Raw genomic sequence first — 57671 nt, 5'->3', positions numbered from 1 at the left:
CAAAGCAACCGCTTGCGCTTGATCCGCAATTTATACGCCTGCAACAGCTTTTGAGTGATGCGCATTCCGCCCGTTCCTAACCTCTTGAAAGGTTAGTATTCATAGTCTCCGGCTTGATGCCAGCGCCACGCATCAGCAATCATCACCGAAAGATCAGATCGTGACGGTGTCCACCCCAAGACGTCCTGCGCGCGCCCCGATCCGGAAACAAGCTTTGCCGCGTCACCGGCACGGCGATCACCCTCAATAATCGGGACATCTCGATTGGTGACCTCGCGCGAACGCGCAACGACTTCGCGGACAGAAAATCCGTTCCCCGAACCAAGACAGAAGACCTGCGATCCTTTTCCTGCCTCAAGCCATTGCAGGCCCAGTACATGCGCATCGACAAGGTCGGAGACATGCACGTAATCGCGAATGCAGGTTCCATCCGGCGTTTGATAATCCGACCCGAAAACAGTCAAGGCAGGGCGCCGGCCATCAATCGCGTCGAGCATCAATGGGATCAGATGCGTCTCGGGGATGTGTTGCTCACCGATCTCGCCCTCAGGATCAGCGCCAGCGACGTTAAAATAGCGGAAAATCACGGAGTTCAGACCGTGTGAAGCCCCAAAATTCGCCAAGATATCCTCAATCGCTCGTTTTGATGCTCCGTAGGAGTTGATCGGGCGCTGTGGAGTATCTTCGTTCAAGATGACACCGTCTTGATCGCCGTATGTCGCGCAGGTCGATGAAAAGACAAAATCCAGGCATCCAGCAGCCACGGCCGCCTCGACCAGCGTCAAAGACGCCAGAACGTTTCCGCGCCAGTATTTGGCGGGGTCTTTCATTGATTCCCCCACCAAGGACAGTGCCGCGAAATGCATTACGGCGACGGGCTGGTATTTGGCAAATACCTCATCCAATCGCGCACGATCCGTGAGGCAGCCCTCTTCGAGCGGGCCAAATTTCACCGCCTGTTTCCAGCCGGTGATAAAGCTGTCGAAGGTCACCGGAATATACCCAGCCGCTTTCAGCGCTTTGCAAGCGTGTGAGCCGATATAGCCCGCACCTCCGGTGACCAAGACATGTTTTGACACTGGGTTACTTGGCCCCGTTTTTCTGCGCGTGGAGATCATCGAGGTAGGTCGAGAACTCACCGCGCAGCTCTTCGCGGGCCAGACCGAAGGCGACGGTCGCCTGCAAGAAGCCAGCCTTCGAGCCACAGTCATACCGCTGACCGCGGAAGCGGAAGCCGTAGACTGGCTCGCCCGCGGTGATTTCTTCTGCGATCGCGTCGGTCAACTGGATCTCGCCGCCTGCACCCTCTTTTTTCTTGTTGAGGTTGCGCATGATATTCGGGGTCAAGATATAGCGCCCGATAACCGCAAGGTTCGAAGGCTCCGTGCCAGGCGCCGGCTTTTCAACCATGCCGCGCACCTTAACCATATCGCCCATATCTTCTTCGATATCGAGCACACCGTAGGACGACACTTTATCCTGCGGGACTTCCATCGCCGCAACAACGTTTCCGCCAGTTTCTTCGTGTGCTTCCATCATCTGCTGAAGGCATGGTTTTTCAGCCGCGATCACGTCATCCGTCAAAATAACGGCGAAGCTCTCGTTGCCCACCAGACGACGCGCGCACCAAACGGCATGCCCGAGGCCCAGCGCACGGTTCTGACGCACATAAGCAATCGCGCCGGAATCCATATTTGTGGACTTTAGTTCCTCGAGCATCTGCGTTTTGCCTTTTTTACGCAGGGACGTTTCCAACTCCGGGGCATCATCAAAATAATCTTCGAGTGCGGATTTGCCGCGCGAGGTAACAAAGAGGAATTCCTTGATCCCAGCCGCACGCGCCTCATCAATTGCGTATTGAATAAGGGGGCGATCCACGAGAGTCATAATCTCTTTCGGGATAGATTTAGTCGCAGGAAGGAACCGCGTTCCCAAACCAGCTACAGGGAAAATCGCTTTAGTTACCTTACGTTTCATATTCTTCACCTATTTCGCCGTTAACAATTAAGCGGCTGACATTTGCATGCTTTGGATAAAGCCCCATAAATGGGCGTCTTTCAAGTCAGCCGCGCCGCATTTACACAACCTAAGGCAGTTCGGATGCTTATTTCATAGAACCGTTGCACAGTTTATCGGCGGCATGCCGCCTATAAACGCAGCATGCTTAAGAAATCCCCATCTCAAGCATCATCTCCTCAATACGACTCACGTCGGAAGGATTGTTTAATTCCCAGAATTGACGGCCTCGTGCTTCAACTTCGACGCAGAGCACAGCGCGACCATTCTCAATAAAGCGGAGCTGCTCCAACCCTTCAAGCGTCTCGAGCGGGCCCACCGACCATTGGGAATACGCTTGAAGAATCTCCGGCCGGTAGGCGTAGACACCAACATGATGGAACACGGGCGTGGGGTCATGCGGCGCATAGGGCTTGCCAGTGTAAGGAATAACTTCCTTAGAGAAATAAATCCCGCGCTTCTCGGCCCCGAATACCGCTGTCGTCCCACCGACCCGCCCCTGATGGCGATCTTCGATCAAACTCGCGAGCATCGCGCCCTCGCAGCGCAAAACTGGCGTCGCTAGCTCCGCCCAAGGGTTCGCAGAAATGCCCGCGATCAGATCTTCGACAAACCAGGCAGGCGTCAGCGGCGCATCACCTTGAAGGTTAACGACAACGTCGAATGTCTCGCCCAGATTTGCGTAAGCTTCGGCGCATCGCTCCGTGCCGTTTTGACAGGCTTCCGATGTCATAACGACTTCGGCGCCGAAGCTCTCCGCCTCCGCTTTGATCCGTTCGTCGTCGGTCGCCACCACGACGCGATCCGCGCCCTGCACCGCCATCGCGGCATCCCAGCTGCGGCGGATCAAGGATTTGGCCTCGCCTGTCGCGCCCGTCAACTTGACAAGAGGCTTTGCAGGGTAGCGCGTCGAAGCATAGCGCGCTGGAATCACAATCAAAGTTGACATTATTTCACCAACAAAACGCCAGGCGCATAGGCAATGAAGAACGGGTTTTCGAACCCAGGTTTGCCGTAAGTGAACGGCGTGTGATCATCAAAGCGAATCACCTCGCCGCCCGCCCCGCGCAAAACAGCATCGCCCGCTGCGGTATCCCACTCCATCGTGCGACCAAGGCGCGGATAGAGATCCGCCTCGCCCGTCGCCACAAGGCAGAACTTCAACGACGATCCAGCCGATGTCATGTCTTTCACGCCGTATTGCGCAATGTAGTCATCCGTTGCCTGATCGCGGTGAGACTTGGAGGCGACCACCATCAAACCGCGATTATCGGGGACAGAAACGGTGATTGGCTTTTGCTCACCCACGGTTTCCTTGTCAAAAGCGCCCAATTCTTCGACGGAGCGGCCATCGGCTGTTGTGTAAAAGAGGCGCCCCTTTGCGGGCGCGTACACCACACCACGAACAGGAACACCGTTTTCAACATAGGCGATGTTCACAGTGAAATCGCCGCGGCGCTGCACGAATTCCTTTGTCCCGTCCAACGGATCAACGATGAGGAAGGTCGATACGGACTGGCCGTGCGATTCCGATTGCTCCTCCGTCACGAGTGGCATTTGCGGGAACGCCTCGGCTAAACCTTCTGAAATCAAAGCATCCGCAGCCTCATCCGCTTCGGTAACGGGCGAGCTGTCGGATTTCGACTTCACCTCAAATTCAGGGGAATTGTAGATTTCCATGATTTTATCGCCAGCTTCCAAAGCAAGGCGGCGCATCGTGAAGGTGAGACGTTCAAAATCCACTGGGACACTCCTTTGCGATTGCATGCGCATTTTATTGATCCGCACGCTTTCCCCCCTTATGCTTGGCCATCAAGGGAACAGCAAGTTTTCCAAGCGATAATCCGCTATCATCTCAGGCAACACAAATTCCCATCGGAGTCAGCCCGCCATGTTCAAGGCAGAACGCAGCAATAGCACGCTCGGCTCGACTTTCGCGCTGTTTGAGCTGATCTTTCATTCAACCGTCAGATCCATCCGCAAAAGCCACGGCAACGCCATTATCGGGCTTTTGATGAATATGATGCAGACGGTTATCCTCGTTGTGACCTTCTACGTCATGTTCAACGTGCTGGGGATGCGCGGCAATACAGTGCGGGGCGACTTCCTGCTGTATATCATGTCAGGCATTTTCCTATTCATGACGCACTCCAAGGCCATGGGCGCCGTGATGAGCGCCGAAGGCCCGACCAGCGCGATGATGAAACACGCCCCGATGAGCACAGCCGTATCGATCACATCATCTGCGCTCGGTGCACTTTACATCCAAGTGCTCTCGATGGTTTGCGTGCTTTATATTTACCACGTCGCCTTCCAACCCATCGAGATCGAAGACCCGATCGGCGCATTCGGCATGGTGCTTCTGTCGTGGTTTACCGGCGTTGCCATCGGATCGGTTTTCATGGCCGCGAAACCTTGGGCACCGGGACCGATCGGCATCATTTCGCAAGTGTATTCCCGCGCGAATATGATTGCCTCGGGCAAGATGTTCCTCGCCAACAACCTCCCGCACAAAATGCTGGTGATGTTCAACTGGAACCCGCTGTTCCATACGATTGACCAAGCGCGCGGCTATACGTTCATCAACTACAACCCCCATTACTCGACGGTGAGCTATCCGCTTTATGTCGGTTTGGCGCTGTTGATGATTGGGATGATGGGCGAATTCTACACCCGCCAATATGCGTCGATCAGCTGGGGCGCGAAGGGCTGACCCTCACGTCACAACACGTAGGGTGATATTCACGCGCCCCCCGTTGCGCATGAGGGGCGACGTTCCCGCCGCGATCTTGTCGATGCCGTGATAACAAAGCCGCGCCTCATCGCCCATAACCATCACATCACCCGATCGCAGCCATAGGCTCTGCGTACTCCCGCCCCGTGTCGATGAGCCAATCCGGAAGCGGCCATCATCGCCAAGGCTGATCGACAGAACGGGTTGGCTGAAATCGGCCTCGTCACGATCTTGGTGCAAACCCATCTTGGCATTCTCTGAATAGAAATTGATCAAACAGCTTTCGGGTGGGCGCGCCTCGGGTAGAATCGCCTCCCAGATTTTTTGAATCGACGCCGGAATTTCCGGCCACGGCGTTCCTGACGGGTGCACGGGTGAATAACGATAGCCGTTACGATCCGCGATCCAGCCAAAGCGGCCCGCCGACGTCATGCGCACCGACATCACCTTGCCAGAGGATAGAACTGGTGAAAAAAGCGGCGCACGCGCCACGATCTCACGCAAGTCAGCAAGTATCCGCGCTTGCTCGTCAGGCGTCAGCCAGCTCGCGTAGTGTAAAAAGCCGCGGATTTCCTGCGGATCGGGTCGATTGTTAGCATTATATTCGATTTCTGTCATTTTCCGCCCATCTTCCTTGCGGGGCAGTGCTTGCAGGCTGTTGCCCCCCTCCCTATATACGCCCAGACGCCGATTGCGGAAATCAGTCTGAAGATCACTTTCAGGCCAGATCCGAAATCGGGGGACTTGAAAACTGGGATCGGAAGGCTGGGGCCGTGCTCGGGCCAGCAATCCAATACATCGCCTAATGAAGAGGTATATATCATGGCCAAAGTCATCGGGATCGACCTCGGGACCACGAACTCCTGTGTTGCCATCATGGACGGCTCGCAGCCCCGCGTGATCGAGAACTCCGAAGGGGCGCGTACAACGCCCTCGATCGTTGCATATGCGGACGACGAACGTCTCGTCGGCCAGCCTGCCAAACGGCAGGCCGTCACAAACCCGACCAACACGATCTTCGCAGTTAAGCGTCTGATCGGCCGTCGCGTGACAGATGCTGAAGTAGAGAAAGACAAGAATCTCGTGCCTTACGACATCGTCGATGGCGGCAACGGGGATGCGTGGGTCGGCGTTCGTGGCGAGAAGTTCTCGCCGGCGCAGGTTTCCGCTGTGATCTTGCAGAAAATGAAAGAAACCGCCGAAAGCTACCTCGGCGAAGAAGTAACCCAAGCGGTTATCACCGTACCGGCTTACTTCAACGACGCGCAGCGCCAAGCGACGAAAGACGCAGGCAAAATTGCCGGCCTCGAAGTTCTGCGCATCATCAACGAGCCGACAGCGGCAGCGCTGGCCTACGGCCTCGACAAAAAAGAAACACGCACCATCGCGGTCTATGACCTCGGCGGCGGCACATTCGATATCACCATTCTTGAGATCGACGACGGTCTGTTTGAAGTCAAATCGACCAACGGCGATACGTTCTTGGGCGGCGAAGACTTCGACATGCGCATCGTGAACTACCTCGCAGAGGAGTTCAAAAAAGAGCATGGCACCGATCTGACCAAAGACAAGATGGCGCTGCAGCGTCTCAAAGAAGCTGCTGAGAAAGCAAAAATCGAGCTTTCTTCCGCGCAGCAGACCGAGATCAACCAGCCGTTCATCTCGATGGATCCGAAAACGGGCACGCCACTGCACATGGTTGTGAAACTGACCCGTTCGAAGCTGGAAAGCCTCGTTGCGGATCTCATCAAAGCCTCGATGAAGCCGTGCGCAGCCGCGTTGAAAGACGCTGGCCTGTCGAAAGGCGACATCGACGAGGTCGTCCTCGTTGGCGGTATGACACGTATGCCAAAAGTTATGGCTGCCGTGACAGAGTTCTTCGGCAAAGAGCCGCATAAGGGTGTGAACCCTGATGAGGTTGTGGCGCTGGGTGCTGCGATTCAGGCAGGCGTTCTGCAAGGCGACGTTAAAGACGTGGTTCTGCTTGACGTGACGCCGCTTTCCCTCGGGATTGAAACGCTCGGCGGTGTGTTCACACGCCTGATCGATCGTAACACGACCATCCCGACGAAGAAATCTCAGGTCTTCTCGACCGCCGAGGACAATCAGAACGCGGTGACGATCCGTGTGTTCCAAGGCGAGCGTGAGATGGCGGCCGACAACAAGATGCTCGGGATGTTCAATCTCGAAGACATCCCGCCGGCCCCGCGCGGCATGCCGCAGATCGAAGTGACCTTCGACATCGACGCCAACGGCATCGTGTCCGTTTCCGCAAAGGATAAAGGCACGGGTAAAACGCAGAACATCACCATTCAAGCCTCCGGTGGCCTCACAGACGAGGATATCGAGAAGATGGTGCGCGACGCAGAAGCCAATGCCGAGGCCGACAAGGACCGTAAGGAAGCTGTCGAGACCAAGAACCAAGCGGAAAGCCTGCTGCACTCGACCCGCAAATCGCTGGAAGAGCACGGCGACAAGGTTGATGCTTCCACCGTGGAAGTTATCGAGCTCGCGGCGAATGCCCTTGAGGATGCGTTGAAGTCGGAAGACATCGGCAAAATCCGTGGTGGCATTTCGAACCTCACCGACGCGGCTATGAAGCTCGGCGAAGCGATCTACAAAGCCTCGGCAGAAGCCGCCGAAGGCGATACGGACGCTGATCCGGACGCACCGCGCGACGTCGACGATGATATCGTAGACGCCGATTTCGAGGACCTTGGCGAAAATAAGCGCAAGTAAGCGCGGCGCACGCCGGCCCGTCACACGCGGGCCGGCGTATGCCTTCCTCGAGAGGGTGAGATATGTCGAAACGTGATTTCTACGAGGTTCTAGGCATCAAGAAAGGTGCCTCCGCCGAGGAGATCAAGAAAGCTTACCGCGTCAAAGCGAAGGAGCTTCACCCCGATCGCAATGCCGATAAACCCGAAGCCGAAAGCCAGTTCAAAGAAGCGAACGAGGCTTACGATGTCCTGAAAGATCCCGAGAAAAAAGCCGCTTATGACCGTTACGGCCATGCTGCTTTTGAGGGCGGAATGGGCGGCGGCGCACGGGGCGGCTATGGCGGCGGGCAAGGTGGCGATTTCAACTCCGCTTTCTCCGATGTCTTCGAAGATCTCTTTGGCGATTTCATGGGGGGACGCGGCGGCGGCCAGCGTTCGCGCGCGCAACGCGGATCTGATCTGCGTTACAATCTGCGCGTCACGCTAGAAGAAGCGTTCACTGGCGCCCAAAAATCGATCAACGTTCCCGGGTCTTCGGCTTGCGGATCGTGCAATGGCACAGGCGCGGAAAATGGTGCCGAACCACAAAATTGTCCAACCTGCGCAGGGATGGGCAAGGTTCGCGCGCAAAACGGCTTCTTCACGGTCGAACGCACCTGCCCCACCTGTAACGGGCAAGGCCAGGTCATCAAAAATCCGTGCAAGTCTTGTGGCGGCGCGGGCCGGATCGAGAAAGACCGCACTTTGTCGGTCAACATTCCTGCGGGCGTTGAAACCGGCACCCGCATCCGTTTGTCCGGAGAGGGCGAAGCGGGATTGCGCGGCGGGCCGTCGGGCGACCTCTACATCTTTATAGAAGTCCGCGAGCATGCGATCTTCCAACGTGACGGTGGGGTTCTGTTCTGCCGCGTTCCCGTTAGCCTCGTTGCGGCGGCGCTGGGTTCGGATGTCGAAGTCCCTACGATCGACGGCGGACGCTCCCGTGTGAAGGTGCCTGCCGGATCACAATCGGGGCGTCAAATGCGTCTACGTGGCAAAGGCATGCCCGCCCTACGTGGCGGTGGTGTTGGCGACATGGTGATCGAGCTGGCCGTGGAGACCCCCGTGAACCTGACCTCGAAGCAGAAAGAGCTCTTGCGTGAATTCGAGAAAATAGAGGTCGATAATAATCCCGAGGGCGCTTCTTTCTTTAAGAAGGTCAAAACGTTCTGGGATGGAATGAAGACCTGATAGAGAGCGCCTTCGGGCGCTCTTTTCTTTACGCCTGTCATTTTGGTGCGCGGGCAGGCCCTAGTTAATCAATTCTTAACCATCTCTGCGCCAAACTTCGGAGATGACCCAGCCACAGCGCCCCTCCCCCCAAAACACCTTCAGCGAGCAAGCAATGCCGCTGTTCAGCAATGACGAGGCCGCGCCCGTGCCCGTTACCAACAAGGGGCGCCTTCCTTCTTACATCTCAGATCATCGCGCTCGCCTCCGCGAGAGGTTTATGGCGGGCGGGGCCGAAGCAATCCCTGATTATGAGATGCTGGAACTCGTCCTGTTCCGCGCGATCCCGCGGCAAGATGTGAAACCTCTCGCGCGGCGTCTTCTCGATAAGTTTGGAGACTTCAATCGTGTTCTCACAGCCCCGCCGATACGCCTGCGTGAAATGCACGGCGTCGGTGAGGCCGTGATTGTCGAACTCAAGCTCGTAGAAGCGGCAGCCCAGAGGCTTGCGCGATCAAAGGTCATCAATCGACATATCCTCTCCTCATGGAACGCCCTGATCGATTACTGCCACACAACGATGGCACACCGCGAAACGGAACAATTTCGTGTGCTCTATCTTGATCGCAAAAACGTCCTGATCGCGGACGAGGCGCAGGCCCAAGGCACGATAGACCATGTCCCCGTCTATCCACGTGAGGTGATGAAACGCGCGCTAGAGCTTAACGCTGCCGCGCTGATTCTCGTGCATAACCACCCCTCTGGCGATCCTACCCCCTCAGAGGCAGACATCACGATGACCAATCAGATCAAGCAAGCCGCTGACGTGCTGGGCATCACGCTACACGATCATCTCATTATCGGAAAAAGTCGCGAGCTCAGCTTCCGAGGGGCAGGCTATATATGAGACCGGACTCGCAGGCGAGCCCGGTCATAGGCTTACTGCGCGAGGGCAAGCGTCATGTCTGTCTGCGGCAGGGTCATGACAACAGCATCACCAATCGCGTCACATTCCGGCATCGCAAGGGTCAGCGTGTCGCGTTCGCGCGCCGTCTTGCCATACCGCACCAAAGTAATGGAGAGATCTTGTGCGCAAGTTGCGTCGGTGACAGCTACCTCAAAATCAAAGGTCACGGTGCGCTGGGTTCCGCGCGCGACGTAGATCTCCGCTAGCTTAGGGTTGAGCAGATCCGCATCTCCCAAACGCGTCACATATCCGCCCTCGCCCCGTTCCGCCGCCGCGAAAACATGCCCGCTTCCGCCAAACTCCGCGCCGTTCTCATAGGCGTTCAAAGCGACATCCTGTGAACCCTCCCAGTTTAGAACGACACGCTCCCCATTGATCGGCGTGGCAAGGGTAAGGCTTGCTGTCAGGCGGGTTCCATCCGGAAGGTCTACGGTAATTTCGGGCTGTGACGCCAGCGCCGGCATCTCGATACGGAGGCGACCATCGACGTCTGTCTTAACCTTGAACGTCACATCCGATTGCGAAATCGAAACCACTGAGTCTGTCGCGCAGGGCGCAACGAACTCAATCGCAACCAAGCCCGAAAGCCCTTCGGTCAACGCCAGGGACGGCTCTGTGCAATTGGTAAATCCATAACCACCGTCAGAGACGATCAATTCGCTATCCATGGCCAACGCGTCGAGATTTAGCTTCTCTGCCACAGGCTCGACCGGCACGAGATCGGCCACTGGCTTCGCGGCCTCAAGGCTGGGCGCTCGGCGCACGTCACTCAGCGCGGCTACAGACATACCGCCAATAACCTCCTGCGCGCTTGGCTGTTGGGGGGCCGCGATATTGCCCGCCACCGCCGAAACATCCGCGACGTTCCCGACAACCGCCGCGATCTGCTCACCGCTTTCAATAGCCGTCTTGCTGCTTTCCATGATCTGGCCTGCCCCAATCACCACTGCAACTGCGGCGCCAATCGCGAGAGCACGACGCGTTTGCGGCTTGGTGTTGGAAAGCTGCGCCAATCCCGCGCCGATAATCCCGCGCTGCGCTTTATCGTCTGGCGCCAAAATACTCGCGCGCAAATCCTGCTTATTCGAGACACGTGAGCCGGATTCGTCGTCACGCGCAGAGGACAGCTTTGCCGCTCGTTCGAGCAGGCCTTCCATAGCGTTGGCTTTTGACAAGTCGGGGAATTTTGGTAACTGCATAGCTGCCTCCGGCTCTGATTGCTTTGGAAAAGCTTAAAAGCGGATCAAGGCGAAGGCGTGGCGTGGCTGGGGCGTGGCTAGGGCGTCTCCGTGGCCGGCAGATAAGAAAAAAGGCGACCCTGAGGCCGCCTTTTCAGAACTCAAAGTTTGCCGTGGCAGTTTTTGTACCGCTCACCCGAGCCACAAGGGCAAGGTGCATTGCGAGGCGTCTCCGCCCAGTCAGGCAAGGCAGGAAGCGTGCGAGGATCAACGGTCTGCGAAGGATCTTGCGGGGTCGCATCATCCTGTGCAGGCGCCGCTTGCGCAGCCTGCATCTGTCGGATCATTTCCGCGCGCTCTTCCGGCGAGATCGGTGCGATTTTCGACAGCCGTTCTGTCACATCTGTGCGCAGACCATCGAGCATCGATTCGAACAGCTGGAAGCTTTCCGTCTTATATTCGGACAACGGATCACGCTGTGCATAGCCACGGAATCCGATGACCGAACGAAGATGCTCAAGTGTCACGAGGTGCTCGCGCCACTTGGTATCGATCGTATTGAGCAGAACCTGCTTCTCGATTTGGCGCATTGTATCGCCACCAAACCGTTCCGCCTTGTCGGCCATATAGGCAGTTGCGGCGGCCTCAATGCGCTCTTGAATATCGGATTGATCGACGCCCTCTTCTGCGGCCCAATCAATTACCGGCAGGTCAAGATTGACCTTCTCCATCAGCGCCTCTTTGAGACCTTGCGTGTTCCACTGATCTGCATAAGTCTTTGGCGGCAAGTATTGGTCCACGATATCTTCAATCACCTGCTCGCGCATATCGGCGGTGATTTCCTCAACCTCGGTGGTTTCCATGATCTCACGGCGCTGACCAAAGATGGCCTTACGCTGATCGTTCATCACATCGTCAAACTTCAAAAGCTGCTTACGAATATCAAAGTTGCGGCCCTCGACTTTGGCCTGCGCGCGCTCTAGCGATTTGTTCACCCAAGGATGGATGATCGCTTCGCCTTCCTTCATGCCGAGGCTCCCGAGAACCTTCTCAAGCCGCTCGGACCCGAAAATGCGCATCAGATCGTCTTCGAGCGAGAGGAAGAACAGCGAGCGGCCGCGGTCGCCTTGACGGCCAGAACGGCCGCGAAGCTGGTTATCAATTCGACGGCTTTCGTGACGCTCCGTTGCGAGGACAAATAGGCCGCCTGCTTCGAGAACCTTGGCCTTCTCATCCGCATGTGCGGCCTCAATCTGCTCGCGTAAGGCATCAGGATCGGCGTCAGGATTGGCTGCAAGCGCCTCCATCACCTTCATCTCGACGTTCCCGCCCAGCTGAATATCGGTGCCGCGCCCTGCCATATTCGTGGCGATGGTAACAGCATTCAGCTTACCGGCATCTGCGACGATCTGGGCTTCTTGCTCATGCTGGCGCGCGTTGAGGACGTTATGCGGGATCTCCGCCGCCTTCAGGAGTTCGGACAGCATCTCAGACTTCTCGATCGATGTCGTTCCGACCAAGAGCGGCTGGCCTTTCGCATGCGCTGTTTTGATCGCCTCGACGACGGCAGCATATTTTTCATCTGCTGTGCGGTAGACGCGATCGTGATCATCTTTACGCTGAATCGGGCGGTTCGTTGGGACTTCAACGACGCCGAGCTTGTAGATTTCCGCGAATTCCTCGGCCTCTGTCGTGGCCGTGCCGGTCATACCGCCGAGCTTATTGTAGAGGCGGAAATAGTTCTGGAACGTCACCGACGCGAGCGTCACGTTTTCCGGCTGGATCTCCACGCCTTCTTTCGCTTCGATTGCCTGATGCAACCCGTCCGACAGGCGACGGCCTGGCGTCATACGGCCAGAAAACTCGTCGATCAACACAACTTCGCCATCGCGCACGATGTAATTCTGATCGCGGAAGAACAAACGATGCGCGCGCAAGGCCTGCGTCACATGGTGGACAATCGTCGTCGATTCTGGATCGTAAAGCGTCTGTCCCTCGGGCAAAACGCCCGCCTCGGTCAGGCGCTGTTCCAGAAACTCGTTGCCAGCCTCGGTATAGGTGGCCGATCGCGCCTTCTCGTCGAGCTTGAAATGTTCCGGCTGGAGTTCGGCCATGAAGGCATCCAGCGTCACATAAAGTTCGGAACGATCCTGACTCGGGCCAGAGATAATCAAAGGCGTGCGCGCCTCGTCGATCAGAATACTGTCAACTTCATCCACGATTGCAAAGAAATGCTCGCGTTGCGCCATCTCTTCAATCGAGCCCTTCATGTTGTCACGAAGGTAATCGAAGCCGAGTTCGTTATTCGTCGCGTAAGTCACATCCGCACGGTAAGCGGCGCGCTTTTCGTCATCGGCTTGATAAGGGTAGACAACGCCCGTCGTCAGGCCCAATGCACCGTAAACTTTACTCATCCATTCCGCATCGCGTTTGGCGAGGTAATCGTTGACCGTCACAATATGGACGCCCTTACCAGCCAATGCGTTAAGATAGGCAGGGAAGGTCGCAACCAGGGTCTTACCCTCGCCGGTCTTCATCTCTGCGATATTGCCTTGATGCAGGAAAATCCCGCCCATGAGCTGCGTATCGAAGGCGCGCAAGCCGAGCGCGCGCTTCGCCGCCTCACGGCAGTTTGCGAAAGCTTCCGGCAGAAGCGCATCGAGGCTTTCGCCTCCCTGCGCCCGCGCCGCGAGAGCTTCGGTGCGTTCCTTGATCTGCGCATCCGTCAGTTCGGCGAACTCCGGCTCTAGCGCGTTAATCTTCGCGACAAGCGGACGAACCGATTTGACTTTGCGATCGTTGGGGGTGCCAAAAACTTTTTTGGCGAGCGTTCCGAGGCCCAGCATGTTTTCTCCGCGGGTTCCTGACCATTTCGTGTCTCGCCTGCCCTTGCTCGAACCTGCACGCCCGCCTAGAACGGCAAACGAAAAAAGGGACGGGACAAACAACAAGACCCTTGGCGATGTAAGCGCCACCCGTCACAGTGTCAACGCTGCGGGACACCGCAGATCAATTGGAGTTGCCCGAATGCCGATGATTTCCAGCGTAAAGATGTGTTTTGCGACGATAAGCCTGATTGCGGCAGGCATGACCGCACCCGTTTGGGCGCAAGATGCCGCTAAAGATATGACCGCAGAAACCGTCGTTGCGACGGTCAATGGCACCGATATTACCCTTGGACACATGATTGCGCTGCGCGATAGCCTGCCCGAGCAGTATCTTTCGCTCGACGACAAGGTTTTGTTTGACGGCGTTCTGGAGCAGTTGATCCAGCAAACGGCTTTGGCCGAAGAACGCGAAGAGGCGCTGACTGCGCGCGATAAGTTGATGATCGAAGTTGATCGTCGCGCTTACCTTTCCGGCGCCGTCCTCAATCAAATCGCGCAATCCGCAATTTCCGAGGATGCCGTCAAAGAAGCCTATGACGCAAAATACGCGAGCGTAGAGCCGTCGCGAGAATACCACGCGGCGCATATTCTCGTAAAAACCGAAGATGAGGCAAAGGCTATTCACGAGGCGATTGTGGGTGGTGCTGATTTCGCGGAGCAAGCCAAAGAGCATTCCCTCGACGGATCCTCGGCGAGCGGCGGCGATCTTGGCTGGTTCCCGCTGGGAGCGATGGTCGAGCCCTTCGCAAACGCTGTTGCTGCGCTGAAAGCGGATGAAGTGTCCGCTCCCGTTGAGACCCAGTTTGGCTGGCATATCGTTAAACTCTTCGAAGATCGTCTGGCAGAAGCACCGAAAATCGAAGATGTTCGCGAGGAGATCGAAGGCGAAGTGCGCGCAGCCGCCGTTGAGGGTCATGTTGCTGCGTTGATGGAAGACATCAAGGTCGAGCGTTTGGTGGACGGCGTAGATCCGGCTATCTTGCGTTCGAACGAGATTTTGAAAGACTAACGACTGTAATCACGCCTGCGCCGTAGCGCATCGGGAGAGAGATATGGGTATCAAGAAGTGGAAGGCTAAGGCAAAAGAGCTGAAAGCCGAGATCAAGGCGCTCAAAAAGCGCGGCAAGGCGTATAAGGCCGCCGGGAAGAACGCGCAGGCCCCTGCAAGCGTCGCGCCCGTGAAGAAGGCGTCGCTGGTTTCGCCACTCGCCCCCAAATCGTTCCCCACTCTCCCCGTGATCGACGGCGTTGAATTCGCTTCGGCGCAGGCAGGGATCAAATATCAAGGGCGCAGCGATGTGACCTTGATCAAAATTGCCGGCGGCTCCGCTATCGCTGGTGTGTTCACCACATCCTCAACGCGGGCCGCATGCGTCCATGATTGCCAAGCAAAGCTCAAATCCACAGCGGATACCGATGAGGGTGCGGCGATTATCGTGAATTCCGGCAATGCAAACGCCTTCACTGGCGCGGTTGGTCAGGAGTTGGTCGACGCCGTCACGCAGGCCGTTGCCGCCGCAGTTGGCGTGCCAGCCTCGCGTGTCTTCTCCTCGTCAACGGGGGTCATCGGTGAGCCGCTGCCGCACGGCAAGATCGTTGCCAAGGTTGAAGAGCTCGCAGGTTCGCTTGATGTCAACGGCATTGAAGCCGCCGCGAATGCAATCATGACGACGGACACCTTCGCGAAGGGCGCAACCGCCGAAGTTGAGGGCGAAGGCGGCGTTATCCGCATCGCAGGCATCGCAAAAGGCTCGGGCATGATCGCCCCGAATATGGCGACGATGCTGGTGTATATCTTCACCGATGCCAAGATTTCGCAAAAGACCTTGCAGCGCCTGCTTTCGCGCCAAGTTGACGAGACGTTTAACGCGATCACCGTGGACAGCGATACGTCAACCTCTGACGCGCTCCTGATCGCCGCCACCGGGCGCTCTGAGGCGGAAGAAATCAGTGATCTTCGCTCGAAGGTTGCGAAGGACTTTGAAGCCGCACTCCGTGCCGTGATGATGGATCTCGCCCATCAGGTCGTGAAGGACGGTGAAGGTGCCACGAAGTTCGTTGAGGTGCGCGTGACGGGCGCCGAGACTGCGCAAGATGCCCATACAATCGCGATGTCGATCGCCAATTCGCCGCTCGTGAAAACCGCGATCGCAGGGGAAGATGCGAATTGGGGCCGGGTCGTTGCCGCCGTCGGTAAATCCGGCGCCAAGGCTGAACGTGACCTCCTGACGATTTCCTTCGGCGAGATGGTTCTGGCCGAAAAGGGCTGGCGCTCGCCGGATTACGATGAGGCCGCTGCATCCGCCTATATGAAGGGCGAGGAGCTTGTGATTACGGTCGATTTAGGTCTCGGAGATGCTGCGAAATCGGTTTGGACCTGCGATTTGACTCACCGTTACATCGACATCAACGCGGATTATCGTTCGTGAAACTTCTTCTCGTTTCCGCAGTTGCCCTTATTGATGGCGAAGGCCGGATTTTACTTGCGCAGCGGCCAGAGGGGAAATCTCTGGCCGGGCTATGGGAATTTCCCGGCGGAAAAGTTGAGGCGGGGGAGACGCCGGAAGCCTGTCTTATCCGTGAGCTTCACGAGGAGTTGGGCATCAATACCTACGCCTCCTGCCTAGCGCCACTGACCTTCGCAAGCCACAACTACGACGAGTTTCACCTGCTGATGCCGCTCTTTGCCTGCCGCAAATGGGAGGGTATCGTTCAGCCGCGCGAGGGGCAAAAATTGGCTTGGGTGCGTCCAAAAGATTTGCGGGATTACCCTATGCCACCTGCGGATGAGCCGTTGATCCCGATCTTGCGCGACTGGCTGTAACGCGCCGCGCGCGAGCAAATACGCGAGTGGATAACGAAGGGGCGCCGTTCAAGCGCCCCTTTTTCGTGGCAACAACGCTCGTCATGAAAAAGGGGGACCGTATGGCCCCCCTTCCGTTTCATCTTTTTCCGTGGATCAGAGCTTCCGCTCGACCTCTTCACGCTCGAAGATCTCGATGACATCGCCAGCGCGGATATCGTCGTAGTTTTCAAACGCCATCCCGCATTCTTGACCGGAGATGACCTCTTTAACTTCGTCTTTGAAGCGCTTGAGTGTCTTAAGCGTGCCTTCGTGGATGACCACGTCCTCACGCAGCAAGCGAACCCCAGCAGAACGACGCGCAACGCCTTCGGTGACGATACAACCGGCAACCTTGCCAACGCCCGTGACCTTGAACACTTCCTTGATTGCCGCATAGCCGATGAAATGCTCGCGCACTTCAGCTTTGAGCAAGCCGGAGGCCGCCGCTTTGATGTCGTCCACCAGATCATAGATGATCGAGTAGTAGCGAATCTCGACACCTTTCTGGTTCGCAGAGGCACGAGCAGGCGCGTTCGCACGAACGTTGAAGCCGATAACAGGCGCACCGGAGGCTTCCGCCAAGCCGATATCGCTTTCCGTAATCGCACCAACGCCGGAATGTAGAACCCGCACGCGGACTTCGTCATTCCCGACTTTTTCGAGCGCCTGAACGATCGCTTCGGTCGAACCCTGCACATCGCCTTTCACAACGACGGGCACTTCGGCAACGCTCAAATCAGCTTTAGCCTTCGCCATAAGCTGCTCGAGCGTGGTCGCCGCACCAGCCGCCGCGCGCTTGTCCTTGGTCGCTTTCTCGCGGTAATCCGCGATCTCGCGCGCCTGAGCTTCGGTCTCAACAACGTTAAGCACGTCACCCGCGCCTGGCGTTCCGTTGAGGCCGAGGACTTCGACAGGGACCGACGGCCCAGCCTCAGTGATACGCTCGCCCTTGTCGTTGATCAGCGCACGAACCTTGCCCCACTTCTCGCCGACGACAAAGATATCGCCCTGACGCAGGGTACCGTGTTGGATCAGAACTGTCGCGACCGGGCCACGACCAATGTCAAGTTTGGCCTCGATAACAGCACCTTGCGCCGACCGCGTGGGGTTTGCGCGAAGTTCCAGAACTTCTGCTTGCAATGCGATCGCCTCAAGCAGTTCATCCAGACCAAGGCCGGTTTTCGCCGAGACTTCCACATCCTGAACATCGCCCGACATGGCTTCCACAACGACTTCATGCTGCAGTAGATCCGTGCGGACTTTTTGCGGGTTCGCTTCGTATTTATCGATTTTGTTAATCGCAACGATCATCGGCACTTTTGCCGCTTTCGCGTGGGCGATTGCCTCGATCGTTTGCGGCATCACCGCGTCATCGGCCGCGACAACCAACACAACGATATCGGTGACATTCGCGCCGCGCGCACGCATCGACGTAAACGCCGAGTGACCAGGCGTATCGAGGAAGGTCAACACTGCGCCCTTCTCGGTTTTCACCTGATATGCGCCGATGTGCTGCGTGATCCCGCCAGCTTCGCCGGAAACGACGTTCGCCTTGCGGATCGCATCGAGGAGCGATGTCTTGCCGTGGTCAACGTGACCCATGATCGTCACGATCGGCGGACGGGTTTGCAGATCCTCGTCCTTATCCTTCACGGTATCGATCACTTGCTCGACGTCAGCGTCAGAAACGCGGACCGCTTTGTGGCCGAATTCCTCGATCACAAGTTCAGCAGTGTCAGCGTCGATCGGTTCGTTCATCGTGACCATCATACCCATCTTCATGAGGGATTTGATGATATCGACCGAGCGTTCCGCCATACGGTTGGCAAGCTCTTGCACAACGATAGTCTCTGGAAGCTGAACGTCGCGGACCATTTTCTCGGCTTTTTGGCCGAAGCCCATCGCCTTCTGACGCGCTTTCTCTTGCTTACGCTTCATCGCGGCCATCGAACGCTGACGCCCGCCTTCACCACCTGAGAGCGCTGCGCTCAGCGAAAGCTTGCCCGAACGACGATTGTCGACTGTGCCGCCTTTTTTGGCGCGTTCGCGATCCGCTGTACGCTCGTCACGATCACGGTCGATCTTGCGCGGGCCAGTGGTCGATACACCCTTGGTTTCCGCGCGCGATGCGGCGGCTTCTGCTGCTGCAGGGTCAACAGGCACGTCAGCTTTCGCCGGCGCCTTGCGAACTTCCTCTTTCTTCTGCGCGCGCAACTCGGCCTCGCGGGCTTTGCGCGCGTCTTCTTCCGCTTTCAGGCGGAGCGCTTCTTCGCGCTCGCGATCTTCGCGTTCTTTCGCTTCGATCTCGGAACGACGGCGTTCCCGCTCTTCTTCGCGGGCTTTCTCGTCTGCCGCGCGCGTCGCGGCTTCTTCAACCTCACGTGCCTTCGCAGCATGAAGCGCCTTCAAACGGCGCTCCATCTCGGCGTCGGAAATCCCAGCGGGACGCTTGGAGGGGTCACCCAAGGATGGGTTGCCCGAAGTAGATGGTTTCGCGCCCGGCGCGGCGCCCGGCTTAGGGACCATCACGCGTTTGCGCTTTGTCTCAACAACAACGCTCTTCGTCCGTCCGTGCGAGAAGCTCTGCTTCACCGAACCGGGACGCCCGCCGCCAAGACCAAGGGGTTTTTTACCGTCTGTATCGCTCATGCCGTCTTCGTATCCTTCCCGGCGAGTATCTCGCCGCACTGCTTGCGCAAGCCCGTAAGCTTCGCCGCTTCTTCGATGACGCGCTGGGTGAGTCCACCCGTGGCAAGCGCGCCGTGTATCGCATGATCCCGCCCAAATGCCAAACCTAATTCGGAGGCCGTCAAACAACCGAACCAACGCCCGCCTTCGGGCGTCCAGAGCTTGCCTTTTCCACGCTCGGAACCATCCGATGCTTGAAGCAGAACCTTGGCACGGCCCTCAGAGAGCCATCCCTTAACTTTTTCGAAACCGATCACAGCACGGCCCGTTTTGCGAACCATCGAGACAAGCTCCACAACGCGTATCGCCTGACCCTGCTCGACTATGTCCGCGAGGCCATCAGGCACCGTTACCGCTGTTTTCGCGGCGCGAGCAAATAAGCCCTTCGTCGCCGCTTTCGTAATCAATTCTTTATCTGCCGTAACCCAGATCCCCCGACCTGGCAATTTTTGTGCCAGATCGGGATAGATCATGTTGTCTGGGCCGAGCACGAAGCGGATCAACCCAAATTTAGGTTGCACCTCTCCCGTTACGACGCAGCGCCGTTCCGGATCGTCTCGTTCTTTATCTCGGCCACCACGGCTCATCTTGCTATCCGAGGATTAAACCTCGGCCTCCACTTCGCCTTCAACAGGCTCTTCATCTTCTTCGGCTTCCATCTCGGACGGATCAACCCAGCCTAGCTGGACACGTGCCGTCATGATCAGGGCTTGCGCATCCTCAAGAGTCATCTCGAACTTTTCGAGAATGCCTTCGTCCTTGTGACGCGCGCCATCGACTGTTGTCCAACCACCCGCAAGTTCCCAATCGGCGCAGGTCGCGAAATCTTCCAGCGTTTTGACGCCATCATTCGCGAGTGCTTCGATCATCTGCGGGGTCAGGCCCTCGAAATCAAACAGCGATTGCTCCACGCCGAGCGCGGTTGCTGCCTCAATGGCCTTACGGTTTTGTTCTTCAATCACGTCACGTGCGCGGGCTTGCAATTCGCCCGCCGTGCCTTCGTCCACACCTTCGATGGACAAAAGCTCGTCTTGATCGACGTAAGCAACTTCCTCAAGCGAGGTGAAGCCTTCTGCCACCAAGAGTTGGGCGAAGAACTCGTCCAAATCAAGGGCGTCGACAAAGAGTTTTGTGCGCTCTGCGAATTCGGCCTGACGGCGTTGCGATTCTTCGGCTTCTGTGAGGATGTCGATATCGAGACCGGTGAGCTGGCTCGCCAGACGCACGTTTTGGCCGCGACGACCGATTGCGAGCGAGAGTTGCTCGTCAGGCACGACGACCTCAATTTTGCCAGCCTCCTCATCGATCACAACTTTCGACACTTCTGCCGGCTGCAATGCGTTCACGAGGAAGGTCGCTTGATCTTCGTTCCACGGGATGATGTCGATTTTCTCGCCCTGCAACTCGCCAACGACTGCCTGAACACGCGACCCGCGCATACCAACGCAAGCACCGACAGGATCGATGGAGTTATCGTTCGAGATCACAGCGATCTTCGCGCGCGAGCCCGGATCACGAGCAACCGCTTTGATGTTGATGATGCCGTCGTAGATTTCCGGCACTTCCATCTTGAACAATTCAGCCATGAACTGCGGATCGGTGCGCGACAGGAAGACCTGCGGCCCGCGCGTTTCGCGGCGAACATCTTTGACATAGGCGCGGATACGGTCATTCGGGCGGTAGCTTTCACGGCCGATTTTCTCGTTCCGGCGCAGGATTGCTTCACCACGGCCGATATCGACGATAAGATTGCCGTACTCTTCCCGCTTCACGACGCCATTGATGATGGTGCCTTTACGATCTTTAAATTCATCGTACTGACGATCACGCTCTGCTTCGCGGACGCGCTGCAAGATAACCTGCTTTGCCGACTGTGCCGCGATACGGCCCAACTCGACTGGCGGGACCTCGTCGATGATTTCCTGCCCGACTTCGGGATGCGAGAAATACTGTTTCGCCTGAGCAACGGTCAGCTCTGCTTGGTAGTTTTCCAGCAGCTCATCCTCAACAACCGTGCGGACACGGGTGAAGGTCGCACGGCCGGTTTTGCGGTCGATCGACACGCGAATATCCATCTCCGCGCCGTAGCGCGACTTCGCGGCACGCGCGAGACTGTCTTCCATTGCTTGAATCACGAGATCAGGATCGATCATTTTCTCGCGGGCAACGGCCTCAGCAGTTTGCAGCAGTTCGAGCTGGTTGGCAGAAGTGATTGCCATATCACGCCTCCTCGGAAGGGTCAGAATCGGTATCGTTTACAATCTCGTCGAAGTCGTCTTCGTCGATCACACCTGCCGCCTTTTTCTGGCGGAGCATCTCGGCGATGAGCTCATCGGTCAGGATCAGTTTCGCGTCAGACAACCATTCGAACTCAAGCCCGATGGTCAGAGGCGCGCCCGCCTCCTCGATCTCAATCAATACTTCGTTGCCCTCGGTGCCGCGAATAAACCCTTTGAACCGACGACGACCGTCGATCAGTTCCGTGGTTTCGATCCGCGCCTCGTAGTCGGCCCAAGCGTCAAAATCTTTCAGACGTGTCAGCGGCCGATCGATCCCTGGGGAAGACACTTCGAGATGGTAGTTATCCTCAATCGGGTCTTCGACGTCCAACACGGCCGAAACCGCAGTGGAAATCTTGGCACAGTCGTCGACGTTGATCCCGCCCTCGGGGCGATCCGCCATAATTTGAAGCGTAGCCGTGCGGCCGCCTTGCAAGCGGATGCGGACCAACTCGTAGCCCAACCCCTCAATCGCAGGGGTAACAATCTCTGCCAGGCGCCGATCGATGGCGGTCTTGGCGATCAGCTCGGTCATATCCCGATCCTCTGACTAAATCACATGGCGACCCGCAAATGAAAAACGGGCCCTAGCGGCCCGTTGCATCTGTCCGGTGGGCCTCAGGTTTGGACCCTGAAACGCCGCTGTTGAAGGCCATATAGGCTAAAACAACTGAGTCTGCAAGCGATCTATCATAGCGCCGCTCGCAACACCGGCCGAAGGCGGTTTGTCGCCTCGACAAGCGCTTCAGTGATCCTCGGCTCAGACAACGCGTGGCCGGAGGCCTGCACGAGCTTCAGATGCGCCCGATCCCATCCCTGCGCGAGCCGCCATGCGGACAAGGGCGGGCAGATCATATCTTGGCGACCCTGCACGATATCGGCGCCGATATGTTCAATTCTGCCTCGATTTCGAAGAATCTGCCCCTCTGAAATGAAGCATTTATGGACAAAATAGTGGTTTTCGAGCCGCGAGAATGCGCGAGCATAATCGGCAGGCGCTTCCCCCATCGGCCAAGCGGGATCAACCGCCGCCAGTGCATTCTCCCATCCTGCCCAAGCGCGCCCGAAACGGGCCTCGACGGCGTAATTCCCGCTAAATAGCCGTTCATGATAAGCCGCAATTAAATCCTCGTGCTCACCAGCCGGGATCAAATCAGTAAATTGCGCCCAGAGATCGGGGAAAAACCGCGCGACACCGCCACCATAGAACCAATCCAACTCGGATTGCTGGGCCAAAAACACCCCCCGCAAAACGAGATGCAGCACGCGATCCGGATGCGCTTGCGCGTATAGCAATGCCAAAGTCGCGCCCCAGCTCCCGCCAAAACACATCCAGCGGTCGATTTTTAACGTCTCGCGAATGCGCTCCATATCCGCAATCAGATGCGCGGTCGTATTCGCCTCGACGCTCGCATGAGGGCGCGAGAGACCGCATCCACGTTGATCGAACAGAACAATCCTATAGACCTCGGGATCGAAATATCGCCGCATTGCAGGGCTGCAACCGCCCCCCGGACCACCATGACAAACGACGACGGGCACCCCGTCGGGGTTGCCCGATTGTTCAACATAAACCTGATGCCCATCGCCCATATCCAACATCCGCTGATCGAAGCGATCAATCAGCGGATAAAGAAACGCGCCTGATGTGCGCTTTTGCCCTGCGGTTCTATCCATGAAAGCACTATATAACGATGAACGTTGGCCCGCCATGGGCGAGAATGAGGATAAGTGATGAATTCGGTTGATCCAGCAGAAGTGGCGAAATTTGAGGCAATGGCGGCGGAGTGGTGGGACCCCAACGGGAAGTTCAAACCGCTTCATATGCTCAATCCGTGCCGGCTGGACTATTTGACGTCACAGATCGCGGCGGAGTTTGGCAGGGATCTGACGACAGCCCTGCCGTTTGCGGGGCTTCGACTCCTCGATATCGGCTGCGGTGGAGGCTTGCTGTCCGAACCAATGGCGCGGCTCGGTGCAACAGTGGTCGGGGCGGATGCGGCTGCGGGAAATATCCCCGTCGCTCAACTGCATGCCAAACAGTCAGGCCTCGACATTGATTATCGCCATTGCGCCGCGGAAGATCTGGCCGCCGACGGCGAACAGTTCGACGTCGTGATGGCCATGGAAATCATCGAGCATGTCGAGAACCCGCAAGCCTTCGTGCAGACCTGCGCGAGCCTGCTCAAGGCGGACGGGCTGATGCTGTGCTCCACACTCAACCGCAATCCAAAGAGCTTCATGATGGCGATTGTCGGCGCGGAATGGGTTATGCGATGGTTGCCCAAAGGCACGCATGAATGGTCGAAGTTCATCACGCCCGACGAGCTATATGAGTTGATCCGCGGCGCTAGCCTATCGCCGATGGATCGCAAGGGAATGGTCTTCAATCCCATCACTTGGGGTTGGTCGCTATCGGATCGCGACCTCTCGGTGAACTACGTCACCGCCAGTGTGAAGCGCTGATCACCAGCGCAACACCCTCGGCCCCAAAAACGCACCGATCAAGGCAACAATCGCAATGCCCAGCGCATACCAAGTTCCATAAAAAAGAGGATTATCCTCTGTGCAATGGGTCGCGTAAATCAAAGTACCGGCACCGCCGGACACCAATCCCGCCAAGGCACCGCCAAGGCGTGGATTGGTGACCGCACCCGCGCGCATCGCCAGAAGTGTTGCCGCGAGGAAGGAAGCCGAGATCATCGGGATTGAGACGAGGCAATGCGGAATTGTCTGACCGATAAACCCGTTGATGATGCCGCCCGAGGGGGTAACGAACATCCCAAAGGCGATCGTCACAAGAGCCAGAACCGGCAAAATCAAGAGCGCCCCGCGCCCAACCTTCATTTGCGGCCGCGTTAACGCGATCATCGCAGGAAAGACGGCGGTCAACACGACGGCAGGCAGGACAAATTTTCCAGCGACCATCGGATCGCCCAAAAGATCGAGCAAGTCCGGACGATAGCCAAGAACCGCAAAATAGATGCCCAAAGAAACTACCAACGCCGGCAGCGCGGTCATCGCCAAGACTTGAACAGTGTTTGAGCGCGCCTGTGTGTCTTGCGACATTGCGGCAATCAGATCATCGGTGTTCATATCTCAATTAACCTTTCCCTCAGCTGGGCAAGTTTGCTGAGACTACGATGCAGCATGACCCGCACCGCGCCCTCCGTCATTTCCATCATCGCTCCGGTCTCCGCGAAGCTTCGGCCTTCCACGCCAATCGCCCGAACCACCTTCGCCGCGCGCGGCTCAAGCCGGGCGATCATCACATCAATATCGCCCTTCTCGGTCGGGCATGTTTCCGGCTCAGCCGGCAGCCCGTCCGAGAACTCCTCGATCGGGACCATGACGCGTGTCCCGCGTTTGCGGAATGCGTCGATCACCTTGTGTCGCGCAATGGCATAAACCCATGGCGCAACAGGGTCTTCTTCACGCCACGTCTGCCGTCGCGTGTGGATAGCGAGCAAGACTTCCTGCACGATATCCTCTGCATCAACGCCGCCTCCGCGCCGATGCACGACAGCACGGATGACGGGGGTCACGGAGGTCAGAAACAACCCGTAAGCTTTTGCATCTCCTGCATTTGCAGCGCGAAGCAACTCCGACCAATCATGGGTTTTGTCGTGCATTCTAATTCCGATACGTTGTCAGCAGGCCGATTGTTACAGACTGAAGAAGAAAAACACCCGAAAAAATCAAGATCATCTAAACGTGACCCGAAATGCCGACGCAATTGTGCACAAAACCTATATTTTATGGATCGTTAGGGTTTGCAGACTGCCTTTGTTGCCCGCGCGTTTAATGTCGGGGGCTGCACGCAAAAGGTGAAGCTTTCACCCTACCCTTGCCCTTTTGCCCGTGAACGCCCAAGTCTTGCGATGATAGGTTTCTAGATATGAGGGCATCATGGCGGACGATAAATTTCCCGGCTGGCACGGAACAACGATCATCGGCGTTCGCAAGGGCGGGCGCGTCGTGGTTGCGGGTGACGGGCAAGTCAGTCTCGGCCAAACCGTCATAAAAGGGTCCGCGCGAAAAGTTCGTCGCCTCAATCCGGGCGGAAATGAGGTTGTTTGCGGGTTTGCGGGCTCAACCGCTGATGCATTCACTTTGCTGGAGCGCCTGGAGAAAAAACTCGAAGCCGCGCCGGGACAATTGGCACGTGCTTGCGTCGAACTGGCGAAGGATTGGCGGATGGATAAATACCTGCGCAATCTGGAAGCGATGCTGATCGTCACCGATGGCAAAGATCTGTTTATTCTTACCGGCGCGGGCGATGTGTTGGAGCCTGAACACGATATCGCCGCGATCGGATCGGGTGGTAACTTCGCGCTCGCCGCAGCCCGCGGTTTGTTTGAGAGCGATCTCGACGCGGAATCTATCGCGCGCAAGGCTATGGCGATTGCGTCGGATATTTGCGTTTACACAAATGGAAATCTGACCGTTGAGGTCATCGGTGAGTGATGTAACCCGCGACGACCTGCGTGCCTCGGTCGCAGCGGGCCACCTGTCCGAAGCGCAAGCCGCCAGTGTTCTGGCCCTTGCACAGGCCCGCGCAGGCAAGCGCATCGTCGAGGATGAGCCATTCGAACTGTTCAAAGGCTTTGCCGAGATTTTCGTATCGGTCGGCCTAGTGATTTTGATCACCGCGATAGGCGGCCTGACAGCCCTGTTCGGCTTTCCGCTCGTACTTGTGCTTGGCCTCGCGGCAGCAACTTGGGGGCTGGCGAAATATTTCACATTAAAGCGGCGCATGATGCTGCCCTCGATTGTCTTGGTCACCGCATTCGCGGCGCTTTTGGCCGCGCTCTCCACACAGGTGCTGATCAAAGCCCTGCCGAGCGATACCAATGTCACGATACCCGCCCTGCTTATCTTGGCGGGCGTCGGCGGCGGTCTGGTCATGTGGTACCGAACCTTCCGCGTTCCCTTTACGATGTTCCTGATCGGGGTCGTCGGCCTGATCGCCGCGCTAGTGATCACCGGCCATTTCGCGACCTTGAACGGAGTGTCTTTGCGCGGAATGCAGCTTGATCTGCGCACTGGCGCTAGCACAGCAATTGGCACGCTTTTGTTTGGTATCGGCGCGCTGATCGGCGGGCTTTGGTTTGATATGCGTGATCCCCACCGCCTCGGGCTGACATCTGCGTCTGGCTTCTGGCTTCATCTGCTGGCCGCGCCGGCGCTGGTGAACACCGTCGCCCTCACCTTTTACAAGATGGGACCAGGGCTAGGTTATGCGCTTCTGGGGGTCGCCCTGCTCTTGGTGTCAGTGCTCGCGCTGGTCATCGACCGCCGCTCGTTCCTGACCGCAGGCATTGGCTATCTCATCTTTTTGCTGAGCTACGCGATTTCAGACCGCTCCGACCCGCGATCATGGCTGGACGTTCTGCTGATCGTTGGCTTGTTCCTCACATTGCTCGGAACATTCTGGACGGATCTTCGCGCCCGCCTCATGCGGGGTTTGCCGGATTTCCCACTTAAAGACCGCCTTCCGCCCTATTCTACCGCCCCAGTGGCGCCCCAAACGGGAGTCTAACATGACCAACCTCACCCCTCGTGAAATTGTATCCGAACTAGATCGCTTCATCATTGGCCAAGCAGATGCGAAACGCGCTGTGGCGGTTGCGTTGCGCAATCGCTGGCGGCGTAAGCTTTTGGGGGATGATCTGCGTGACGAGGTCTATCCGAAGAACATCTTGATGATCGGACCGACCGGCGTCGGCAAAACGGAAATCTCCCGCAGGCTCGCCAAACTCGCCAAAGCGCCCTTCCTGAAGGTCGAGGCGACGAAATTTACCGAAGTCGGCTACGTGGGCCGCGACGTTGAGCAGATCATCCGCGATCTGACAGATACCGCGATGGTGGAAGCGCGCGCTCGCATGCGCGATGAGGTGAAATCCCGTGCCGAAGGTGCTGCGGAGGAGCGCGTCATCGAGGCGCTTGCCGGCACCGATGCGCGCGAAGCAACCCGCGAGATGTTCCGCAAGAAACTGAGGGCAGGGGAGCTCGATCAAAAGATTATCGAGCTAGAAGTCGCCGAGCAAACCGCGACGGTGCCGATGACCCTTGGCCAACCTGGGATGGAGGCCCAGATGCAAGGGTTGCAAGACCTGTTCAAGGCCTTCGGAACCCGTAAAACCCGCAAAAAGATGACAGTGGCGGAAAGCTATGAGGTTCTGGTTTCCGAGGAAGCCGATAAGCTATTGGATGACGAGGCGGTCAAAGCCGCCGCACTCGAAGCTGTTCAGGAATCCGGAATCGTTTTCATCGACGAGATCGACAAAGTGGCCGCCCGCGCCGAGACGCGGGGCGCGGATGTCTCGAGAGAAGGCGTGCAGCGTGATTTGCTACCGTTGATTGAGGGCACCACCGTTTCCACCAAGCACGGACCTGTGAAGACCGACCATATCCTGTTCATCGCGTCGGGCGCTTTCCATATCGCGAAACCGTCCGATCTTCTTCCAGAACTCCAAGGCCGCTTGCCAATCCGGGTTGAATTGCGGCCCCTGACGGAGGACGATTTTATCCGCATTCTCACCGAAACGGATAACGCCCTCACGCGGCAGTACACCGCCTTGATGGCCACCGAACAAGTTACCGTCACCTTTACCCAAGACGGGATCGCCGCGCTCGCGAAAATCGCGGCAGAGGTCAATCAGACGGTCGAAAATATCGGCGCACGGCGGCTTTATACCGTTATCGAACGGGTATTTGAGGAGTTGTCCTTCTCGGCACCGGATCGTGCCGGTGAAGAAGTGATCGTGGACGCCGCCTTCGTGGAAAAACATCTCGGCGATCTGAGCCGCTCGGCAGATCTGAGCCGCTACGTGCTCTGAACTTGGCAGTCCCTGCGCGCCTCGCTAGGGTATGCGCAGGGACTGCGCGCGATCGGAGATGACATGCGGATCTGGCACATCTACGCTCTCATTTTAATCGCAGGTTGTGCGCCGCGCGGTGCGATGGTTTTGATGCCAGAAGGCATCGAGGCCCAAGAAACCCGCGCGATTTATGTCGGGACAACACGATCCAAGGTACTGATTTCTCAAAGCATCGCGACCGATCCGGAGATGAGTGCCCTGGAGCGCGGTCGCTCAGACGACACGCGTTATCTGCGCGTCGATGTCGCAATTCCACCGGACCGCGTGGCAGGCGAGCTGACGATCGCGCAAAGCGGTAAAACGCCAGACCCGCGAAAAGATTTTCTGGCGGCACATGTCGAGGACTACCCATCGGCCTCTGCGCTCCGCGCTGATCTCGCACCGGCCTTGCGGGCGCAAGGCGGCGAAGCGGTGATCTTCGTGCACGGGTTCAATACGATTTTCGCGGAAGGTCTCTACCGGATGGCGCAGCTTGGGCAGGATCTCGAGTTGCCGGGCGTGCTTGTTCATTACGCATGGCCCTCCGCCGGGCAGCCTCTCGGCTATGCCTATGATCGCGATTCCGCCCTGTTCGCCCGCGACGGGCTACATGATCTCATCCAAGAGCTAAGCCGCGCGGGGGCGACTAAAATTGTGCTTTTGGGGCATTCGATGGGCTCTCAATTGGTGATGGAAACTCTGCGCGATCTATCCTCTCGCGATCCGAACCTTCTGCAAAACAAGATTGCGGGCGTCGCGCTGATGGCACCTGACATCGATGTATCGTTGTTTCGCGCGCAGGCGCATGACATCGGAGACCTGCCCGAACCGTTTATGATCTTCACCTCCAAACGCGATCCAATCTTGCGTCTTTCCGCCCGGCTTTCGGGCGAAGCCGATCGCCTCGGGCTGATCTCCGACCCAGAGCGGCTTGCGGATCTGCGTGTCACATTGGTCGAGGTGAGTGCCTTTAGCGGGTCTGATCCGCATTTTCTGCTCGGCTCATCTCCGAGCTTAATGGCCCTTTTGCGGAACGGCTCCATCGTCAATGCCGCGCTGGCCTCGGGTCAGCAGGGTCGCGCGGGGCTGATACCGGGCGTGGTTTTGACGGTACAAAACGCGACGAGCATCGCGCTTTCCCCCATCACCGACTAGCGCCGCCGGAGGTAGACGTAATAAGCGCCGCCGCCGCCATGTTTGAGATGCGCCTGCGTAACCTGTAAAACAGCTTGCCCCAATGGCGGCAGGCGTAACCATTGCGGAACTTGGTGGCGCAAAATGCCACGACGGACAGGGATTGGCCCATAATCATCCGCCATTTTCCCCTTTCCGGTGATGACCAACACAAGACGGCATCCCCGATCCTGCGCATTCAGGATAAACCGGATCAGCTCGGGGTGTGCTTCGTTCACCGTCATTCCATGGAGATCGATCTTGCTCTCCGGCTCGATCCGCCCGCGCGTCATTTTCTGATGCTTCTTGCGATCCATTTGAACGGGCTGCGCGGCGAGATGATCGGCAACCGAAGGCGCAAGATCAAGACGGAGACGCTTTGACGGGGCCGCCGTCCCGATCCGGAGATCTTTGAGACTTGGGACAATTGCGGGCACGGATTGCGTTTTTTTGGAAAGAGGGGCCTCGGCTTTCGGCGGGTTAAGCCCCGCGACAAACGCCTCGCGCTCATCCGCTTTGGGCGGTCGAACGGGCTGGGTTGTTGCCGCGACACGCGACCAAAGTTCGCGTTCCTCTGCGGAAAGCTTGCGACGACGCTTCATCTGCGCACCATGCAAAACGCCGCCCCGAAGGCGGCGTCGGGTTGGCCCCGCAAAGGATACCAACCGCACATCGCCTCAATCGCCTGTCGCGACGAGGCGCCAGTTTGGATCATTTGCGCCCATGACACGGGAAAATGTCCAACTGTCGCGCTGTTTGCGGGACACTTTCGGATCACCCTCAACGATTTCACCATCCGCATTGCGCACGGCAGTTACCATCTCTCCGGTGAACCGCACCGTGATTTCCGCCTCATTCGTGGAGCGGTCAAACTGTGCATCGCTCAAAACCAACTGGCGGACACCCAAAAACTCCCCTTCGACCCGAAGGCCGTTCGCGGCACGCTGCTCAACAACGCCGTTGAAGGCGTCGAACACCTCGGGTGCGAGGAACGGGCGGATACGCTCCATCTCGCCCTTATCAAAAGCAACGAGGATCATCTCATACGCGCCGCGTGCCCCCGACAGGAATTTGGTGACGGAGAACTCTGGCTCGACGCGCTTCATGGCCGAGAGCGGCTCCAACGCGGTTGAGCCCTCGGGAAGATTGTCGATGATGTCATGATCGGGACCGCCGTCGATCACCTCAAAACTGCGGTTCGACCGCTTAGCTTCCGGCTCATCCTCGATCAGCGGCTTTTCATATCCTTCGCGCGTGCCGAGGATCGATTTCAACCGCAGGACCAGAAAGACAGCTATCGCGGCCAGAACCAGAACCTGAATGACGGAATCGTCCATTTGCATAATCCTTTGCACGCTATTGTGATACTCGGGGTTGGTATCGGCATGATTGCACACTTATGTAGGGCAGGGGCGGGATCAAGTCCACCGCCTGCCAAACTTGTTGTTGGGAGATGCTAATGTGGATTCTAATCGCCTTTATTCTCGTTCCGCTGATTGAGATCGGCCTTTTCATCCAAGTCGGGGGCTTGATCGGTCTTTGGCCAACCTTGGGTGTCGTTCTGTTAACGGCGGTCGTGGGAACCTCCTTGGTACGAAGCCAAGGCGCACAGGCGATGGCGGATCTGCGTGGGTCTATGGCCGAGTTACGCGATCCGATGGCCCCCTTGGCGCATGGCGCGATGATCCTGCTTGCGGGCGCGTTGCTTCTGACGCCGGGCTTCTTCACTGACACCTGCGGTATTTTGCTTCTCATTCCTAAAGTGCGTCAATTTGCCATCCGCGAGTTTGGCAAACGCGTCACTGTTGCGAAATTTGAAATGGGCAGCCGTGCAGGCGGTTTCAGTGCAGGATTTGGCGGCGGCCCTCAGCAAAACGACCCAAGTGCGCATCCCTTTCGTCGCGGCGCGCCGCAAGATGGTGTGATCGACGGCGATTACTCCGAGGTTGAGGCCGATCCGAACCAAATTGGCAATCGTCCGTCAGGATGGACGAAGCCGAAAGAGTGATGCACCGCCGCCTTCTTTTTCTTGGCATTGAGTGGCGCGGCGCCTCCTGCTACACAATGCCCAACGAAATTGGGAGACATCTATGACCGAGCACACCAACGGCGCCGCACCGCAGGTTCCGCAAGTTAAAATGAGCATTCTCGCGCAATTCATCCGTGACATGTCCTTCGAAAATGCGCTCGCGCAAAAAGGTCTGCAAAACGCGGATGTATCGCCCGAGATCCAAGTTCAGGTCAGCTTGGACGCCCGCAAGCGCGCCGCAGATCATCAGTATGAAGTGTCCACCAAGTTCCGCATCAATTCGAAGAACAAGAATGACGATGCGACGCTTTATCTGCTGGAGCTAGACTACGCAGGCATTTTCCATGTCGAGAACGTGCCGGAAGAACATCTCCATGCGTTTTTGCTGATTGAATGCCCACGCATGATCTTCCCTTACGTGCGCCGCGTCGTATCTGATGTGACGCGCGATGGCGGCTTCCCTCCGTTCATGTTGGAGCCCGTCGATTTTGCAGCACTCTACCGCCAGCAAATGCAGCGCGTGGCAGCCGAGGCGCAGAACACCACCGCGGACGCCTGATCGTATATCCCCGTTTTACGCCGCCCTGGTTTGTTCGGGGCGGCGTTTTTATGTCCGGAGGTCGCCATGCCGATTGATGCTGCACAGACTGTCCCGCAAATGATCCCCGCTTGGGTGGAAGGCGTGCTTACCCCTGTGGAAAAGCTTGCCGTACATCAACGCGGCCTCAAACATCAGGCGGTTTCGGTTTTCGTCATGTCGGGGCGCTATGTTTTGTTGCAGCAAAGGGCAGCGGCCAAATATCATTCGGGCGGGAAGTGGTCGAACACGTGTTGCACGCACCCCCAGTGGGGCGAGGCCTTCGACATATGCGCCCAGCGCAGGTTATATGAGGAGATGGGAATCAGGGGCCTGTCCCTCTTGCCAGTCGGCCAAGTTGAATACCGTGCCGAGGTTGGCGGCGGGCTTATCGAGCATGAGGTCGTCGAGCTCTACGTGGCGCAATGCGACAGAAATCTCCCACTCGTGCTAAATCCTGACGAGGCGCAAGCTTCCCGCTGGATCGAGTTCGGCGCACTAAAGGCGGATGTCGCCGCAAATCCGGACCAGTATTCGGCATGGCTGTCGATCTACTTGCGCGACCACTCTGAGCGGATTTCGCTCACGCTTTCGTGACTTAGCGCCGAGCTGCGGCGAATCCTCGCGCAAACCCGCGTCATGCCCTTTCATTTATGGCGATTTACTGCGACTCTCAAAGCACGGGATTGTTTTGACAGGGGCTAGGCGCGGCAGTGGCACAGAAGAATTTGATCGGCGGACTCGCTTTCGCCTGTGTGTTGAGTGGTCAAGCAGCTCTCGCGCTTGATTTTTCTTTCCTCGCACCGGGAGCACGCGGTGATCTTTGGGAGGCAATTGCAACGGCGTCTCTGACACGTGAATCCACAATCGCGGACGATTCCGACGAGCAGAGCATCTTTGCCGCAGCCCGTGCGGATTATGCGCGGATCGTCTCGGCGCTTTATGACAACGGATACTATTCGCCCCAAGTCTCCATCAAACTCAACGGCCGCGAGGCATCCTCCATCGCGCCTCTCGATGTTCCCAAATCCCTGTCAACAGTGACGGTGCGGATCAACATTGGTGAGCAATTCAAATTTAAACGCGCGACTGTTGAACCATTGGCCCCCAAAACCGAACTTCCCGACGGGTTCCGCGAGGGCGAAATCGCGCGATCAAGCTTGATCATCGACGCCGCCCGCGAAGGCGTCAGCGCGTGGCGCGATATTGGACATGCGAAAGCCGATGTCGGCAAGCAATCGGTCACCGCGAACCACCGTGAAAACACGCTCGCCGCTGAGATTGAGCTCGCTCCAGGGCCAGTAGCACGGTTCGGGGAGTTGACGATGAAAGGGTATAATCGTCTGCGCCCGGCGCGCCTCGCGAAGATCGCAGGGTTCCCCGAAGGCGAAATTTATAGCCCCGAGGAACTAGCGACAGTTTCAACCCGCCTGCGGCGCACCGGTATTTTCAGTTCCGTCAGCCTGACCGAAGCCGATCAGTTGAATCCCGATAATTCACTTGATGTTGCCTTGGCCGTTGTCGAGGCCAAGACGCGGCGTATCGGCGCCGGTGTCGAGATTGCCACATTAGAGGGGATAACCCTGTCCACCTATTGGCTACATCGTAATTTGTTTGGCGGCGGAGAGGGTCTGCGGATCGATGGCGAGGTCGGTGATATCGGCGGCACGCTCAGCGGGGTTGACTACGGCCTCTCCGCGCGGATCGATCGTCCGGCAACCTTCACGCCCGACACAACTGCTTATATCGAAACGGAAGTCGCGCGCGACGATGAACCCGACGACCTTACAAAAAGCGTAAACCTCGAGTTTGGTGTCTCCCATATCTTCCATCCCCGGCTGACGGGTGAGCTCGGGATCGCCTATCGCTGGTCGGATACAACCGAGGATACGACGCGCACCATCTTCCGCCAGATCGCATTCCCGGGAAATCTAACGTTCGATAACCGCGATGAGCCGTTAAATGCGACGAAGGGCTATTATGGATCGCTGGATGCGACACCTTTTTACGGACTTGGCGAAGAAACCGGAACCGGCATCCAGCTGAAGGCGGATGCACGGGCCTATCGGGGCTTTGGCGAGGACGCGAAATATGTTCTGGCCGCACGCCTCCAAGCAGGCTCTGTTCTAGGGTCTGATCTTGAGGAAACGCCACGTGATTACCTGTTCTATTCAGGTGGCGGCGGCACAGTACGCGGCCATCCTTACGAATCTTTAGGCGTCAGTGTCCTTGATGGGGGCACACGTGAAACAGGCGGCGCGGCATTCCTCGCAGCTTCGGGAGAAATTCGGGCAAATGTCACCGAAACCATCGGGATCGTCGCGTTTTATGACACCGGTTATGTCGGCGCGACGAGCTTCTCGGACGGCGAATGGCAAACAGGCGCGGGCCTTGGCCTTCGGTACAACACGGGCATCGGCCCGATCCGCCTCGATGTTGCGGGCCCCGTATCGGGCAGCACAGGCGACGGTGGGCAAATTTATATCGGGATCGGGCAGGCTTTCTGATGCGTATTCTATCACCCCTCATTCTCACCGTTGCTTTGGCCTCAACGCCGTTCACTACATCCTTCGCGCAAGAGGCCACGGATACCGCCCAACAAGCCGAACGTGACCGCAGCTATCTCACAGGGTTGATCGAAGATAACCTCTCCGGCGATGGTCGCACTGTGCGTATCGACGGCTTCAAAGGGGCACTGTCCTCGAAAGCGACCTTCGATTTGATGACCATTTCGGATGCTGATGGCGCATGGTTGACGATCGTAGATGGCGCAATCGCGTGGAACCGCTCCGCGTTGCTGCGCGGTGCGATTGAGGTTGATGAGTTGAGCGCCGCGGAGATCAATCTCCCGCGTCTTCCAGGCTCATCTGACGAGTCCGCCGCGCCATCACCAGAGGCGCAACCGTTTTCGCTGCCGGATCTGCCTGTGTCGATCGAACTGGGAAAGCTGGACGTCCAGAAGCTTACGCTCGGCGAGCCGATCATCGGTGAGGCCCTCACAGCCGAATTGAGCGGCTCCATGCGGATCGCGGATGGCGAAGGAGAGGCCACACTCGATCTCCAACGAACAGATAAGGACGCGGAGATCACGCTCTCTGCAAGTTTTGCAAACGCGACGCGACAGCTCGGGATCGATCTTTTGATGCGTGAGGCGCAGAACGGCATTATCGCGCGGAAAACTGGCATTCCTGACGCGCCGGCGCTCACCCTTGCGCTGGCGGGGAGCGGGCCGCTTGAAAACTTCGGCGCGACCGTGCGGATGACCTCCAACGGCTCCGAGCGCCTCGCCGGAAAAGTTCAGATTTTGGCAGGCGATGATGAGGGCGAGACGGCGTTTAGCGTCGATCTTCAAGGCGATTTCGCGCCACTCATGCCCACCGAGTATCGCGCGTTTTTCGGGTCTAACACGGCGCTTATTGCCGAAGGCTCTAGCGGTGGCGATGGCCAATTCAGCCTCCAAAACCTGAAGCTGGAAAGCGCCGCGCTAAAGGTCAACGGCTCACTTGATCTTTTACCAGGTGGCCTACCGCAACGTTTCAACCTTGAGACGCTTATCGGATTAGGGGATGAGCCTGTCTTGCTTCCTATCTCGGGCGCGGAAACTTACGTCGACGGCGCGCAGATCACATTGGCCTATGATCAGGCGCGTGGTGATGGGTGGAAACTGTCCGGCAGCGTCGACGGGATCGAGCGTGAGGAAGGCAGCTTCAAGACAGTTATGCTGTCGGGTTCCGGCCGTATCCGGCCTGACGATACTGCGCCATCCATAGGCGGAACGGTGCGATTGTCGGCGCAAGGCATCGCGCTGAAAGATCCAGCCCTGCAAGCAGCGACAGGGGAAACCATCGACTTGCAGACCATCTTCACTTGGCAAGCCGACGCGCCCTTGCGATTGAGCCGTATGACTTTGGACGGGGCCGGATATTCGGCGAGCGGTCAAATTTCATTCGACGATCTGGCGGGCGGCTTGGACATTCAAGCGGCGTTGACGGCAGAGCACGAAACGCTGGAGCGCCTCTCTCTCCTAACCGGCCAAAATCTCGGCGGCGCCCTATCGGCCGAGATCACTGGCACGGCGACCGCATTGAGTGGAGCATTCGATATTGATGCACAAATCACCGGCGAAAACCTCGCAAGTGGTATCGCCGAAATCGACCCTATCCTGGCCGGAACGAGCGCCATTAAAGTGTCTGCGAAGCGTGACGAAACAGGTCTTGTTTTACGCACCGCCACGCTATCTACGCGTGGCATTGACGCGGAGGCCTCGGGAACTCTGTCCTCCGATGCGACTGACATCAGCGCCGATCTAAATGTCAAAGACCTGTCCTTGACGCAAACCGGAGTACGTGGCGCGATTGATTTGACCGCCCGCGTCACGGCGCAAGGCGCGAAGCGAGAGATCACGCTCAACGGGGTTGGGAATGGCATCTCCACGCAAATCGCAGAAGTGAATAAGATCCTCGCGGGAGCGTTGAATTTATCGGTCGTCGCACAAGAGGAGAATGGTCGCATCACCCTGCAACAAGCGGATCTCAGCAATGCGCAGGTATCGATCAACGCCGATGGCATCGTTGCTGACGGTAATCAGAACTTCAATATTGACGCGCGGCTCGCCAATGCAGCCTTGCTCGCGCCTGATTTCCCTGGGCCATTGACCGTCAGCGGCAGCATCGCAGGCACAGCCCAACGCTACCAGCTTGATCTTAATGCCTCTGGTCCGGGCGGAACACAGGCGGCTGTAACGGGCGGACTGGATGCCGCGTTGCAAAATCTTGCGCTCCAAATCACGGGCAATACCGAGCTCGCGCTCGCAAACGCCTTCATCGAGCCGCGGTCGCTGCAAGGTCCTCTCGGCTTTGATCTGGCGATCAATGGTGCGCCATCGCTCGCGGCGGTATCAGGGAAGATCGTGGCGAACAACGCCCGTCTCGTTGCGCCTGCGCTTGGCCTCATCTTGGAGAACGTCGATCTCACGACCGATCTCGCCAACTTGCGAGCACAGGTGAATGTTGGAGCGCAGCTTTCAACAGGGGGTACGTTGACGCTATCGGGGCCGATTTCACTCGATGCGCCCAATACGGCGGATCTTACCATTCAGCTCAACCAACTCATGCTTCGCGATCCCGAGCTATATGAGACTTCGGTCTCCGGACAGGTCGCCATCAATGGGCCTTTGACCGGCGGCGCCCGGATCACAGGCGCGCTACAGCTCGCCAATACAGAGCTGCGGATTCCGTCGACAGGGATCACTTCGATCGCGGAAATCCCGGACATTGATCACGTCAATGAAAGCGCAGCAACGCGTGAGACACGTCAAAAAGCGGGGCTCATTGAGACCGCGGCCGAGAGTGCCGCGGCGGCGGGGCCGGCATTCCCCATCGATCTCACGATCTCGGCGCCTCGGGAGATCTTTGTGCGTGGGCGCGGCTTGGACGCAGAATTGGGCGGATCGCTTCGCGTTACGGGCAGCACGGCAAATGTGATCCCGATCGGGCAATTCAGTTTGATCCGTGGACGCCTCGATATCCTTGGCAAACGTTTCACACTGGATGAGGGGCAGGTGGCTTTGCAGGGGGCTTTGGTGCCTTGGATCCGCTTCCTCGCGACAACGGAAAGCGATGATGTCACAACGACGGTTCAGATCGAAGGTGATGCAACATCGCCAGAGATTACTCTCTATTCCAGCCCGGAACTCCCCCAAGAAGAAGTCTTGGCGCGGATTTTGTTCAGCCGCGATATCACATCCCTCTCGGCGCTTCAGGCCGCGCAATTGGCATCGGCCGTTGCAAGCCTCGCGGGCAAAGGTGGCGCAGGGATCATTTCGAAACTTCGGGAGAGCACGGGGCTAGACGATCTTGATGTCTCTACCGACGATTCAGGAAACGCAGAGCTGACCGTGGGCAAGTATATCTCAGAGAAGGTCTACACCGACGTATCCGTGGCCTCCGATGGGACATCCGAGATCACTCTCAATCTCGATGTCACGTCCAACATCACCGCGCGCGGAAGTGTTGGCACTGATGGAACAAGCGGGATCGGCGTCTTCTACGAGAAAGACTATTAATCCTTAAAGCCATTCGGAAGATTGGGGCGGTGCTTAAGTTCAGCATTGATCGCCGCCCCAACCAAAATGACGTAGGCGGAAATATAGAGCCACATGAGCAAGGCGATGACGGCGCCAATCGAGCCGTAGACGCGATTATACGCTCCGAAATTGGCGATATAATACGAGAAACCAAGAGAACCGATCGCCCAACCGCAGGCTGCAACCAGCGCACCGATACTGAACCAGCCGGCACGGGATTCTGGTTGGCTTGGGCCGAAGCGATACAAGATCGCAAGGCCCGAAAAAATCAATACGATCATCATCAGCCAAGGCAGTTCTGTCAAAAGCCATTCACGTAGTATGCCCAGCGGGAGGAAGGCGATCGCAATCGGCACAACGATGATGATCGCGAAGGCGGCCAAAGTCGTTGCAACTAGCGCAAGCGTGATCGCGTAACCGGCCAAAACACCGCGCAGCACCTGTCGCGATGGACAACGGTGAATAACATTTATCCCTTGAACCAATGCCTGCACGCCCGCCCGCGCCGAGAACAAGGCAATCGCGACGGAAACTGCCGTCGCCCACCCCAACGTCGCCCTCGGACCAGACAATAACGCGTTGATCTGATTGCTCAGCAGACGATAAGCCTCGGGCGGGATAAATCCTTCGGCAACGTCGAGATATTGGGCGATGATATTCGGGTCTGAAACCAAACTCCAAAGGGCGATCGTCGCTGTTGTGGCGGGGAAAATCGCGAAGATCGCGTAAAATGCCACCCCTGCGGCGATCAAGCCGATATGGCCCGCTTGCAGGCGGTTCATGACGTTGCGGGCGAAGACCCAGCACGCTGCGACAAGCGGGTGTTGAATGAGTGTGTTCATCCGCGCAGCTTTACGCGTTCGAACAGCAGGCGCAACTTGTCAGAGCCAATTGCTTGTGGTCTCCTCACCACAACGGAGGAGAAAACCATGTCTTATGTTCCCGCGCAGGACCGCTACACGCGGATGCCTTATCGAAAATGTGGCAAATCTGGCCTAAAGCTTCCCGCGATTTCGCTCGGTCTGTGGCACAATTTCGGGGAAGATACCCCACATTCGACCAAGCGCGCGATTTGTCAGGCCGCGTTTGACAACGGAATTACCCATTTCGATCTCGCGAACAATTACGGCCCTCCCGCAGGCAGCGCCGAGAGCGCGTTTGGGGAGATTCTCCGCACGGACTTCGCCGGTTATCGGGACGAGTTGATCATTTCGTCAAAGGCCGGTTACCGGATGTGGGATGGCCCCTACGGCGAATGGGGCAGCCGCAAATATCTCATCGCGTCCTGCGATCAATCGCTGAAGCGAATGGGGCTGGATTACGTCGATATTTTCTACTCGCATCGCTTCGATCCAGAGACACCGCTTGAAGAAACGATGATGGCTCTGGATCACATTGTGCGGTCCGGTCGCGCGCTCTACGTGGGGATTTCGTCGTATAACTCGGCGCGCACCCGTGAAGCAGCTGCGATTTTGACGGAGCTTGGGACGCCCTGCGTCATTCACCAACCCAGCTACAATATGCTTAATCGCTGGGTTGAGACCGACGGGCTCAAGGACACATTGCAAGATCTGGGGATCGGATCGATCGCCTTTACACCTCTTGCGCAGGGGATGTTGACCGGCAAATACCTCGGCGGCATTCCAGATGGCAGCCGCGCGGTTCAGGGGAAGTCGCTAGATCCCGCAAAGATTACACCCGAGGCCGTGGAGAACATACGCGCCTTGAACGACATCGCAAAGCGCAGAGGGCAGACCTTGGCACAGATGGCCATCGCATGGGTTCTACGCGGTGGCGGGATCACGACGGCGTTGATCGGCGCATCGAAACCCGAGCAGGTGATCGATTGCGCAGGGGCGGTTGGAAATCTCGAATTTACCGATGCAGAACTGGCCGAAATCGATCAACACGCGGTCGACCAACCCATCAACCTTTGGGCAAAATCATCGGAAACCGAATGACCCGCGCAGCAAGCTTAACGTTTTTAGCGTTCCTCGTTGCTCCTATTGCGGCGCGGGCCGAATTCCCCGCGCCGCTCACGGATGCGGATTACGCACCTGTCTCGGTCATGGAGGCCAAGCTAGGCCAGTTGCTTTTCTACGATGCCGTGCTGTCTGGAAACCGGAACATTTCCTGTGCGACCTGCCATCATCCGAAATTCGGGACATCCGACGGGATGAGCCTCGGGCTCGGTGAGGGTGCCGCGGGGCTCGGTCCGGCGCGATATGCGTTGAACGAAAATACCCCAGAGCAACGCATACCGCGCAACTCTCCCGCGCTTTTTAACCTCGGCGCAAAGGAATTCACCATTCTGTTCCACGATGGCCGCATCGGCGTTGATCCGACACGGCCATCGGGTCTCCGGACGCCGATGGAAGATGAAATGGTAACGGGATTCACGTCCATTCTATCGGCGCAAACCATGTTTCCAGTGCTGTCCGGCGATGAAATGGCGGGGCACTATTCGGAAAACGATGTTGCGAAGGCTGTTCGCTCGGGGCGGATTACAGGATCGGGCGGCGCTTGGGACGTCATCGCGAAACGGGTCGCGGAATTGCCCGACTATGCCTCCCAATTCGCGGCGGTCTACCCCGAGATTGCTGCGGGGCGCGCCATTGGTTTCACGGATATCTCCAACGCAATCGCGGCTTTTATCGAATTTGAGTGGCGCTCGGACACAAGCCCGTTTGACGCGTGGCTCGCAGGGAAGGCCGACCTCTCACAAGACGCGGTCGCGGGGGCAGAATTCTTCTATGGCGATGGCGGATGCGCAACTTGCCACGCCGGGGCTTTGCAAACAGATCACGATTTCCATGCGATGGCGGCGCCACAAATCGGGCCAGGAAAGGCCGAAAGGTTTGAGAAACACTCGAACGACGAAGGCCGAGGCCGTGTCACGGGGCGGGCCGAGGATCGTTTCGCGTTTCGGACACCGTCATTGCGGAATGTGACCGCCACCGGTCCGTGGGGCCACGCCGGCGCCCATACCAACCTTGCGCAATTCCTACGAGATCATGCCGAACCACGGGAAGGCCTCAATCGGTTCACGCGGCCAACTCTGCCCGACCTGCCCAATACAAAGCCGGATTGGGTGGTTATGGACGATCCCGCGAAACGCTTCGAGATTGCGCAAGCGGCCCCGGTAGGCGAGGCACTCGACGAAGCGAGGATCCGCGAACTCATGGCGTTTCTGGGAGCCTTAACGGACCCCTCAGCAATTGAGGGCCGTCTCGGGATCCCCGAGGCAGTGCCAAGCGGCCTACCGATTGAACGTTAGTCGCGTACTATTTTATTGAGCGCGCCGATCTTCACCGGCTGCCAATGTGTCGTGGTCTGGTCTGGCCAGATCACGCGCATCTCGGCGGAGGCGGCATTCCCAAGCCCGAAGTGCAGCGGCAGCGCCTTCCCCCCCGCGTGTCCACCACCCACAGTGACTTCAACGGACTGGACGAGGTCACCGGTCCGCACCTCAACCCACGCACCGACGGCATTTGGATTAACGCCCGTCTGTTTCGGCTCTATCTTGGCCCAAACACCTGTTTCTGGCGTCGCGTTGCGCCAGATCTCCATCGGCGCGCGTCGATTGACGACGACAATATCCAGCAATCCATCAGCGTTCAAATCAAGCAAGGCCGCACCACGTGAGCGTGCGACGCTCGCAACACCAGCGGCGGCGGCGACCTCAACGAATGTCCCATCGGACTGCTGCATTAAGAGATTATTGGGATCGTTTATCGCATTTGACGGCATTTGATCGACATTACCCTTAGCGATAAACAAATCAGCACGGCTATCGTTGTCGATATCGCCAAACTCGGCATGCCAGCCTGTGGCGGGGCGCCCATCATCTCCGATAAATGGGCGTTGAGCATAGGTGCCGATCGAGAAGGGCGCATTCTCAAAGTGGTCACCCCGATTGAACTGCAAAAGCTGATCGCCCATAGAGGTGGTCATCACTTCCGGTAAACCATCACCTGTGATGTCATGGCTGGCGATTCCCATACCCCAAAGTGAGATATGCGGCCAATCTTCACGCTCAATCAAAGGCGAGAGTTTGAACATCTGCTCATATCCGCCACGCACATAGTAATGACGATCATTCGAGATACGTAATTCCGGAGTTCCCGCCCGACGCCAATCCGAAATTTGCATCGATAGCGCGCAGTACCCCGGTGAAATCGTCTCTATTTCAGGATATTCAGAGCCATTAGGCCGGATCAACTCCGATGTGTCACACGCCTCGAAGGGGCCGTCGGGATCGTTCCGATCGACGTAATTCCCAAATGCAAGCGTCGGGAGTATCTGCCCAGTTTCCCACGTCGCGGCGAATGCCGCTGTCCATGCATCACGGGGCGGCAGGGCAAGAGCGCCCCGCCCGACCTCAAACGCGCAATTTCCCAGACCTCGGAGAATGACATTCTCGCCCACGCGCAGAACCACGAGATCCATCTCGCCATCACTGTCGATATCGATCGGGTAGGCGCCGGTGACATGCGTCAGGAGCTCTTGTGGGATATTAGCGAGCGCGCCGGTATCGAACCGAATGGCGTGCAAGGCCTCGGTTTGGTTCACGAACAACCGTGCCGATTGATCACCCCCTGCCGCGAAGAGATCAGGTCGAGCATCGTTATTGCAATCAAACGCAGCAACGCCGCCGCCGACAAAATGCTCCCATCCACCGGAATAAATATGCTCCACGGGGAGGCCAGATTGATCGTTCACGAACACAGGATCAGCAAAAACTGGCTCTAAACAGGCAAAAACAGCGAGTACTGCCGGACACCACCTCATGCTGCGAGATCCCGCGAAGCGCCTAAACGGCTTTCCGTGACTTCATGCAACGCCAAAGCCGCGGCGCCATGCGCCCACAAAAGATCACCCCAAGCATGGGTTTCAATATGAGGTCGCGCGCGGCCCGTTTGGAGAACCATATTACCCATCTCAGCGAAGGTTTCTTTCGCGTAGAGATAATCGTAACGCATGCGTTCCCCTGACAGGATGATAAATTCAGGATCAAAAATATTGATCACATTGGCCAATCCCAAAGCGAGATACCGACCCGCCCGATGGAAGATCGACCGCGCGGCGGCGTTGCCTGCTTTGGCGTGATCGTACAAGCTTTCCAGCAGGATTCCTGTGGATTGCGTGTCTCGATTTGGAAGGTTGAGCGCTGTTTGAGCTTCGCGGACCAGCGCGTAATCGGCGACGTAAGCTTCAAGGCAACCGCGCTGGCCGCAGCGGCACAGAGCGCCATCGAGTTGAACTTTCGTATGCCCCAACTCCATCCCCATCCCACGCACGCCGCGGAAGAGACGGTGGTTTAGAACAAACCCCATCCCCAAGCCATGCTCGATTGTGACTACGGCAAAATCCGGCAAGCTTCGTCCGGCCCCAAACCAAAGCTCGGCCAAAGTAACGAGATTGGCGTCATTATCGACATGGACTGGAATCCCAATGCGTTCAGACACAATCCGCGCGAGTGGGACATGGGTTTCTTGCAAAACGGGGGACCAATGCACCACACCAGTCGGGCAATCAACGAAACCAGGTACGCCAAGACCAACGGCGGTCAGCTGTTCGCGTGCGATCCCCGCCTTCCGGCACACCCGCTCAAGAAGTTCCTCCGTAGCATTTGAAAGATCAGACGTTGCGAGGGCGTTAGGGATACGGGTAATCGCCTCATCCGCGAGGAGGTTTCCCGCGAAATCGACGATCACGGCTGTATGCTCACGATCCGATAGCTTGATACCGGCGACAAGATGCGCGGTTGGTTTCACGCCAAGCGCCACCGCTGGCCGGCCACGAACCGTGTCGGTTTCACGCAGCGCTGCGACCTCTTGCAGGTAACCCGCCTCGATCAATTCCGACGTTATTGTCGTGACAGACGCAGGGCTAACGGCGAGATCCTTTGCGAGCTGAACGCGCGCGATCGAGCCTGCCGCGCGAACGCGCTCGAAGATTTGCTGCCGCAGCGGGCGAGCGGTTTCAGAGAGCGAGGAAATCAGCGGGCCACAACCGGGGGCCCCGCGACCAAGCCGCAATGGTGAAATACCGTCGTCCATTTGTTCACCACCCTAACTAAAAGTCGTCTTTTTCATGCTGCATCTGCACATTATTCGCTGCAGTGCGGCTAATTTTCGGTATTTAACCCTGCATATCGAGTTTCATACGTCATTTTTATTTTGACAACTGAATTTAATCAAGGATAACTTGAGCTATCTCGGCGGAATGTCGAGCAAGGGTCGTTGTGGGCCCATACGGGAGGAATACATGAATAAGATCATTCTCGCCGCTGTCGCTTTGACAGCAGGCATGGCAACTTCTGCATATGCTGAAATGACCGTGGGCGTATCCTGGTCGAACTTCCAAGAGGAGCGTTGGAAGACCGACGAGAGCGCAATCAAGGCCGCTTTGGAAGCGGGCGGCAACAAATATATCTCCGCTGATGCGCAGAATTCGGCCGCAAAGCAGCTTACCGATGTGGAAGCGCTGATCGCACAAGGTGCGGATGCGTTGATCATCTTGTCGGTCGATAAGGATGCCGTAGGGCCCGCCGTCGATAAAGCTGACGCGGAAGGGATTCCGGTCGTCGGGTATGACCGCCTCGTGGAGGACGAGCGCGCGTTTTACCTGACCTTCGACAACAAAGGCGTCGGTAAAATCATTGCAGAAAGCGTTATGGCGGCACAGCCAGAAGGCAATTACGCGATCATTAAAGGCGACAAGGGTGATCCCAATGCCGCCTTCCTTCTTGAAGGCATGATGGAAGTCATCGGGCCGGACGTTGAGGCCGGCAAGATCAAGATCGTCGGTGAGAGCTTCACCGATGGCTGGAAGCCTGACAATGCTCAAAAGAACATGGAGCAGATCCTCACCGCGAATGACAACATGGTCGATGCGGTTCTGGCCGAGAACGACGGTATGGCCGGCGGCGTAATCGCTGCGCTCTCCGCGCAAGGCCTCGCTGTTCCGGTTGGCGGTCAAGATGGTGACTTGGCGGCGCTGAACCGTGTTGCACGGGGCACCCAAACTGTATCCGTTTGGAAAGACTCGCGTGTTCTCGGAAAAGCAGCGGCAGATATCGCGGTTGCATTGGCCGAAGGCACCGAAGCCTCATCCGTTGAGGGCGCCGTGAAATGGTCCGGCGGTGAGAAGGGCGTTGAAATGAACGCGATCTTCCTCGCTCCGACGCCAATCACGCAAGACAACCTCGATGTTGTCATCGACGCAGGCCAAATCTCGAAAGAGGAAGCCTGCGAAGGGGCTGCTGCTGGTGTGAAGGCCTGCGAGTAAGCACAGCATCGGCGCCCTGCTTTCAGGCGGGGCGCCAATCTATCGCCACCGCGATACGAACTCAGATCCGATGCGGCGCGGCCCGTTAGATCTCCCATCATTCAGAGAAATTCGGCTCATCTCATGTCCCAGACACCCTCGACACCTTCTCCAAAGGCTGGCGGGCAAACGCCCAATGTCTTTTCGCGCTTCATGCGCGCCACCGAAATCGATCCGCGCATGCTCGGCATGGTTGCTGCGCTCATGTTAATCTGGGTGGGTTTTCACGTCTTTAGTATGGATGGCGGCGCGGGGACTTTCCTGACACCGCGCAACCTGTGGAACCTGTCGGTCCAAACGGCCTCTGTCGGGATCATGGCGACGGGGATGGTCCTCGTCATCATCACCCGACACATCGACCTTTCCGTCGGCTCGATCCTAGGTCTTTGCGCCGTGGTCATGGGGGTTTTGCAGACGCAGATCCTGCCCGAATTTATGGGCCTCGGGCATCCGCTGCTATGGGTTGTGGCCGCACTCCTCGGGATGCTGACAGGTGCGATCATTGGTGCTCTGCAAGGGGCGATCATCGCCTTCGGGAATGTGCCTGCCTTCATCGTGACGCTGGGCGGTTTGCTCGTTTGGCGCGGCGTGGCCTATCTGATGACCAGTGGAAAAACCATTTCCCCCCTCGATCCGACATTCACGCTTCTGGGCGGCGGGCCAAATGGCGCGGTTGGCGCCACGGGTAGCTGGATCGTAGGTGTGATCGCATGCATCGGAATTATCTGGATGCTGATCCACGGACGCCAGCAACGACGGGCGTTTGAATTTCCGCTACGGCCAAAATGGGCCGAATATGTACTCGGTTTGATGGGTTGCGGCGTTGTAATCGGAACGGTGCTCCTCGTGAACGCCTACCCTTGGCCGCGCGGCATCATTCGCCGCTACGCCGAAGCAAACAACATCGAAATTCCCGCCGAAGGCTTGTTCATCTCGCATGGCTTCGCACTTCCCGTTCTAATCCTTGCCGGCGTCACGATTGTTATGACGATCATGATGACCCGCACGCGCTTTGGCCGCTATGTCTTCGCGATTGGCGGAAACCCTGATGCGGCGGCTCTCGCCGGGATCAACACCCGCTGGATGACCGTAAAAATCTTCGCCTTGATGGGATTCTTGTGCGGCCTGTCCGCAGTCGTTGCCTCGGCACGCCTTAATTCCGCTACGAACTCGCTGGGCACGTTGGACGAACTCTACGTCATCGCCGCAGCGGTTATCGGCGGCACATCGCTCGCTGGTGGTGTCGGTACGATTTACGGCGCGGTTCTAGGAGCGTTCGTCATGCAAAGCCTTCAAGCGGGCATGGTTCTCGTCGGATTCGATAGCGCCATGCAACAGATCGTCGTCGGGCTTGTCCTCGTCGTCGCCGTCTATCTCGACACACTCTACCGCCGTAACCTCAAGTGAAAGGGCCTGACATGACACAGCAAAAGGGCGCTCCGCTCGTCGAGATGAAGGACATCTCGATTTCGTTCGGCGGGATTAAAGCGGTTGATAAGGTCTCAATCGATCTCTACCCCGGTGAAGTTGTCGGGCTTCTGGGGCATAATGGCGCGGGCAAATCCACGTTGATCAAATGCCTCTCGGGCGCATATGGCATGGATTCTGGCGAGATTTTCATCAACGGTGAAAAGGCCGAGATCCGCAATCCACGTGACGCGCGCAGCTATAACATCGAGACGATTTACCAGACGCTTGCGCTCGCAGACAATCTGGATGCTGCATCCAATCTATTTTTGGGACGCGAATTGGTGTCGCGCGCGGGCTTTGTTGATGATGCCCGGATGGAGGCCGAAACGCGCAAGATCATGGCGCGCCTCAATCCGAATTTCCGTAAATTCAACGCGCCGGTCTCATCGCTTTCGGGCGGTCAGCGCCAATCGGTCGCCATTGCACGCGCGGTCTATTTCAACGCCAAAATCCTGATCATGGATGAACCGACCGCCGCTTTGGGTCCGCAAGAAACCCAAATGGTGGCCGAACTCATCCAAGAGCTGAAATCGCAAGGTCTAGGTATCTTCTTGATCGAGCACGATATTCACGCGGTGATGAACCTTTGTGATCGGGCGAGCGTGATGAAGAACGGAGAGCTTGTCGGCACCGTGAATGTCAACGAAGTCACCGACGAGGATATTCTGGGAATGATCATTCTGGGCAAGAAGCCTGCTGGGAAAGCTTGATGTTTATCGGTTTGGATATGGGGACATCGGGCATCAAAGGTGTCTTGATGGATTCCGATCAAAATGTGGTGGCGGAGGCGACATCGCCTCTGACCGTCTCGCGCCCTTTCGATGGCTGGTCGGAACAAAATCCCGCCGATTGGGTGGGGGCGGCGGAGTCCGTCCTTGCCGCACTGGGAGAGCACGGGCTTGGCGATGTGCGCGCCATCGGACTCTCGGGGCAAATGCACGGCGCGACACTTCTTTCGGCTTCAGACGACGTTCTTCGTCCCTGTATTCTTTGGAACGACACCCGCTCACATGTTGAAGCCGCGGACCTAGATGGAGACCCTGAATTTAGGGAAATTTCCGGAAATATCGTTTTCCCCGGCTTCACGGCGCCGAAGCTTCTTTGGATCGAAAAGCACGAGCCCGAGATCTTCGAAAAAGTTGCGAAAGTGCTGTTGCCCAAGGACTATCTGCGGTTCTGGTTATCGGGTGAGCATGTTGCGGAAATGTCCGATGCGGCGGGCACAAGCTGGCTGGATGTTGGCGCGCGCGATTGGTCCGATACCTTGCTGAAAGCGTCGCACATGCGGCGGGATCAGATGCCGCGTCTGGTGGAAGGCTCAGAAATCTCTGCCAATGTCCGGCCCGCGATTGCCGCGCGTTTTGGCTTGCCACGAGATGTGATTATCGCAGGCGGTGCGGGTGATAACGCGGCTGCGGGAATTGGGCTCGGCGTGGTTCGCGCAGGAGAGGCGTTCGTGTCCTTGGGAACCTCAGGCGTCCTGTTTGCCGCAAATGATGGCTATCAACCCGATCCGGCGACCGCAGTGCACACGTTCTGTCATGCGCTTCCCAACACATGGCATCAGATGGGCGTTATCTTGGCCGCAACCGATGCGTTAAATTGGTTCGCGCGGATCGCCGGTCGGGATGCGGCGTCGCTTACGCAAGGTCTCGGCGGTTTGCAGGCGCCGACGAAAACGAGGTTTTTACCTTACCTCGGCGGAGAGCGCACACCGTTAAACGATTCCGCGATCCGCGGGGCGTTTGTCGGGTTGGAGCATGCGACGGACACGGATGCGATGACCCGCGCGGTCTTGGAGGGCGTCACCTTCGCCTTAAGAGATTGTCGGGACGCATTAGCGAAAACCGGAACCAAGATTGACACATTGATCGCGGCGGGCGGCGGTGCAAGGTCGCGCTACTGGGTTGAGGCGATCGCGACTGCACTCGACACGCCGGTGTCGCTTCCTGTTGCTGGCGATTTCGGCGGTGCTTTTGGTGCGGCGCGTCTCGCGCAGATGGCCGCCTCGGGGGGCGGTGCTGAGCTCGCTCAAAAACCTGTAATTTCATCAGTAATAGAGCCTGTTTCGGCGCTCACTTCTTCATTCAACGAGGGCTTCGCGCAGTATAAAGCGGCAGCCCAAGCTATTCGGGGACTATGATGACGACCTTCTTCAAAGACATTCCGCAAATTTGCTTTGAAGGTGCCCAGAGCACCAACGAATTTGCTTTCCGCCACTACAATCCCGAAGAAATCGTCCAGGGGAAGTCGATGAAGGACCACCTTCGGTTCGCCGTGGCCTATTGGCACAGCTTTGCGTGGCCCGGTGGTGATCCCTTCGGTGGGCAAACATTCGATCGCCCGTGGTTCGGAGATAGCCTCGATCTGGCGAAGCTGAAAGCGGATGTCGCATTCGAAATGTTCGATATCTTGCAGGCGCCCTATTTCTGCTTCCACGATGTTGATATCCGCCCCGACGGGAATGATTTCGCCGAGAACACGCGCAATCTTGAGGAAATCGTTGATTACATTGGCGAGAAAATGCAGGGCGGTTCTACGAAACTGCTTTGGGGCACGGCGAATCTGTTCTCGCACGAACGCTTCATGTCCGGCGCCGCAACCAACCCTGATCCCGATGTATTCGCATTCTCGGCTGCAACCGTGAAGACATGCATGGATGCGACCATGAAGCTTGGCGGTGAGAACTATGTTCTTTGGGGCGGTCGTGAGGGTTACGAGACGCTCTTGAATACTGATTTGACGCGCGAAGCCGATAATATGGCGCGCTTTCTATCCATGGTTGTCGATTACAAACACAAGAAGGGCTTTAAAGGGGCGATTTTGATCGAACCAAAGCCGCAAGAGCCGATGAAACATCAATATGACTACGATGTGGCTACGGTTTACGGCTTCCTCAAGCGTTTTGGCTTGGAAAACGAGGTCAAGGTCAACATCGAACAAGGCCACGCAATCCTTGCCGGACATAGCTTCGAACACGAAATCGCTATGGCAAATTCCCTAGGCATTTTCGGATCGATCGACATGAACCGCAACGATTACCAGTCTGGTTGGGATACTGACCAATTCCCAGACAATGTTCCGGAAATGGCGAAAGCGTATTACGAGATCCTGCGCGGGGGTGGCTTTACCAGCGGCGGCACCAATTTCGACGCCAAGGTACGTCGTCAATCGATTGATCCAGAGGATCTCATCCTTGCTCATGTCGGCGCGATGGATACCTGCGCGCGCGCGCTTAAATCAGCTGCGGCGTTGTTGGAAGACGGGGGTTTGGAAGCGGCGCGGGATACACGCTATGCAGGTTGGGAGACAGCCGATGCGAAGGCGATGCTTGGCTCCGACCTTGAAAGCATCGCGGCTACGGTCGCGGCTAAGGGCATCAACCCGAAGCCTCGCTCCGGTCGGCAAGAGCGGCTTGAAAACCTCTGGAACAGGTTCGTCTGATCAGGAGTATTTCAGCCAAATCGCCGCTTCGCCCATCTTGGCTACCAAGTCACCATGGGCGGAGCGCTCCTCCTCGGTCAATCGAGAGGGCAACGGCGTCGGACGCGGAGTTGGCCGCCATGCAGTGTCGATCTGCATGGCCGTTTTTTTCTGCGCGGGCGCGTTGGAAAGCCCGAAATCAGGCTGACGGCCACCAATCAGTTCCAAATAGACTTCTGCAAGGATCTCGGAATCGAGCAGTGCTCCGTGCAAAGTGCGCGACGAGTTATCGATGTTGAACCGACGGCAGAGCGCGTCAAGCGATGCGGGAGAGCCCGGGAACTTACGGCGCGCGATCATGAGCGTATCAACCGCGCGGTCATTCGGTATTTTTGCAAGACCTGCCTTTTGCAGCTCGAAATTCAGGAATTTCATGTCAAACGCGGCGTTGTGGATCACGAGCTTGGCATCGAGACCGATAAAATCGAGAAATTCCTGCCCAACAGCTGCGAATTTCGGCTTATCCGCCAGAAATTCTTCGGAAATGCCGTGAACATTGAAAGCATCCACGGGCATATCGCGCTCGGGATTGATATACTGGTGATAGGTCTTACCTGTTGGCATGTGATTGAGCAGCTCAACCGCCCCAATCTCAACGATCCGGTGGCCTTCGGAGGGTTCAAAACCTGTCGTCTCGGTATCTAGAACGATCTCACGCATTCCGTTTTTCCCTTAGCTCTTGGATCAGGTGTCGCACGGCATGGCGGGTGGCTTCAAGGTCGACCGTCTCGATAATATAATCTGCGCGGCGGCGCTTATCTTCGTCGGAAATTTGGCGCGATAAGATGAAATCAAGCTGTGCCTCTGACATACCAGCTCGTTCGAGAACGCGGAGACGCTGGACACTCGCCGGCGCAGTGACAACCAACACCGCATCGACCATCTGTTCGGCCCCAGTCTCAAAAAGGAGCGGGATATCCAATAGGACGATCGGCGCGGCGCGATGCTCTGTCAAGAACGCAGACCTGAGCGCGGTTGTAAGCGGGTGAACGATCGCTTCGAGGCGGGTTAGAGCCGTTTTGTCGGACGCGATGATCCGCTTGAGCGCCGTACGGTCAACCGCTCCTGCCGCAACCGCCTCAGGGAAGCAGGCAGCGATCAAGGGCACGGCGTCGCCCCCAGCGGCATAGAGGCGGTGCACGGCCGCGTCCGCATCCCATACGGGAATGCCCTCCTCAACGAACATTCGGGCGGTCGTCGACTTCCCCATTCCGATCGAGCCGGTCAATCCAAGGATAAATGGCGGCATAGCTATGCGCTCAAGACAACGTCGCGCAGCGCCTCTGTGACGTCAGGGCGCTTGCCAAACCAACGCTCAAACCCGGGGGTTGCTTGATGCAGGAGCATCCCCAAGCCATCGACGATCAAGCAACCGCGCTTTTCGGCCTCAACCAAGAAGGGCGTCCGCAATGGCGTATAAACGATGTCACACACAGTCGCGGACGGGCTCAGCGCGTCAAGCGGCACGTCAAAAGGGTCCTTGCCCGCCATGCCAAGCGATGTCGTGTTCACGACCGTCGTAGCGCCCTCCAGCATATCACCAGCGTTATCCCAATCGTAGACGGTGAGCGTGCTACCGAATTCAGCTTGGAGTGCTGTAGCGCGGGCACGTGAGCGGTTTGCGAGGCGAATTTCGGGAGCGCCTAACTCGATCAGCGACGAGATCACCGCGCGCGAAGCGCCGCCCGCTCCGAAGATGGCCGCAGGGCCCGTTTTTGGGTCCCATTTAGGGGCATATTGCTGAATATTGGCGATAAAGCCGTATCCATCGGTGTTATCCGCCTGCATGCGCCCATCGGGTAGAAACGTCAGGGTGTTCGCCGCGCCAATCACCGCTGCGCGATCGGTTACCACATCCGCGAGCGCCAATACGGCCTCTTTATGCGGCAACGTAACGTTAAGCCCGACGAAGCCCGCCTTAGGGAGAGTTTTCAACACATCTGCAAGATCCGCAGGATCAATATCCATAGGGATATAATATCCTTTAATCCCATACTCTTGCAGCCAATGGCGTTGTAAGATGGGCGAACGGGAATGGTGGATGGGTGATCCGATAACGCCAGCGAGAGGAATACGATTTGATTTCATGTTGTCAGATCTCCACGGGCGCGAAGCCAGTTCAGGAATTCAGTGAGCGGTAGGCCTAGGACCGAGAAGTAGTCTCCTTCGATCTTCGAGAACAAACGAACACCTTCTTCCTCAAGCTTGTAACCGCCAACTGACCAGCGGATGCTATCCCAGTTTCGGTCGACATATTCAGCGATAAACGGCTCAGAAAGCGGATGCATGTGCAAGCGGACCTCGCCAATATGGCGCCATAATGGCTTGCCATCTTGGTACACCACCACTGCCGACAAAAGGCGATGAATCTGCCCAGATAGCGCCTTAAGCTGCTCGCATGCTTGGGGTTTATCGATCGGCTTTGAGAATATTTTCCCTTTTAAAGCAAGTACTTGATCCGCACCGATGACGAGATCTGCCGGGTTTTTGAGCGAAATTTTTTGAGCTTTCATTTCCGCCAAGGCATCGGCCACATCTCGCGGCGAGGCGCCCTCCGCCTCAAGCGATAAGCGGATCATGTCCTCGTCGATGCGCGCAGGTCGTACATCGGTTTGTAGGCCCGCATTGCGCAAAAGTTGCGCGCGGATCTCGGAAGCAGAAGCGAGGATGAGGCTGTGCATGAGTGTGTGGATAAACCTTGTTCAAATTTAGGGGCAACTGGTGCCGAAACCGAGGGTTCGCTGATATCCCCATACTATGTCAAGCAACGCAGGCGATTTTCCACCTGTGGGAGAGGACAAATGGCTTCTGTGGATAACTCCGGATGGGGCGGAAATCTGCAAGATATCCACAGAAGAACAAAGACAGATTTTCGCCTTATTTATAGGCGCAAAATCGACTACTCACAGAACTATCCCACAGCCCGAGCCCTGTGTACAATTTGGTTGATGAAATAGTAATCCACATTACCCACAGGCCCTACATAATCATCAATCTTTTAATATACTTATTTTATTATTAAGAGGTCGAGGTCAGTAGCCGGAGGACCCCATGACCGATTTCCTGCTTTCCGCCTATCCTTGGATCAAGTCGTTCCACGTCATGTCCGTCATCGCTTGGATGGCTGGCTTGTTCTATTTGCCCCGACTTTTTGTTTACCATGTCGAAGGACTGAATAAGGCCGGTGTGACACCCGGCGGCGAAATGGATCTGCTGTTTCAACGACAAGAACGCCTTTTGCTGAAAGCCATTATGAACCCCGCGATGATTGCGACTTGGGTGGCTGGTCTTGCGCTTGTTGCCACGCCGGGGATCATCGATTGGACGGCCGTCTGGCCTTGGACGAAGGCTGTGAGTGTTATCGCGATGACAGCTTTCCACATGGTGCTCGGCCGTAATCGGAAGGCCTTCCTTGCCGGTCAGAATGCCTATACGGGGCGCCAATGGCGGATGATGAATGAAATCCCGACGGTTTTGATGGTTGTGATCGTGCTGTCGGTGATCGTGAAGTTCTAAGTTTTGTTGACTCCGGCAAGCTAGGTCGATATCTGCCGATTAAGCCTAGGTCGTCCGACCGTCAGGTTTTTCCGTTTTGACATCTTCTCGCGCCTCGATCGGCGCCCCGACATGGTGGATTTCCCATGACCATTGCCATTAACGCCGAGCGTTTGAATCTCGCTGATTTGAAAGCAAAAAGCCCTGCGGAGCTGCTGTCTCTGGCTGAGGAATGGGAAATCGAGAACGCGTCCACGATGCGCAAAGGCGAGATGATGTTCTCGATCCTCAAAGAGCATGCCGATGAGGACTGGGAAATTGGTGGCGACGGCGTTCTGGAGGTTCTGCAGGACGGATTCGGGTTCTTGCGCTCCACCGAAGCGAACTATTTGCCGGGTCCAGATGATATTTATGTCTCGCCTGACATGATCCGTCAGCATTCCTTGCGTACGGGCGATACCGTTTCTGGTGTGATCCGTGCGCCTGGCGAGAATGAGCGTTACTTCGCGTTGACCACGGTTGAGCAGATCAACTTCCAAGATCCTGAGCGGGCACGCCATAAGGTTGCTTTCGATAACCTCACGCCGCTTTATCCCGATGAACGTCTCAAAATGGAGATCGAGGATCCGACGATCAAAGATCGTTCGGCTCGGATCATTGATCTTGTCTCGCCCATTGGTAAAGGTCAGCGGTCGCTGATCGTGGCGCCTCCGCGGACGGGTAAAACCGTTCTGCTTCAGAATATTGCGCATTCCATCGCACAAAATCACCCTGAGTGTTATCTGATCGTATTGTTGATCGATGAACGCCCAGAAGAAGTTACAGATATGCAGCGTTCGGTGAAGGGTGAAGTTGTGTCCTCCACGTTCGATGAACCGGCAACGCGCCACGTTGCGGTCGCAGAGATGGTTATCGAAAAGGCGAAGCGGCTCGTCGAGCACAAGCGCGATGTGGTGATCTTGCTCGACTCGATTACGCGTCTTGGCCGCGCTTTCAACACCGTTGTCCCATCGTCAGGTAAGGTTTTGACGGGTGGTGTCGATGCGAATGCCCTTCAACGTCCAAAGCGGTTCTTTGGTGCGGCGCGGAATATCGAGGAGGGCGGCTCGCTGACGATCATCGCGACGGCTTTGATCGATACTGGCTCGCGGATGGATGAAGTTATCTTCGAAGAATTCAAAGGTACGGGTAACTCCGAGATTGTCTTGGATCGTAAGGTTGCTGATAAACGAGTCTTCCCTGCGATGGATATTCTTAAGTCCGGAACGCGGAAAGAAGATCTATTGGTTGAGCAGAAGGACCTGCAAAAGACGTATCTGCTGCGTCGTATTCTCAACCCGATGGGGACGACAGACGCTATCGAGTTCCTGATTTCGAAGCTCAAACAGACCAAGACCAATGGCGAGTTCTTCGACTCAATGAACGGATAAACCTGTTATAATTCAGGGGTTTAACATTGGAAACGATCTTCGCATTGGCGTCGGCTCGTGGCAAAGCCGGCGTGTCGGTTATTCGTATCTCGGGCCCGCTTGCTTTCACGGCCGGCCGCGCATTAGGCGGGGAATTGCCCACGGCACGCGTCGCGGGGTTGAGAAAACTGCGCATTGGCGATGACTTTCTCGATGAGGCGGTCGTGATTTGTTTCGAGCGCGGGGCGAGCTTCACAGGTGAGGAAGTTGTTGAGTTCCACATTCACGGGGCCATCGCGACGGTGAGCGCAGTTCTCGCGGCCTTGGGTGGGCTGTCGTATCTGCGGTTGGCCGAACCGGGTGAGTTTACACGCCGCGCTTTGGAAAATGGTCGCCTGGACCTCGCACAGGTCGAAGGGCTTTCGGACCTCATAGAGGCAGAGACGGAAGCACAACGAAAACAAGCGCTTAAAGTTTTGTCTGGCGCCGTCGGGAAAGTCGCGGATCGTTGGCGCGCAGATATGGTTCGAGCGGCGGCGCTGATCGAGGCGACAATCGATTTTGCTGATGAGGATGTCCCTGTAGATGTCTCCCCTGAAGTAATGACCTTGGTGGATGGCGTTACAGCGGATATCAAAGCGGAAATCGGCCGGATTTCTGCATCTGAACGTATCCGCGAGGGGTTCGAAGTTGCAATTGTCGGTCAGCCAAATGCCGGAAAATCGACGCTTTTGAACGCGCTTGCGGGGCGCGACGCCGCGATTACATCTGAATTTGCAGGGACGACTCGGGATATCATCGAAGTTCGCATGGATTTGGGTGGTATCGCTGTGACATTGCTGGATACGGCCGGGCTCAGAGAAACAACTGATATTGTTGAGAAAATTGGGATTGATCGGGCGATTTCGAGAGCTGAGCTGGCTGACCTTAGGATTTTCTTGATTGACGACGGTGAGGTGCCTCTCTTGCAGCCTGTCGGCGACGATCTCGTGGTGCGTGGTAAATCAGATCTTCGTGGCTCAGCTGAGTTATCCGTTTCGGGTAAAACCGGTGAGGGGTTGGATCGCCTCATAGCTGAGATTACCCGCATTTTAGGTGCACGCGCTGCAGGCGCTGGTGTGATGACACGGGAGCGGCACCGAGTCGCGATGAAATCTGCGTTACGGGCTATGGAATCAGCGCGGAATGAGGTAAAGCTGGGCGGCGATAGGGCTGAGATGGCCGCTGAAGATCTTCGTACCGCTGTGAGGGCACTCGAATCTCTTGTGGGTCGCGTTGATGTCGAGCACCTTTTAGATGAAATTTTCTCGAGTTTCTGTATCGGGAAGTGAGGAGTGTTTCACGTGAAACATTTTGACGTAATTGTTGTTGGTGGCGGGCACGCCGGCACCGAGGCCGCGCATGCAAGCGCGCGCATGGGCGCCCGCACGGCACTTGTCACACTACGTGCCGATACTATCGGTGTCATGTCTTGTAACCCCGCAATCGGTGGCCTGGGTAAAGGTCATCTGGTTCGTGAAATCGATGCCTTGGATGGCGTGATGGGCCGTGCCGCAGATGCTGCGGGCATTCAGTTCAGGCTACTCAACCGTCGAAAAGGCCCTGCGGTTCAGGGTCCGCGCGCTCAGACAGATCGACGACTGTACCGCGAGGCCATTATGGAAATGACCTTGGTACAAGCTGATCTTGAGGTCATCGAGGGCGAAGTGAGCGACCTTTTGGTGTCTCAGGGGTCGGTAGGTGGCGTTAAGCTCTCCGACGGCTCCGAAATAGGTTCCGATTCCGTTATTCTCACGTCCGGTACCTTTTTAAACGGGGTCATTCATATCGGTGACCAGCGTAAATCCGCTGGACGGATGGGGGATAAGCCTTCAATTGATCTAGCAAATCGCCTTCACGCGCTGGGTTTGCCGATGGGCCGACTTAAAACTGGGACACCGCCAAGGCTGGATGGGCGCACGATCGATTGGGCACAGCTCGAGACCCAGCCAGGTGATGATGATCCTGTGCTATTCTCATTCTTGAATAAAAAGCCCATTGCTAGGCAGGTCGCCTGCGGCATCACGCATACTAACGAGAAGACACACGATATCATCCGCGAAAACTTGAGCCGTTCAGCGATGTATGGTGGCCATATCGAGGGTGTTGGTCCCCGATACTGCCCTTCTATCGAGGATAAAGTGGTGCGTTTCGCCGATAAAACGTCGCATCAAATTTTCCTTGAGCCGGAA

The 57671-nt window shown here is 57.1% G+C and carries 52 protein-coding genes (2 of these 52 running past the window's edge); 28 read left to right on the top strand and 24 right to left on the bottom strand.

The genetic code is table 11. From position 1 onward, the window contains the following. The 5 genes from SJY32_RS13295 to cysQ form a co-directional block, all read right to left on the bottom strand. Positions 1 to 65 carry the start of a glycosyltransferase family 2 protein gene (locus SJY32_RS13295; protein ID WP_376876213.1) on the bottom strand. Its footprint begins 955 nt before the window's first position, so the window shows 65 of its 1020 coding nt (coding positions 1–65); it begins with the start codon at positions 63 to 65; the stop codon falls past the left edge of the window. 27 nt (positions 66 to 92) lie between these two features. After that, a complete protein-coding gene (galE, locus tag SJY32_RS13290) occupies positions 93 to 1079 on the bottom strand; it encodes a UDP-glucose 4-epimerase GalE (protein ID WP_376876210.1) in 987 nt (328 codons plus the stop codon). Positions 1080 to 1083: 4 nt separating this feature from the next. After that, complete coding sequence (gene galU / locus SJY32_RS13285; protein ID WP_376876207.1) at positions 1084 to 1977, bottom strand: UTP--glucose-1-phosphate uridylyltransferase GalU; 894 nt, start codon at positions 1975 to 1977, stop codon at positions 1084 to 1086. A 187-nt stretch (positions 1978 to 2164) separates the two neighbouring features. After that, positions 2165 to 2965 (bottom strand): 3-deoxy-manno-octulosonate cytidylyltransferase, encoded by an 801-nt coding sequence (locus SJY32_RS13280; RefSeq protein WP_376876204.1) that lies wholly within the window; start codon positions 2963 to 2965, stop codon positions 2165 to 2167. Further along, positions 2965 to 3783 carry a 3'(2'),5'-bisphosphate nucleotidase CysQ gene (cysQ, locus tag SJY32_RS13275; protein ID WP_376877738.1) on the bottom strand — a complete coding sequence of 273 codons (819 nt, stop codon included), beginning with the start codon at positions 3781 to 3783 and terminating at the stop codon, positions 2965 to 2967. Before cysQ ends, SJY32_RS13280 begins: the two co-directional genes overlap by 1 nt. Positions 3784 to 3907: 124 nt before the next feature. On the opposite strand from cysQ, the gene SJY32_RS13270 reads away from it, so the two are divergent. Next, positions 3908 to 4729, top strand: coding sequence for an ABC transporter permease (locus SJY32_RS13270; RefSeq protein WP_376876201.1), 822 nt, complete (start codon positions 3908 to 3910; stop codon positions 4727 to 4729). Positions 4730 to 4732: 3 nt separating this feature from the next. Here the strand turns inward: SJY32_RS13270 and SJY32_RS13265 are convergent, their stop codons facing one another. Then, on the bottom strand, positions 4733 to 5368 hold the full coding sequence (locus SJY32_RS13265; RefSeq protein WP_376876198.1) for an alpha-ketoglutarate-dependent dioxygenase AlkB family protein: 636 nt from the start codon (positions 5366 to 5368) through the stop codon (positions 4733 to 4735). Between the two features lie 204 nt (positions 5369 to 5572). Between SJY32_RS13265 and dnaK the strand changes: the two genes are divergently transcribed. The 3 genes from dnaK to radC all read left to right on the top strand — a co-directional run bounded on the left by dnaK (position 5573) and on the right by radC (position 9586). Continuing rightward, entirely contained in the window at positions 5573 to 7489 is a 1917-nt protein-coding gene (gene dnaK / locus SJY32_RS13260; RefSeq protein ID WP_376876195.1) for a molecular chaperone DnaK, read from the top strand. Positions 7490 to 7551: 62 nt separating this feature from the next. Beyond that, on the top strand, positions 7552 to 8700 hold the full coding sequence (dnaJ, locus tag SJY32_RS13255) for a molecular chaperone DnaJ (protein WP_376876191.1): 1149 nt from the start codon (positions 7552 to 7554) through the stop codon (positions 8698 to 8700). A 154-nt stretch (positions 8701 to 8854) separates the two neighbouring features. After that, complete coding sequence (gene radC, locus SJY32_RS13250; RefSeq protein ID WP_376876188.1) at positions 8855 to 9586, top strand: DNA repair protein RadC; 732 nt, start codon at positions 8855 to 8857, stop codon at positions 9584 to 9586. Positions 9587 to 9618: 32 nt separating this feature from the next. Here radC and SJY32_RS13245 read toward each other — a convergent pair whose 3' ends face one another. Together SJY32_RS13245 and secA are read right to left on the bottom strand one after the other, a co-directional pair. Further along, a complete protein-coding gene (locus SJY32_RS13245; protein ID WP_376876185.1) occupies positions 9619 to 10845 on the bottom strand; it encodes a hypothetical protein in 1227 nt (408 codons plus the stop codon). Positions 10846 to 10985: 140 nt separating this feature from the next. After that, positions 10986 to 13670: a preprotein translocase subunit SecA gene (gene secA / locus SJY32_RS13240; RefSeq protein WP_376876182.1), complete on the bottom strand. Its 2685-nt coding sequence runs from the start codon at positions 13668 to 13670 to the stop codon at positions 10986 to 10988. 181 nt (positions 13671 to 13851) lie between these two features. On the opposite strand from secA, the gene SJY32_RS13235 reads away from it, so the two are divergent. From SJY32_RS13235 to mutT, 3 genes are read left to right on the top strand one after another with little or no spacing between them, the layout of a single operon-like run. Further along, positions 13852 to 14721: a peptidylprolyl isomerase gene (locus SJY32_RS13235; protein ID WP_376876179.1), complete on the top strand. Its 870-nt coding sequence runs from the start codon at positions 13852 to 13854 to the stop codon at positions 14719 to 14721. A 43-nt stretch (positions 14722 to 14764) separates the two neighbouring features. Further along, a complete protein-coding gene (gene argJ / locus SJY32_RS13230; RefSeq protein ID WP_376876176.1) occupies positions 14765 to 16141 on the top strand; it encodes a bifunctional glutamate N-acetyltransferase/amino-acid acetyltransferase ArgJ in 1377 nt (458 codons plus the stop codon). Next, on the top strand, positions 16138 to 16536 hold the full coding sequence (mutT, locus tag SJY32_RS13225; RefSeq protein WP_376876173.1) for an 8-oxo-dGTP diphosphatase MutT: 399 nt from the start codon (positions 16138 to 16140) through the stop codon (positions 16534 to 16536). The genes argJ and mutT overlap by 4 nt, the downstream gene beginning before the upstream one ends. A gap of 135 nt (positions 16537 to 16671) precedes the next feature. On the opposite strand, the gene infB is transcribed toward mutT, so the two are convergent. From infB to pip, 5 genes are all read right to left on the bottom strand, one after another. Next, positions 16672 to 19206, bottom strand: a complete 2535-nt coding sequence (gene infB / locus SJY32_RS13220) for a translation initiation factor IF-2 (protein ID WP_376876170.1) — start codon at positions 19204 to 19206, stop codon at positions 16672 to 16674. After that, positions 19203 to 19832, bottom strand: coding sequence for an RNA-binding protein (locus tag SJY32_RS13215; RefSeq protein ID WP_376876167.1), 630 nt, complete (start codon positions 19830 to 19832; stop codon positions 19203 to 19205). The genes infB and SJY32_RS13215 overlap by 4 nt, the downstream gene beginning before the upstream one ends. A 15-nt stretch (positions 19833 to 19847) precedes the next feature. Then, the gene (gene nusA / locus SJY32_RS13210) at positions 19848 to 21464 is read right to left on the bottom strand and encodes a transcription termination factor NusA (RefSeq protein ID WP_376876164.1); all 1617 of its coding nucleotides are present in this window, start codon (positions 21462 to 21464) and stop codon (positions 19848 to 19850) included. Between the two features lies 1 nt (position 21465). Continuing rightward, complete coding sequence (gene rimP, locus SJY32_RS13205; RefSeq protein ID WP_376876161.1) at positions 21466 to 22059, bottom strand: ribosome maturation factor RimP; 594 nt, start codon at positions 22057 to 22059, stop codon at positions 21466 to 21468. Positions 22060 to 22214: 155 nt separating this feature from the next. Further along, positions 22215 to 23201: a prolyl aminopeptidase gene (gene pip / locus SJY32_RS13200; protein WP_376876158.1), complete on the bottom strand. Its 987-nt coding sequence runs from the start codon at positions 23199 to 23201 to the stop codon at positions 22215 to 22217. Positions 23202 to 23258: 57 nt separating this feature from the next. Here pip and ubiG point away from each other — a divergent pair, with 57 nt between their 5' ends. Further along, positions 23259 to 23990: a bifunctional 2-polyprenyl-6-hydroxyphenol methylase/3-demethylubiquinol 3-O-methyltransferase UbiG gene (ubiG, locus tag SJY32_RS13195; protein WP_376876155.1), complete on the top strand. Its 732-nt coding sequence runs from the start codon at positions 23259 to 23261 to the stop codon at positions 23988 to 23990. Here the strand turns inward: ubiG and SJY32_RS13190 are convergent, their stop codons facing one another. Further along, entirely contained in the window at positions 23991 to 24620 is a 630-nt protein-coding gene (locus tag SJY32_RS13190; protein WP_376876152.1) for an NrsF family protein, read from the bottom strand. Then, positions 24617 to 25156, bottom strand: a complete 540-nt coding sequence (locus SJY32_RS13185; RefSeq protein ID WP_376876149.1) for a sigma-70 family RNA polymerase sigma factor — start codon at positions 25154 to 25156, stop codon at positions 24617 to 24619. Before SJY32_RS13185 ends, SJY32_RS13190 begins: the two co-directional genes overlap by 4 nt. Positions 25157 to 25433: 277 nt before the next feature. On the opposite strand from SJY32_RS13185, the gene hslV reads away from it, so the two are divergent. The 4 genes from hslV to SJY32_RS13165 all read left to right on the top strand — a co-directional run bounded on the left by hslV (position 25434) and on the right by SJY32_RS13165 (position 29542). After that, positions 25434 to 25991, top strand: a complete 558-nt coding sequence (hslV, locus tag SJY32_RS13180) for an ATP-dependent protease subunit HslV (RefSeq protein WP_376876146.1) — start codon at positions 25434 to 25436, stop codon at positions 25989 to 25991. Then, positions 25984 to 27066 (top strand): hypothetical protein, encoded by a 1083-nt coding sequence (locus SJY32_RS13175; RefSeq protein ID WP_376876143.1) that lies wholly within the window; start codon positions 25984 to 25986, stop codon positions 27064 to 27066. Before hslV ends, SJY32_RS13175 begins: the two co-directional genes overlap by 8 nt. Position 27067: 1 nt before the next feature. Beyond that, entirely contained in the window at positions 27068 to 28366 is a 1299-nt protein-coding gene (hslU, locus tag SJY32_RS13170; RefSeq protein WP_376876140.1) for an ATP-dependent protease ATPase subunit HslU, read from the top strand. 63 nt (positions 28367 to 28429) lie between these two features. Beyond that, a complete protein-coding gene (locus SJY32_RS13165) occupies positions 28430 to 29542 on the top strand; it encodes an alpha/beta hydrolase (RefSeq protein ID WP_376876137.1) in 1113 nt (370 codons plus the stop codon). Here the strand turns inward: SJY32_RS13165 and SJY32_RS13160 are convergent. Together SJY32_RS13160 and SJY32_RS13155 are read right to left on the bottom strand one after the other, a co-directional pair. Then, positions 29539 to 30162, bottom strand: a complete 624-nt coding sequence (locus tag SJY32_RS13160) for a Smr/MutS family protein (protein WP_376876134.1) — start codon at positions 30160 to 30162, stop codon at positions 29539 to 29541. The genes SJY32_RS13165 and SJY32_RS13160 overlap by 4 nt on opposite strands. Before the next feature lie 75 nt (positions 30163 to 30237). Then, on the bottom strand, positions 30238 to 30897 hold the full coding sequence (locus SJY32_RS13155) for a Tim44/TimA family putative adaptor protein (RefSeq protein WP_376876131.1): 660 nt from the start codon (positions 30895 to 30897) through the stop codon (positions 30238 to 30240). A gap of 122 nt (positions 30898 to 31019) precedes the next feature. Between SJY32_RS13155 and SJY32_RS13150 the strand changes: the two genes are divergently transcribed. The 5 genes from SJY32_RS13150 to SJY32_RS13130 all read left to right on the top strand — a co-directional run bounded on the left by SJY32_RS13150 (position 31020) and on the right by SJY32_RS13130 (position 38230). Continuing rightward, complete coding sequence (locus tag SJY32_RS13150) at positions 31020 to 31568, top strand: FxsA family protein (protein WP_376876128.1); 549 nt, start codon at positions 31020 to 31022, stop codon at positions 31566 to 31568. Between the two features lie 82 nt (positions 31569 to 31650). After that, positions 31651 to 32148 (top strand): protein-export chaperone SecB, encoded by a 498-nt coding sequence (secB, locus tag SJY32_RS13145; protein ID WP_376876125.1) that lies wholly within the window; start codon positions 31651 to 31653, stop codon positions 32146 to 32148. Between the two features lie 66 nt (positions 32149 to 32214). Next, positions 32215 to 32763, top strand: coding sequence for an isopentenyl-diphosphate Delta-isomerase (locus tag SJY32_RS13140; RefSeq protein WP_376876122.1), 549 nt, complete (start codon positions 32215 to 32217; stop codon positions 32761 to 32763). A 116-nt stretch (positions 32764 to 32879) separates the two neighbouring features. Next, positions 32880 to 34673 (top strand): autotransporter assembly complex family protein, encoded by a 1794-nt coding sequence (locus SJY32_RS13135; RefSeq protein WP_376876119.1) that lies wholly within the window; start codon positions 32880 to 32882, stop codon positions 34671 to 34673. Continuing rightward, on the top strand, positions 34673 to 38230 hold the full coding sequence (locus SJY32_RS13130) for a translocation/assembly module TamB domain-containing protein (RefSeq protein WP_376876116.1): 3558 nt from the start codon (positions 34673 to 34675) through the stop codon (positions 38228 to 38230). The genes SJY32_RS13135 and SJY32_RS13130 overlap by 1 nt, the downstream gene beginning before the upstream one ends. On the opposite strand, the gene SJY32_RS13125 is transcribed toward SJY32_RS13130, so the two are convergent. Beyond that, on the bottom strand, positions 38227 to 39093 hold the full coding sequence (locus SJY32_RS13125) for a YihY/virulence factor BrkB family protein (protein WP_376876113.1): 867 nt from the start codon (positions 39091 to 39093) through the stop codon (positions 38227 to 38229). The two genes, SJY32_RS13130 and SJY32_RS13125, sit on opposite strands and share 4 nt — an antisense overlap. Positions 39094 to 39180: 87 nt before the next feature. On the opposite strand from SJY32_RS13125, the gene mgrA reads away from it, so the two are divergent. Together mgrA and SJY32_RS13115 are read left to right on the top strand one after the other, a co-directional pair. Next, complete coding sequence (gene mgrA / locus SJY32_RS13120; protein WP_376876110.1) at positions 39181 to 40212, top strand: L-glyceraldehyde 3-phosphate reductase; 1032 nt, start codon at positions 39181 to 39183, stop codon at positions 40210 to 40212. Then, positions 40209 to 41528 carry a cytochrome-c peroxidase gene (locus tag SJY32_RS13115; RefSeq protein ID WP_376876107.1) on the top strand — a complete coding sequence of 440 codons (1320 nt, stop codon included), beginning with the start codon at positions 40209 to 40211 and terminating at the stop codon, positions 41526 to 41528. The genes mgrA and SJY32_RS13115 overlap by 4 nt, the downstream gene beginning before the upstream one ends. Here SJY32_RS13115 and SJY32_RS13110 read toward each other — a convergent pair. Further along, positions 41525 to 42973, bottom strand: coding sequence for a CRTAC1 family protein (locus SJY32_RS13110; RefSeq protein WP_376876104.1), 1449 nt, complete (start codon positions 42971 to 42973; stop codon positions 41525 to 41527). The genes SJY32_RS13115 and SJY32_RS13110 overlap by 4 nt on opposite strands. Positions 42974 to 43038: 65 nt before the next feature. After that, positions 43039 to 44313 carry an ROK family protein gene (locus SJY32_RS13105; RefSeq protein WP_376876101.1) on the bottom strand — a complete coding sequence of 425 codons (1275 nt, stop codon included), beginning with the start codon at positions 44311 to 44313 and terminating at the stop codon, positions 43039 to 43041. A 208-nt stretch (positions 44314 to 44521) separates the two neighbouring features. Between SJY32_RS13105 and SJY32_RS13100 the strand changes: the two genes are divergently transcribed. The 5 genes from SJY32_RS13100 to xylA all read left to right on the top strand — a co-directional run bounded on the left by SJY32_RS13100 (position 44522) and on the right by xylA (position 50497). Beyond that, the gene (locus SJY32_RS13100; RefSeq protein ID WP_376876098.1) at positions 44522 to 45544 is read left to right on the top strand and encodes a substrate-binding domain-containing protein; all 1023 of its coding nucleotides are present in this window, start codon (positions 44522 to 44524) and stop codon (positions 45542 to 45544) included. Between the two features lie 123 nt (positions 45545 to 45667). Then, positions 45668 to 46990: a sugar ABC transporter permease gene (locus SJY32_RS13095; RefSeq protein WP_376876095.1), complete on the top strand. Its 1323-nt coding sequence runs from the start codon at positions 45668 to 45670 to the stop codon at positions 46988 to 46990. An 11-nt stretch (positions 46991 to 47001) separates the two neighbouring features. Beyond that, on the top strand, positions 47002 to 47763 hold the full coding sequence (locus SJY32_RS13090; RefSeq protein ID WP_376876093.1) for an ATP-binding cassette domain-containing protein: 762 nt from the start codon (positions 47002 to 47004) through the stop codon (positions 47761 to 47763). Next, complete coding sequence (gene xylB, locus SJY32_RS13085) at positions 47763 to 49196, top strand: xylulokinase (protein WP_376876090.1); 1434 nt, start codon at positions 47763 to 47765, stop codon at positions 49194 to 49196. The genes SJY32_RS13090 and xylB overlap by 1 nt, the downstream gene beginning before the upstream one ends. Beyond that, the gene (xylA, locus tag SJY32_RS13080) at positions 49196 to 50497 is read left to right on the top strand and encodes a xylose isomerase (protein WP_376876087.1); all 1302 of its coding nucleotides are present in this window, start codon (positions 49196 to 49198) and stop codon (positions 50495 to 50497) included. The genes xylB and xylA overlap by 1 nt, the downstream gene beginning before the upstream one ends. On the opposite strand, the gene dnaQ is transcribed toward xylA, so the two are convergent. The 4 genes from dnaQ to SJY32_RS13060 are packed head-to-tail and all read right to left on the bottom strand — an operon-like array spanning position 50498 to position 53217. Then, a complete protein-coding gene (gene dnaQ, locus SJY32_RS13075; RefSeq protein WP_376876084.1) occupies positions 50498 to 51196 on the bottom strand; it encodes a DNA polymerase III subunit epsilon in 699 nt (232 codons plus the stop codon). After that, positions 51189 to 51785 (bottom strand): dephospho-CoA kinase, encoded by a 597-nt coding sequence (gene coaE, locus SJY32_RS13070; RefSeq protein WP_376876081.1) that lies wholly within the window; start codon positions 51783 to 51785, stop codon positions 51189 to 51191. The genes dnaQ and coaE overlap by 8 nt, the downstream gene beginning before the upstream one ends. A gap of 2 nt (positions 51786 to 51787) precedes the next feature. Next, positions 51788 to 52624 (bottom strand): shikimate dehydrogenase, encoded by an 837-nt coding sequence (locus tag SJY32_RS13065; protein ID WP_376876078.1) that lies wholly within the window; start codon positions 52622 to 52624, stop codon positions 51788 to 51790. Beyond that, positions 52621 to 53217, bottom strand: coding sequence for a Maf family protein (locus SJY32_RS13060; protein WP_376876075.1), 597 nt, complete (start codon positions 53215 to 53217; stop codon positions 52621 to 52623). The genes SJY32_RS13065 and SJY32_RS13060 overlap by 4 nt, the downstream gene beginning before the upstream one ends. Before the next feature lie 370 nt (positions 53218 to 53587). Between SJY32_RS13060 and SJY32_RS13055 the strand changes: the two genes are divergently transcribed. The 4 genes from SJY32_RS13055 to mnmG all read left to right on the top strand — a co-directional run. Then, entirely contained in the window at positions 53588 to 54052 is a 465-nt protein-coding gene (locus SJY32_RS13055; RefSeq protein WP_376876072.1) for a CopD family protein, read from the top strand. Positions 54053 to 54177: 125 nt separating this feature from the next. Beyond that, complete coding sequence (gene rho / locus SJY32_RS13050; RefSeq protein ID WP_376876069.1) at positions 54178 to 55461, top strand: transcription termination factor Rho; 1284 nt, start codon at positions 54178 to 54180, stop codon at positions 55459 to 55461. 26 nt (positions 55462 to 55487) lie between these two features. Continuing rightward, positions 55488 to 56771 carry a tRNA uridine-5-carboxymethylaminomethyl(34) synthesis GTPase MnmE gene (mnmE, locus tag SJY32_RS13045; RefSeq protein ID WP_376876066.1) on the top strand — a complete coding sequence of 428 codons (1284 nt, stop codon included), beginning with the start codon at positions 55488 to 55490 and terminating at the stop codon, positions 56769 to 56771. Positions 56772 to 56783: 12 nt separating this feature from the next. After that, positions 56784 to 57671, top strand: partial view of a tRNA uridine-5-carboxymethylaminomethyl(34) synthesis enzyme MnmG gene (gene mnmG / locus SJY32_RS13040; protein ID WP_376876063.1) — the 5' portion only. Its footprint extends 975 nt past the window's final position; only the first 888 of its 1863 coding nucleotides appear in the window; it begins with the start codon at positions 56784 to 56786; the stop codon falls past the right edge of the window.

The organism is Albirhodobacter sp. R86504, assembly GCF_042466415.1.
Lineage (GTDB): Bacteria > Pseudomonadota > Alphaproteobacteria > Rhodobacterales > Rhodobacteraceae > Albirhodobacter.
The sequence above is the reverse complement of the archived record's forward strand: the minus strand, read 5'-3'. Positions and strand labels throughout refer to the sequence as shown.

Coding starts and splice junctions, on each gene's coding strand:
- galU (WP_376876207.1), bottom strand. CDS start 1,977: ATGAAACGTAAGGTAACTAAAGCGATTTTCCCTGTAGCTGGTTTGGGA.
- SJY32_RS13280 (WP_376876204.1), bottom strand. CDS start 2,965: ATGTCAACTTTGATTGTGATTCCAGCGCGCTATGCTTCGACGCGCTAC.
- cysQ (WP_376877738.1), bottom strand. CDS start 3,783: ATGCAATCGCAAAGGAGTGTCCCAGTGGATTTTGAACGTCTCACCTTC.
- SJY32_RS13270 (WP_376876201.1), top strand. CDS start 3,908: ATGTTCAAGGCAGAACGCAGCAATAGCACGCTCGGCTCGACTTTCGCG.
- SJY32_RS13265 (WP_376876198.1), bottom strand. CDS start 5,368: ATGACAGAAATCGAATATAATGCTAACAATCGACCCGATCCGCAGGAA.
- dnaK (WP_376876195.1), top strand. CDS start 5,573: ATGGCCAAAGTCATCGGGATCGACCTCGGGACCACGAACTCCTGTGTT.
- dnaJ (WP_376876191.1), top strand. CDS start 7,552: ATGTCGAAACGTGATTTCTACGAGGTTCTAGGCATCAAGAAAGGTGCC.
- radC (WP_376876188.1), top strand. CDS start 8,855: ATGCCGCTGTTCAGCAATGACGAGGCCGCGCCCGTGCCCGTTACCAAC.
- SJY32_RS13245 (WP_376876185.1), bottom strand. CDS start 10,845: ATGCAGTTACCAAAATTCCCCGACTTGTCAAAAGCCAACGCTATGGAA.
- secA (WP_376876182.1), bottom strand. CDS start 13,670: ATGCTGGGCCTCGGAACGCTCGCCAAAAAAGTTTTTGGCACCCCCAAC.
- SJY32_RS13235 (WP_376876179.1), top strand. CDS start 13,852: ATGCCGATGATTTCCAGCGTAAAGATGTGTTTTGCGACGATAAGCCTG.
- argJ (WP_376876176.1), top strand. CDS start 14,765: ATGGGTATCAAGAAGTGGAAGGCTAAGGCAAAAGAGCTGAAAGCCGAG.
- infB (WP_376876170.1), bottom strand. CDS start 19,206: ATGAGCGATACAGACGGTAAAAAACCCCTTGGTCTTGGCGGCGGGCGT.
- SJY32_RS13215 (WP_376876167.1), bottom strand. CDS start 19,832: ATGAGCCGTGGTGGCCGAGATAAAGAACGAGACGATCCGGAACGGCGC.
- nusA (WP_376876164.1), bottom strand. CDS start 21,464: ATGGCAATCACTTCTGCCAACCAGCTCGAACTGCTGCAAACTGCTGAG.
- rimP (WP_376876161.1), bottom strand. CDS start 22,059: ATGACCGAGCTGATCGCCAAGACCGCCATCGATCGGCGCCTGGCAGAG.
- pip (WP_376876158.1), bottom strand. CDS start 23,201: ATGGATAGAACCGCAGGGCAAAAGCGCACATCAGGCGCGTTTCTTTAT.
- ubiG (WP_376876155.1), top strand. CDS start 23,259: ATGAATTCGGTTGATCCAGCAGAAGTGGCGAAATTTGAGGCAATGGCG.
- SJY32_RS13190 (WP_376876152.1), bottom strand. CDS start 24,620: ATGAACACCGATGATCTGATTGCCGCAATGTCGCAAGACACACAGGCG.
- SJY32_RS13185 (WP_376876149.1), bottom strand. CDS start 25,156: ATGCACGACAAAACCCATGATTGGTCGGAGTTGCTTCGCGCTGCAAAT.
- hslV (WP_376876146.1), top strand. CDS start 25,434: ATGGCGGACGATAAATTTCCCGGCTGGCACGGAACAACGATCATCGGC.
- hslU (WP_376876140.1), top strand. CDS start 27,068: ATGACCAACCTCACCCCTCGTGAAATTGTATCCGAACTAGATCGCTTC.
- SJY32_RS13165 (WP_376876137.1), top strand. CDS start 28,430: ATGCGGATCTGGCACATCTACGCTCTCATTTTAATCGCAGGTTGTGCG.
- SJY32_RS13160 (WP_376876134.1), bottom strand. CDS start 30,162: ATGAAGCGTCGTCGCAAGCTTTCCGCAGAGGAACGCGAACTTTGGTCG.
- SJY32_RS13155 (WP_376876131.1), bottom strand. CDS start 30,897: ATGGACGATTCCGTCATTCAGGTTCTGGTTCTGGCCGCGATAGCTGTC.
- SJY32_RS13150 (WP_376876128.1), top strand. CDS start 31,020: ATGTGGATTCTAATCGCCTTTATTCTCGTTCCGCTGATTGAGATCGGC.
- secB (WP_376876125.1), top strand. CDS start 31,651: ATGACCGAGCACACCAACGGCGCCGCACCGCAGGTTCCGCAAGTTAAA.
- SJY32_RS13140 (WP_376876122.1), top strand. CDS start 32,215: ATGCCGATTGATGCTGCACAGACTGTCCCGCAAATGATCCCCGCTTGG.
- SJY32_RS13130 (WP_376876116.1), top strand. CDS start 34,673: ATGCGTATTCTATCACCCCTCATTCTCACCGTTGCTTTGGCCTCAACG.
- SJY32_RS13125 (WP_376876113.1), bottom strand. CDS start 39,093: ATGAACACACTCATTCAACACCCGCTTGTCGCAGCGTGCTGGGTCTTC.
- mgrA (WP_376876110.1), top strand. CDS start 39,181: ATGTCTTATGTTCCCGCGCAGGACCGCTACACGCGGATGCCTTATCGA.
- SJY32_RS13115 (WP_376876107.1), top strand. CDS start 40,209: ATGACCCGCGCAGCAAGCTTAACGTTTTTAGCGTTCCTCGTTGCTCCT.
- SJY32_RS13105 (WP_376876101.1), bottom strand. CDS start 44,313: ATGGACGACGGTATTTCACCATTGCGGCTTGGTCGCGGGGCCCCCGGT.
- SJY32_RS13100 (WP_376876098.1), top strand. CDS start 44,522: ATGAATAAGATCATTCTCGCCGCTGTCGCTTTGACAGCAGGCATGGCA.
- SJY32_RS13095 (WP_376876095.1), top strand. CDS start 45,668: ATGTCCCAGACACCCTCGACACCTTCTCCAAAGGCTGGCGGGCAAACG.
- SJY32_RS13090 (WP_376876093.1), top strand. CDS start 47,002: ATGACACAGCAAAAGGGCGCTCCGCTCGTCGAGATGAAGGACATCTCG.
- xylB (WP_376876090.1), top strand. CDS start 47,763: ATGTTTATCGGTTTGGATATGGGGACATCGGGCATCAAAGGTGTCTTG.
- xylA (WP_376876087.1), top strand. CDS start 49,196: ATGACGACCTTCTTCAAAGACATTCCGCAAATTTGCTTTGAAGGTGCC.
- dnaQ (WP_376876084.1), bottom strand. CDS start 51,196: ATGCGTGAGATCGTTCTAGATACCGAGACGACAGGTTTTGAACCCTCC.
- coaE (WP_376876081.1), bottom strand. CDS start 51,785: ATGCCGCCATTTATCCTTGGATTGACCGGCTCGATCGGAATGGGGAAG.
- SJY32_RS13065 (WP_376876078.1), bottom strand. CDS start 52,624: ATGAAATCAAATCGTATTCCTCTCGCTGGCGTTATCGGATCACCCATC.
- SJY32_RS13060 (WP_376876075.1), bottom strand. CDS start 53,217: ATGCACAGCCTCATCCTCGCTTCTGCTTCCGAGATCCGCGCGCAACTT.
- SJY32_RS13055 (WP_376876072.1), top strand. CDS start 53,588: ATGACCGATTTCCTGCTTTCCGCCTATCCTTGGATCAAGTCGTTCCAC.
- rho (WP_376876069.1), top strand. CDS start 54,178: ATGACCATTGCCATTAACGCCGAGCGTTTGAATCTCGCTGATTTGAAA.